Annotated in this window: 30 protein-coding genes and 19 pseudogenes; 28 read left to right on the top strand and 21 right to left on the bottom strand. The window is 59.8% G+C overall.

Annotation, left to right across the window (positions count from 1 at the left end):
• Positions 1-103 precede the first annotated feature (103 nt).
• The 6 genes from X728_RS01000000167305 to X728_RS138620 all read right to left on the bottom strand — a co-directional run bounded on the left by X728_RS01000000167305 (position 104) and on the right by X728_RS138620 (position 6881).
• Complete coding sequence (locus X728_RS01000000167305) at positions 104-514, bottom strand: hypothetical protein (RefSeq protein WP_155924044.1); 411 nt, start codon at positions 512-514, stop codon at positions 104-106.
• Positions 515-846: 332 nt separating this feature from the next.
• Complete coding sequence (locus X728_RS138600) at positions 847-1671, bottom strand: ABC transporter permease (protein WP_023833056.1); 825 nt, start codon at positions 1669-1671, stop codon at positions 847-849.
• Positions 1664-2578, bottom strand: a complete 915-nt coding sequence (locus tag X728_RS138605; RefSeq protein ID WP_155924043.1) for an ABC transporter permease — start codon at positions 2576-2578, stop codon at positions 1664-1666. Before X728_RS138605 ends, X728_RS138600 begins: the two co-directional genes overlap by 8 nt.
• Entirely contained in the window at positions 2575-3690 is a 1116-nt protein-coding gene (locus tag X728_RS138610) for an ABC transporter ATP-binding protein (protein WP_023833054.1), read from the bottom strand. Before X728_RS138610 ends, X728_RS138605 begins: the two co-directional genes overlap by 4 nt.
• Positions 3691-4168: 478 nt before the next feature.
• Positions 4169-5380: a serine hydrolase gene (locus X728_RS138615; protein WP_245266218.1), complete on the bottom strand. Its 1212-nt coding sequence runs from the start codon at positions 5378-5380 to the stop codon at positions 4169-4171.
• Positions 5381-5762: 382 nt separating this feature from the next.
• Positions 5763-6881, bottom strand: a complete 1119-nt coding sequence (locus X728_RS138620; protein ID WP_196815113.1) for an ABC transporter substrate-binding protein — start codon at positions 6879-6881, stop codon at positions 5763-5765.
• Between the two features lie 600 nt (positions 6882-7481).
• On the opposite strand from X728_RS138620, the gene X728_RS138625 reads away from it, so the two are divergent.
• The 5 genes and pseudogenes from X728_RS138625 (at position 7482) to X728_RS138640 (ending at position 12108) form a co-directional block, all read left to right on the top strand.
• Positions 7482-8180, top strand: a complete 699-nt coding sequence (locus X728_RS138625) for a CoA transferase subunit A (RefSeq protein ID WP_031196073.1) — start codon at positions 7482-7484, stop codon at positions 8178-8180.
• 17 nt (positions 8181-8197) lie between these two features.
• Entirely contained in the window at positions 8198-8827 is a 630-nt protein-coding gene (locus X728_RS138630; protein ID WP_023833050.1) for a 3-oxoacid CoA-transferase subunit B, read from the top strand.
• A 61-nt stretch (positions 8828-8888) separates the two neighbouring features.
• Positions 8889-10046 (top strand): annotated as a pseudogene (locus X728_RS138635) (acetyl-CoA C-acetyltransferase); the annotation flags it as partial.
• The gene (locus X728_RS0136345; protein ID WP_031196070.1) at positions 10022-10504 is read left to right on the top strand and encodes a UPF0262 family protein; all 483 of its coding nucleotides are present in this window, start codon (positions 10022-10024) and stop codon (positions 10502-10504) included. The pseudogene X728_RS138635 and the gene X728_RS0136345, both read left to right, overlap by 25 nt.
• Before the next feature lie 248 nt (positions 10505-10752).
• Positions 10753-12108, top strand: a complete 1356-nt coding sequence (locus X728_RS138640; RefSeq protein ID WP_032898222.1) for a Glu/Leu/Phe/Val dehydrogenase — start codon at positions 10753-10755, stop codon at positions 12106-12108.
• 485 nt (positions 12109-12593) lie between these two features.
• Here the strand turns inward: X728_RS138640 and X728_RS1000000171165 are convergent.
• Positions 12594-12797: pseudogene (locus X728_RS1000000171165) on the bottom strand (hypothetical protein); the annotation flags it as partial.
• Between the two features lie 193 nt (positions 12798-12990).
• On the opposite strand from X728_RS1000000171165, the gene X728_RS138650 reads away from it, so the two are divergent.
• The 14 genes and pseudogenes from X728_RS138650 (at position 12991) to istB (ending at position 28496) form a co-directional block, all read left to right on the top strand.
• Complete coding sequence (locus X728_RS138650) at positions 12991-13467, top strand: Lrp/AsnC family transcriptional regulator (RefSeq protein WP_023833045.1); 477 nt, start codon at positions 12991-12993, stop codon at positions 13465-13467.
• A 248-nt stretch (positions 13468-13715) separates the two neighbouring features.
• On the top strand, positions 13716-14033 hold the full coding sequence (locus X728_RS1000000172335; RefSeq protein WP_081732509.1) for a group II intron maturase-specific domain-containing protein: 318 nt from the start codon (positions 13716-13718) through the stop codon (positions 14031-14033).
• Between the two features lie 300 nt (positions 14034-14333).
• Positions 14334-14785, top strand: a pseudogene (locus tag X728_RS01795) (transposase); the annotation flags it as partial.
• A gap of 684 nt (positions 14786-15469) precedes the next feature.
• Complete coding sequence (locus tag X728_RS138655) at positions 15470-17638, top strand: DPP IV N-terminal domain-containing protein (RefSeq protein ID WP_081732508.1); 2169 nt, start codon at positions 15470-15472, stop codon at positions 17636-17638.
• A 466-nt stretch (positions 17639-18104) separates the two neighbouring features.
• The gene (locus X728_RS1000000172330; protein ID WP_348625652.1) at positions 18105-18215 is read left to right on the top strand and encodes a tyrosine-type recombinase/integrase; all 111 of its coding nucleotides are present in this window, start codon (positions 18105-18107) and stop codon (positions 18213-18215) included.
• Positions 18216-18372: 157 nt separating this feature from the next.
• Positions 18373-19056, top strand: a complete 684-nt coding sequence (locus X728_RS1000000170655; protein WP_155924042.1) for a hypothetical protein — start codon at positions 18373-18375, stop codon at positions 19054-19056.
• A 429-nt stretch (positions 19057-19485) separates the two neighbouring features.
• On the top strand, positions 19486-21165 hold the full coding sequence (locus X728_RS138670; RefSeq protein WP_031196066.1) for a peptide ABC transporter substrate-binding protein: 1680 nt from the start codon (positions 19486-19488) through the stop codon (positions 21163-21165).
• Complete coding sequence (locus tag X728_RS138675) at positions 21165-22163, top strand: ABC transporter permease (protein ID WP_023833038.1); 999 nt, start codon at positions 21165-21167, stop codon at positions 22161-22163. Before X728_RS138670 ends, X728_RS138675 begins: the two co-directional genes overlap by 1 nt.
• The gene (locus tag X728_RS138680; RefSeq protein WP_023833037.1) at positions 22163-23095 is read left to right on the top strand and encodes an ABC transporter permease; all 933 of its coding nucleotides are present in this window, start codon (positions 22163-22165) and stop codon (positions 23093-23095) included. The genes X728_RS138675 and X728_RS138680 overlap by 1 nt, the downstream gene beginning before the upstream one ends.
• Complete coding sequence (locus X728_RS138685; protein WP_023833036.1) at positions 23092-24099, top strand: ABC transporter ATP-binding protein; 1008 nt, start codon at positions 23092-23094, stop codon at positions 24097-24099. Before X728_RS138680 ends, X728_RS138685 begins: the two co-directional genes overlap by 4 nt.
• Complete coding sequence (locus X728_RS138690) at positions 24092-25093, top strand: ABC transporter ATP-binding protein (protein WP_023833035.1); 1002 nt, start codon at positions 24092-24094, stop codon at positions 25091-25093. The genes X728_RS138685 and X728_RS138690 overlap by 8 nt, the downstream gene beginning before the upstream one ends.
• A 724-nt stretch (positions 25094-25817) precedes the next feature.
• Positions 25818-26040, top strand: a pseudogene (locus tag X728_RS138695) (phage integrase N-terminal SAM-like domain-containing protein); the annotation flags it as partial.
• Between the two features lie 177 nt (positions 26041-26217).
• A complete protein-coding gene (gene istA / locus X728_RS138700) occupies positions 26218-27729 on the top strand; it encodes an IS21 family transposase (protein ID WP_196815114.1) in 1512 nt (503 codons plus the stop codon).
• Positions 27730-27741: 12 nt separating this feature from the next.
• Positions 27742-28496: pseudogene (istB, locus tag X728_RS01000000167295) on the top strand (IS21-like element helper ATPase IstB).
• Between the two features lie 110 nt (positions 28497-28606).
• Here the strand turns inward: istB and X728_RS1000000171160 are convergent.
• Positions 28607-28780 carry a hypothetical protein gene (locus tag X728_RS1000000171160; RefSeq protein WP_023833030.1) on the bottom strand — a complete coding sequence of 58 codons (174 nt, stop codon included), beginning with the start codon at positions 28778-28780 and terminating at the stop codon, positions 28607-28609.
• Between the two features lie 3 nt (positions 28781-28783).
• Here X728_RS1000000171160 and X728_RS1000000171155 point away from each other — a divergent pair, with 3 nt between their 5' ends.
• Complete coding sequence (locus X728_RS1000000171155; RefSeq protein WP_023833029.1) at positions 28784-29347, top strand: hypothetical protein; 564 nt, start codon at positions 28784-28786, stop codon at positions 29345-29347.
• A 355-nt stretch (positions 29348-29702) separates the two neighbouring features.
• Here the strand turns inward: X728_RS1000000171155 and X728_RS138705 are convergent.
• The 4 genes and pseudogenes from X728_RS138705 to X728_RS138715 all read right to left on the bottom strand — a co-directional run.
• A pseudogene (locus X728_RS138705) lies at positions 29703-30047 on the bottom strand (ATP-binding protein); the annotation flags it as partial.
• A pseudogene (locus X728_RS138710) lies at positions 30044-30904 on the bottom strand (IS21 family transposase); the annotation flags it as partial. The pseudogenes X728_RS138710 and X728_RS138705, both read right to left, overlap by 4 nt.
• Positions 30903-31490: pseudogene (locus X728_RS1000000169665) on the bottom strand (recombinase family protein); the annotation flags it as partial. The pseudogenes X728_RS138710 and X728_RS1000000169665, both read right to left, overlap by 2 nt.
• A complete protein-coding gene (locus X728_RS138715; protein WP_155924041.1) occupies positions 31474-31641 on the bottom strand; it encodes a hypothetical protein in 168 nt (55 codons plus the stop codon). The gene X728_RS138715 and the pseudogene X728_RS1000000169665, both read right to left, overlap by 17 nt.
• Positions 31642-31955: 314 nt before the next feature.
• Here X728_RS138715 and X728_RS138720 point away from each other — a divergent pair.
• Positions 31956-32468, top strand: a pseudogene (locus tag X728_RS138720) (ATP-binding protein); the annotation flags it as partial.
• Between the two features lie 45 nt (positions 32469-32513).
• Here the strand turns inward: X728_RS138720 and X728_RS1000000172325 are convergent.
• The 4 genes and pseudogenes from X728_RS1000000172325 to X728_RS01000000167280 form a co-directional block, all read right to left on the bottom strand.
• Positions 32514-32763 (bottom strand): annotated as a pseudogene (locus X728_RS1000000172325) (IS30 family transposase); the annotation flags it as partial.
• A gap of 63 nt (positions 32764-32826) precedes the next feature.
• Positions 32827-33197: pseudogene (locus X728_RS1000000172320) on the bottom strand (IS30 family transposase); the annotation flags it as partial.
• 268 nt (positions 33198-33465) lie between these two features.
• Positions 33466-33606: pseudogene (locus tag X728_RS1000000172315) on the bottom strand (hypothetical protein); the annotation flags it as partial.
• Between the two features lie 81 nt (positions 33607-33687).
• Entirely contained in the window at positions 33688-34227 is a 540-nt protein-coding gene (locus X728_RS01000000167280) for a DDE-type integrase/transposase/recombinase (protein WP_023833019.1), read from the bottom strand.
• Positions 34228-35068: 841 nt separating this feature from the next.
• Between X728_RS01000000167280 and X728_RS138730 the strand changes: the two genes are divergently transcribed.
• From X728_RS138730 to X728_RS1000000169645, 5 genes and pseudogenes are all read left to right on the top strand, one after another.
• Positions 35069-36283 (top strand): acetyl-CoA carboxylase biotin carboxylase subunit family protein, encoded by a 1215-nt coding sequence (locus X728_RS138730; RefSeq protein WP_023833018.1) that lies wholly within the window; start codon positions 35069-35071, stop codon positions 36281-36283.
• 464 nt (positions 36284-36747) lie between these two features.
• Positions 36748-37187: pseudogene (locus X728_RS1000000169650) on the top strand (transposase); the annotation flags it as partial.
• Between the two features lie 160 nt (positions 37188-37347).
• Positions 37348-37737, top strand: a pseudogene (locus X728_RS01000000167275) (transposase).
• A complete protein-coding gene (gene tnpB, locus X728_RS138735) occupies positions 37734-38075 on the top strand; it encodes an IS66 family insertion sequence element accessory protein TnpB (RefSeq protein WP_023833015.1) in 342 nt (113 codons plus the stop codon). The pseudogene X728_RS01000000167275 and the gene tnpB overlap by 4 nt, the downstream one beginning before the upstream one ends.
• A gap of 97 nt (positions 38076-38172) precedes the next feature.
• A pseudogene (locus tag X728_RS1000000169645) lies at positions 38173-38427 on the top strand (transposase); the annotation flags it as partial.
• Positions 38428-38781: 354 nt separating this feature from the next.
• On the opposite strand, the gene X728_RS1000000171860 reads toward X728_RS1000000169645, so the two are convergent.
• Both X728_RS1000000171860 and X728_RS1000000171855 read right to left on the bottom strand, forming a co-directional pair.
• A complete protein-coding gene (locus X728_RS1000000171860) occupies positions 38782-39075 on the bottom strand; it encodes a hypothetical protein (RefSeq protein WP_245266217.1) in 294 nt (97 codons plus the stop codon).
• Between the two features lie 259 nt (positions 39076-39334).
• Positions 39335-39520, bottom strand: a pseudogene (locus X728_RS1000000171855) (helix-turn-helix domain-containing protein); the annotation flags it as partial.
• 427 nt (positions 39521-39947) lie between these two features.
• On the opposite strand from X728_RS1000000171855, the gene X728_RS01890 reads away from it, so the two are divergent.
• Positions 39948-41234 (top strand): IS1380 family transposase, encoded by a 1287-nt coding sequence (locus X728_RS01890; protein ID WP_280792245.1) that lies wholly within the window; start codon positions 39948-39950, stop codon positions 41232-41234.
• Between the two features lie 493 nt (positions 41235-41727).
• Here X728_RS01890 and X728_RS138740 read toward each other — a convergent pair whose 3' ends face one another.
• From X728_RS138740 to X728_RS1000000170645, 3 genes and pseudogenes are all read right to left on the bottom strand, one after another.
• Entirely contained in the window at positions 41728-42789 is a 1062-nt protein-coding gene (locus X728_RS138740) for an ATP-grasp domain-containing protein (RefSeq protein WP_023833010.1), read from the bottom strand.
• Positions 42790-43106: 317 nt separating this feature from the next.
• Positions 43107-43319 (bottom strand): annotated as a pseudogene (locus tag X728_RS0136280) (transposase); the annotation flags it as partial.
• A 343-nt stretch (positions 43320-43662) separates the two neighbouring features.
• Positions 43663-44053: pseudogene (locus tag X728_RS1000000170645) on the bottom strand (transposase); the annotation flags it as partial.
• Between the two features lie 349 nt (positions 44054-44402).
• Between X728_RS1000000170645 and X728_RS01000000167260 the strand changes: the two are divergent.
• A pseudogene (locus tag X728_RS01000000167260) lies at positions 44403-45579 on the top strand (IS256 family transposase).
• The last annotated feature ends 23 nt before the right edge of the window (positions 45580-45602 follow it).

The raw sequence follows: 45602 nt of genomic DNA, 5'->3' as shown, positions 1-45602 counted from the left end.
CCACTCGGCGTCCGGAACCACCATTTCGGAACCGATCTGCTCGGCGGTCGGCATGTTGGCACGCGCTTCCGCGCTCTGGGGAAATGCTCCTTGCTGTAGGTCATCAGCGTCGCACCTCGGCCCCAGAGGACGCCTGATGCCTTGCAGGAGCCGGGCAGCAGATCTGCTCGATCCTTGAACTGCGCGCAGAAGTCGTCAATGTTCGCCGCACGCTCGGCGTGGGACGGCGCCTCGGCGTCCATTTCACCGTCAACGAAGATATCCCATGTGACGTTACTGGTTTGGCCTGCACCTTGGCACGCAGTTCGGCGGAATTGGCGGTCGGGACGACCACAACCTTGATGCCGGTGGCCTCTTCGAAGGGGCTCAGCCAGTATTCGCGGACGATCTTGTCGTAGGCGCCCCCAAAGCCTGTCAAGACGACCTGGCGGTCCTGCGCCATCGCGTGGGCCGCAGGCACTGGCAGCGAGAATGCCGCGAGCGCGTATCGGCTAATCACGAGTTGGGTCTTCATTTGTTACCCCAAGGTTTTATGATCATCGATACAAAGTGGGATCGAGATCACGTTACACATTCACGCTTCGTTGAATCTGATCACTCCGGCGCAAGGAGTCCCGTTGGTCGTTCGCGGCTCCACAACTGCAGTCTATGAACTTTTGGGCTTCTTGGAATTTCCCATCAGTTATGAGCGCGGCGTTTTTCGTTATTCCGATTAAGCGACGTCTGGCCCCGGAAACCGCGCAGGTAACAACGATCGCGCAAGCGTCGGGCTTGCCGCGCAGCGCCGGCGAGGGCCTCGCCAGCCGCTGTTCATGTCACTTGAAGCTAGGCTGGGCGGGAAGATGATCAGGAATTCGCTCTGTTCTGGAATAGGCGTATCATGCCCATCAGCAGGATTGAGATGGCAAGGATGATTGTGGAGACGACTGCGATGACTGGGGTGAGATTGAAGTCAATGTCCTCGAACAGCTTTCTGGTTATCGTCTTGCCCTCAATGCCGGAGATGAAAAAGGCGACGGTTGCCTCATCGAACGAGGAGATGAAGGCGAAAACCGCGCCGGTGATCACGCCAGGGGTGATTTGTGGCAGGACGACCTCGAAGAAGGCGCGGCCGCGCCCGGCCCCGCAACTAAGGGCAGCCATTTCGAGAATGGGATCGAAGCGCTGCAGCGATGCCGAGACGGCAATGACTACATAGGGAACGGTCAGCATGGTGTGCGCCAAGAGAAAGCCGAAGAAATTTCCCGTCAGCTGAAGCGGCGCGAAGAATAGATAAAGTGCGATTGCCATGATGATATGCGGAACGATCAGGGGGCTGAGCGCCAAACCGAGAACAAGCGATTTGCCCGGCAGATCGCCTCGGACCAAGCCCACCGCGGCAAGGGTTCCGACGAGCGTCGCTGAAATGGTGGTGAAGAAAGCGATGCGCAGGCTGAAAAACGTCGCCGCGATCCAGTCGGGATCGCTGAAGAACTGGCCGTACCAATGCAGCGTCAGTCCGGAGGGCGGGAACTCGATGTAGGGGGCACTGCCGAACGAGATCGGTATGACGATCAGCGTGGGCAGAATCAGGAAGAACAGGATGAGCCCAATAACAGCGCCTGCGGCGAGTTTGCCGAGCACGAGGAGACGAAACGGGCGCGTCTGGCTCAAGGCGATCGTCTCAGACATTGGCGAATCCTCTAGAGGTGGCCAGGACCCTGCGGAACATGAACGTGAGCACCAAGGTAACCATAAGAAGAACCGTCGCCAGTGCGCCCGCAAACGGCCAGTTGAGCAAGACCGTCGTCTGCTGTCCGATCAATGTCGCCATCATCAGGGTTTGAGGGCCGCCCACCAGAGCGGGCGTAACGTAGAACCCGAGGGCAAGGATGAAGGTCATCAGCGTGCCGGCGAAGACGCCGGGCAGACTGAGCGGCAAAGTCACCTTGAAAAAGGTGGTGAAGACGCCGGCGCCGAGGTTCGCGGCGGCCTGGGTCAGTTCCTTTGGAATGGTCCGCAGGGCGCCGTAGATCGGCAGGACCATGAACGGCAGCATCACATGGATCATGGCGACGATCACCGCGCCTTCGGTATAGATCATCCTGAGCGGTTCTTCGATGATGCCGGTTCCGTTGAGGATGTCATTGAGGACGCCCCTGCGCTGCAACAGAATGATCCAGGCATAGGAGCGCACAAGAACCGAAGTCCATAGCGGGATCAGGACGCAGGCTGCAATCCAGAGGCTGAGCTTGCCGCCCGCCCGCGCCATGGCGAAGGCAACCGGATATCCAAGGACGAAGGCGCCAACCGTCGTCGCAAATGCGATCCAGAGCGTACGCAGCAGAACCTTCAGATAAAGCGGTTCGATGAACATGCGGACATAATTGTCAAGGGTGAAGCCTGGGTCGAACAGGCTGCCGACCAGCATGCGGCCAACCGGGTATAGAAAGCTAAAGAATAAAAGCAGAAGGAGGGGCAGCAGCAGCGCAGCCGTCAAGAGCGGGGGATATCTACCGCCGGTTCCGGTGACCACGAAGAGCCGCCTAAAACGTGGCGCGGGGGTGGGACTGAAGGGAGACACGTCCAGACCGCTCATTGGCCGTCGCCCTTGCCTGAAAACAGGTGAATGGAATCGGCCTGGAACAGGATGTCGACCGCATCGCCGCGCGCGAATGCCGACAGGTCTCGGCTTGCCGATGTCTGGATATGGAGTGGGGGGCCGTTGCGTCCATCGATGTTAACCAGAAGAATCTGGTGCGTGCCGAGATAGATCGAGGTGTCGACGGTTCCGGCGATGGCGTGCGGGCCGCCGGATCCGCGTGCGGCAAGGGAGATGTTCTCCGGCCGGATCGCGGCCTGCAGTGACAGTCCGGGAGAAAGCTCAAAGGCGTGTCCGTTGAGCGAGCGCGTCACGCTGAGCGTCGAGTCGTCGGCGACCCTGATCTGGTGGCCGGCCTTCTCGGATCCCAGATATTCGACCGGCAGGAAGTTCATTTTGCCGATGAAATCTGCGACGAATGGAGAGGCGGGCTCGCTGTAGAGGCTGGCCGGGGTGCCGATCTGGGCAATGTGACCATCGTTCATGACCGCGATGCGGTCCGACATGGTCAAGGCTTCCTCCTGATCGTGGGTCACATAGATGACGGTAACGCCAAGACGCTGCTGAAGAGTCTTGATCTCGATCTGCAGCTGCTCGCGCAGTTTCTTGTCGAGCGCGCCGAGGGGCTCGTCCATCAGGAGCACGGGGGGCTCGAAGACCAGCGCCCGCGCGAGGGCAACACGCTGTTGCTGCCCGCCCGACAATTGGGTGGGCATCCGGTTGCCATAGGCATCGAGCTGGACCATGGCGAGAGCTTCGCCGACCCGCCGCGCGATCTGCGCACGATCGACCTTCCGCATGCGCAGGGGGAATGCAACGTTCTCGTGCACCGACATGTGGGGGAAGAGGGCATATTTCTGGAAGACCATGCCCACATTGCGCCTGTTGGGAGCAACATGCGTCACATCGGTCGCGCCGATCTCGATGAGACCTGAGGTCGGCAGCTCAAAACCCGCAATCATCATCAAGAGGGTCGTTTTGCCGGAACCCGAGGGCCCGAGGAGCGAGAGGAACTCTCCAACTTTCACATCGACCGACACATTCTCGACCGCGGTGACCGATCCGTAGCGTTTCGCGATTTTGCGGACCGTGACGCTTTCACCTTTCATTGCGTTCCCACTCTGGTTTGTTGCTTGAACTCACATCGGGCTAAAGTCCACCAAGTTGGACGCCGATCCCGACCCGAACGGTCTCTGCGCCTTATGCGGTTATGCTAGACACAGGGAAGTCGAGCACAAGCCCATGCTGTTATGATCTGACCCTATTGGTTATGGCCGGAGAGACCGTTGCTTCCGACGCACAGCTCTGTCTGCGACTTTCAATGGAGCAAGCCTGCAAAAAACAGGCCAGCAGTTCCACCGGCTAGCGTCGAGGCTGTCGAGTTTATCCGCGACAGGCACTTCAGGACGCCAAGATCTGGGCCTCGTTTTCGCGCAGCCATTGTGATCGACCAGAAGGAGGGCGCCTCAGTACCCGCGGGGTAAAGCGCGCGAGCTAGGCGAGTTCGGCCGCCGTGCTGCGTCAGCCTGGGAGAACGAGGCCGGTGCGATTGCGGGCGCCACCGGCATCGTGCTCCCGACCAGCCATTCAGCGGCTCGCCAGCGCATCCCTGATGCCGTGGATCGCTGCCAGATCCTCGACCCAACGATCCGATGATTTCCCATCATCCGGCCAGCACGACAGCTTCACCGCCGCAAAATCGGTCTGCGGGTCGATATAGATTGTCTGGCCGCCGTGCCCGAGGGACATATAGGCGCGCCGCTCCGGGTTCTCGATCCAGAATGTATTGTGATAAGCGCCTTTCGGGAGGTATGCTCTTTCTTCGCCCCCGAACATCCGGAATAGATCGTTATCGGCCCTTCGCGTCTTCTCGATCCATTCCGATGGAACAATCTGCTTCCCGTTCAAATTTCCGCTGCGGAGATGCAACAGCGCAAACCGGGCATAATCACGAAGGGTCGCATTGAAGCCGCCATCCGTGCAGGCAAAACCGCCTCCATCGACGGTAATGTAGGCGTCTTCCTCCGCCCCCATGGGCGCCCACAGTTCAGTGCTGACGAGATCCGCGAACCGCTTCCCGCTTGCACGCTGTATGATGAAGCCCAGCAAGTTGTTCTCGAGCGACCGGTACTCGAATCGTTCGCCATGCGGAGCCTCCTGCTCGGTCAGTTTCAGGAAGAGCTGCCAAGTGGTCTGAGGGTAGTCGGGAAATGCCTTCGGCCGCCATCCCGCAGCCACCATAAGCATCTCCGCGTGCGTACCAGACTTCGTGTAGGGCCCGGTGACCAACGCACCGGCCGTCATGTCCAGCACATGCTGCACCGTGGCACCGCGATAAGCTGTCGATTCAAGCTCCGGCAGATACCGCGTCACCAAGCTGTCCGTGTCGATGAGGCCCTTGTCGACTAGTATGCCAAAGACCGTCCCCGTAATCGACTTCGACACCGACATGGCGACGTGTTGGCAATGCGGCGTGAAGCCGTTCATATAACGTTCGATTGCGACCTGGCCGCGGGAAAGAACAAGGAATCCGTCGGTAAAGCTGCTGTCCAGGAACTCGCGGATGATGGAACGCCGTCCGGCCACCTCGAACTCGATTCCATCGATGTCAGTGATGTGCCTTGGAAGCGGCAGGGCAGGTCCCTGGCCGCGCCAGATTTGCGCGGTCGGAACAAATTCACGAATCCGCTGAAACGTCCAGCGGTTGTACGGCGAAAGATCCCACCCCTTCTGCGGAATCATTGGCGCGCCGGGCTCCATCGGATCGGGCTGCCAGTCGGGGCTCGTGTCATTCATCATTTCGTTCTCCATTGCCGTTACGGATCGCTCAAGCGTTGGAACTACCCGCCGCCCGTTCACATAACGTGGTCGCCCGTGACCCGGTCTCGAGCTGCACCGCGCCAGCCGCCATGTCACAGCAACGTTCTTGCGTCAGCTGACAGGAGAATACCTGGAAGATCGTCGCCGCGATCCGAAGACCCAATTGCGAGCGCCAGTCAGCACGTCAGCGACGTGATGCCAACGGCTACGGACGTGATCCACCGATTGTACATTCATGTGTTCAGGGGCTTTGCTCCTACGGATTCCCGACTGGTAGGCTGCAAGCTTGGCTTGATCGCCTAGGCCTCGTCCGACTTTCTGACGTCTCTGCGCTCCCTACTCCACGTCCAGCCGAATTCTTCTAGCCGCTGATCCATGCCGTCCAGCGTTCGATCAGCTCCTGCCTGTTTTTCGACAGCCAAGTCACGTCCGTTTCCACGATCCTCGACCAGTTCTGTGGTGCGGTCGGGAGCGCCGATTTGATATCGGCGTCGAAGAAATCGCCTGCATGTTTGTTGGGCAGCGCGTAGTTCAACCGCTTGGCGAATGCGGCATGTGCCTCCGGCCGCGTGTAAAGGTAGTTCAGCAATGCCTTGGCAGCGATCGCATGTGGCGCGCCCTTGATGAACGCGAGCACGTCTGCGTCGAGCATGGCGCCGCTCCACACGAAGGAAATCGGGAAGCCTTCCATGCGGAGAGCTGCGACACGTCCATTCCAGACCATTGTTGCGACCACTTCCTTGGTCCACAGCAATTGCTGAGCTTGGTCACCGCTGGTCCACCAGACAGTAATGTTCGGCTTGAGCTCGTCGAGCTTCTTGAACGCGCGGTCGAGATCCAGCGGGTAAACGTCTTTTGGGTCGACGCCGTCCGCAAGCATTGCGGCGGTCAGCACATACCAAGGGGTGCCGACATTTGGGAGCGCGCGCGGCCCTGGGAACGCCTTAACGTCCCAGAAATCGGCCCAGTTCCTCATGCTGCTATTCGGAAACGCGCTTTCGTCGTAGGCGATGCCGTTGCCCGTCGCGGCCCAGAGAACCGCGTTCCCTAAGCAGGACCCGTCAACCCCTTCGGACACCACATTGGACAACTCCGAGCAATCGCGCAGATTCTCGACATAGTTCGCAATCTCGGGAGACCGCACGGTGTCGTGGGTCGTTGCGACGATGTCCCACTCCATGTTGTTCGTTTCGCTCATGGCGCGCAGACGTGCTATTCGCTCCTCATAGCCGCCGCCGCTGACGAAAGCCGTCTGGATTCCGGTTTCCTTCGTGAAAGGGTCGAAGAACAGCTCCTTGAGGACGTCGAGATAGACCCCTCCGCCGATCGCAATCACCACCTTCGTCTGTCCCGCCGCTTTGGCTGCGGCAACGAGGTCGGCGGTGGAGGCGGCCGTGGCCGGCGAGGGCAAGAGGCAAGGAGTCGATGAAATGAGCGCCAAGCCTGCGACGCTTTTGATAACTTGACGTCTATTGGGCATGAGAAAGCTCTCCATCGAGTTCATCTGGGGTCTAGCTTCAACCGAGCGGCGCCTCTTCGAATAGGCCGATTTGTTATGCCCCAACTTCGATTGTTATGATCTGGAGTAGCTTCAAACCTCATCAGCTTGATAGACGATGCTGGTTGAGGGGAACATTCTACCCTGGCTCCGGACAGGCGGTCGGCGAGGATCTGTCCGTCGCGGTGCCTAGCGCCATCCTGGCCGTTGTGCGTGCACGAACAGGTCGCGCGCCCGAATGAGCAGCCGCAGAGCGGGCGTTTTCCGCCATTGCTGGCGATGACAAAGGGCCGCAGCGGGTTCCGGCATGCTTGCGTAACGCGGCGCGCCTAGAAAAACACGGTAGACTACGGGTTTCTGCCACGCCGTTCGGCGGCGCGAGGAGAATGGCGCCCGCCCGATCATAAATCTTCGGTCGTTGGAATAACTGTCAATGCTCGCGCACAGGCAGGCATTCCGACTAGATGTGTTACGGGAGCATAGTTTGCGAGGCAAATCGCGCCGCTAAGAACAAGCGGCAACTGTTGAGCTGGCGCGCTCGGATGGCGACTCGCGATAACGATGAAGTATTGGGTGAGCTATATGAACAAAGTCTATAGTGACGCGGGTTCTGCGCTAAACGGTCTGTTGTTTGACGGAATGTTTATTGCTGCTGGCGGATTTGGTCTTTGTGGCATCCCCGAGCTTCTGATCGATGCGATCCGGGAGGCGGGCACGAAAGAGCTGACGGTCGCCTCGAACAACTGCGGCGTCGACGACTTCGGGCTCGGCGTGCTTTTGAAGACGAAGCAGATCAAGAAGACGATTTCTTCCTATGTTGGCGAGAACACCGAGTTCATGCGCCAGTACCTGAGCGGCGGGCTTGAGCTAGAGTTCAACCCACAAGGGACGCTGGCCGAGCGCATGCGGGCAGGGGGTGCCGGCATTGCCGGCTTCTACACTCGAACCGGTGTCGGCACCGTCGTGGCCGAGGGCAAGGAGGTGAAGAGTTTCAATGGCGAGAGCTTCGTGCTCGAGACCGGCATCGTCGCCGACCTGTCGATCGTCAAGGCCTGGAAGGCGGATGCTTCCGGCAATCTCGTCTTTCGCAAGACGGCGCGCAACTTCAATCCGCCGGCGGCCACGTGCGGCAGGGTCTGCGTGGCGGAAGTCGAGGAGATCGTTCCCGTCGGCAGCCTCGATCCCGATCAGGTTCACCTGCCGGGGATCTATGTTCATCGCCTGATCCAGGGCGAGCACGAGAAACGCATCGAACAGCGCACCACGCGCGCGGCGGCTTGAGGGGAGGGAGAAGAGACATGGCCTGGGATCGCAACCAAATGGCGGCGCGCGCCGCCCGAGAGCTTGAAGACGGCACTTACGTCAATCTTGGCATCGGCATTCCCACGCTGGTCGCCAACCATATTCCCGATGACGTGCATGTGACGCTGCAGTCGGAGAACGGCTTGCTCGGCATTGGCCCATTCCCAGCCGAGAACGAGATCGACGCCGATCTCATCAATGCCGGCAAGCAGACGGTCACGGCACTGCCGCATTCAGCCTTCTTCGACTCGGCCCAGAGCTTTGCCATGATCCGCGGCGGCAAGATTGCCATGGCGATCCTGGGCGCCATGGAAGTCGCCGAGAACGGCGATCTCGCCAACTGGATGATCCCCGGCAAGCTCGTCAAGGGCATGGGCGGTGCCATGGATCTCGTCGCGGGCGTGAAGCGGGTGGTCGTCGTCATGGACCACACCAACAAGGCCGGGGAATCGAAGGTGCTGAAGGCCTGCACCCTGCCGCTCACCGGCCAGGGCGTCGTCGATCGCATCATCACCAATCTCGGCGTGCTCGATGTCGTTGAGGGCGGGCTGAAGCTGGTGGAGCTCGCCGATGGCGTCACCGACGACGAATTACGCAGCGCGACCGAAGCAGCGATCGTCTACTGATCAGGGACGCTTCGGCGAGTTGCCCAACCTCTGCCAATTTGAACCAGCGAAGGGAACGATCATGAGCACTCAATCCATCGTCGTCGCCAGCGCCGCCCGCACCGCGATCGGTTCCTTCAACGGCAGTTTCGCTGCCACCCCGGCGCATGAACTCGGCGCCGTGGTCATCAAGGCGGTGCTCCAACGGGCGGGCGTCGATGCGGGGGAGTTGGACGAGCTGATTCTCGGCCAGGTGCTGCCCGCCGGCGAAGGCCAGAACCCGGCACGGCAAGCGGCGATGAAGGCCGGCATCCCGCAGGACAAGACCGCCTGGGGCATGAACCAGCTCTGCGGTTCGGGATTGCGTGCGGTGGCTCTTGGCATGCAGCAGATTGCGACCGGCGACGCGAATATCATCGTTGCAGGCGGCATGGAGTCGATGTCGATAGCGCCGCACTGCGCGCATCTGCGCGCCGGCGTGAAGATGGGCGATTTCAAGATGATCGACACGATGATCAAGGATGGCCTGATGGACGCCTTCTATGGCTACCACATGGGCATTACCGCAGAGAACATTGCCCGCAAGTGGCAGCTTTCCCGCGAGGAGCAGGATGAGTTCGCACTCCGCTCCCAGAACAAGGCAGAAGCTGCGCAGAAGGCCGGCAAGTTCGCCGATGAGATCGTCCCCTTCATTGTCAAGACCCGTAAGGGCGACCTGACCGTCGACCAGGACGAATATATCCGCCATGGCGCCACGCTCGATTCCATAGCGAAGCTCCGGCCCGCTTTCGACAAGGACGGCACGGTCACCGCCGGTAACGCATCGGGCATCAACGACGGTGCTGCCGCCACGCTTCTGATGACCGAGGCGGAGGCCGGAAGGCGCGGCATCCAGCCGCTTGCACGTGTCGTCTCCTGGGCGACGGCCGGCGTCGACCCGCAGATCATGGGCACGGGACCGATCCCCGCATCACGCAAGGCGCTGGAAAAGGCCGGTTGGTCCGTCGGCGACGTCGAACTCGTCGAGTCGAACGAGGCCTTCGCGGCGCAGGCCTGCGCCGTCAACAAGGATCTCGGCTGGGATCCATCGATCGTCAACGTCAACGGCGGCGCGATCGCCGTCGGGCATCCGATCGGCGCCTCCGGCGCGCGCATCCTCAACACGCTGCTCTTTGAGATGAAGCGGCGCGGCGTCTCCAAGGGGCTTGCGACCTTGTGCATCGGCGGCGGCATGGGCATCACGGCTCGTTCAGCAGCCGCAACGCGCACGTCGAGCGGGAACGCGCCATCGCCGTCGATGACCTGCTCGCGAACAACATCTTCATTCCGGTCGGCCATGACGGCGGGCCCTATCGACTCAGCCTCGCATTCGCGGATGCACGCTTGGCGCTGCATATTGCCACCGGGAAGGGAGTGCATGTCGTGAGCCACCTTCTGTCGCTCGGTCCGTTCCGCCGACTCCTCAAGGACTACATCCTGATCTGCGAGAGCTACTACGACGCCATGATGCGCGCGAGCCCTGCCAGGCTTGAAGCGATCGACATGGGCCGCCGCGCCATTCACAACCACGCCTCCGAGCTGCTGAGGGAGCGGCTCGCCGCCAAGGTTACCCTCGACAGCGACACCGCCCGACGGCTGTTCACCCTCATCTGTGTGCTGCTCATGCGAAGCGCTAGCCAGCGCACTCTGCTGAGATGAGTCGAATGGGTAGCAGCGTGGTGCGCAAAGAAAGAACTCGAAATGGTCGAAGGCATAGGAGGCATTGGGGCAGGTCAATTCTGGATCCTGCCGCGACCGACGATGCCGCCATCATCGAAACACGATTGGGCGACGGTCACTGCGCATCGAGCACATCTAACACCATCGGAGAATAGACCATGGATGCCTCTGTCTCGAACTTCCCTTCAAGCTTTCTGCAAAGCGTCGACCTCAACCTCAAACACGCCATGTCGTTTCTCGACCTTCCCGAGGGACTGCCGGAGCGGATCATCCAGTGCAACTCAACCTATACGGTGCGCTTTGGCGTAAGACTCCGCAGCCGGATGTATAGCTTTGTCGGCTGGCGGTCGGTGCACAGTGAACATTGCGAGCCGGTCAAGGGCGGTATCCGCTTTGCGCCTGATGCCGATGCTGAAGAGGTGGAAGCGCTTGCGGCGCTGATGACGCTCAAATGCTCGCTGGTCGATGTGCCGTTTGGCGGCTCCAAGGGCGCGCTGAGGATTGACCCGCGTGACTGGACGCCGCAGGAACTCGAGCGCATCACCCGGCGCTTTACCCAGGAACTCACAAAGCGCGGCCTGATCGGTCCCGGCCTCAATGTGCCGGCTCCGGACGTGGGCACGAGCGAGCGGGAAATGGCCTGGATGGCAGACGAGTTCCGCCGGGCCAATCCTATGGATGTGATCAACGCACGCGCCTGCGTGACGGGAAAGCCGCTCTCCAAGGGTGGGATTGCCGGACGGACCGAAGCGACGGGGAGGGGCGTGCAATTCGCCATCCAGAGCTTCCTTCGCGATCCCCGCACCCCGGGGTTGAATGGCCGGCGCGATCTCAAAGGAGCCTCGGTGATAGTCCAAGGGTTTGGTAATGTTGGCTACCACGCTGCCAAATTCCTCGCCGAGGAAGATGGCGCGCTGGTCACGGTCGTTACCGAACGCGACGGATATGTCACCAACCCCGAAGGTCTTCCCGTCGAGGCGTTGAAGCAGCATCAGGTGCGCACCGGCAGCATTCTGGGCTTTGCCGGCGCCAAGTCTTTCGCGGGCGACATGACGGGCCTGGAAGAGACCTGCGATGTCCTCATCCCGGCAGCCATGGAGAACGCCATTCACATCGACAATGCCGAGCGCATCAAAGCGCATCTCATCGTCGAAGCCGCTAATGGCCCGATCACCTTCGAGGCCGATCAGATGCTGTGCTCGCGAGGCGTGACGATCCTCCCCGATCTCTATGTCAACGCGGGCGGTGTGGTCGTGAGCTATTTCGAATGGGTGAAGAACCTGACCCACATTCCATTCGGCTTGATGGAAAGGCGGCGGCGGGAGCGGCGCAACCAGACGATCGCGACAGCGCTCGAGCGGATGACGGGCAAGACGTTTCCCGCCGACATGCGCGACGAATTCCTTGAAGGCGGCGCTGAGATCGATCTCGTTCGGTCCGGCCTGGAGGACGTCATGCGCAGCACCTGGGCTCGCATCGCCGATCTCCTTGAGGAGCAGCCGGAACTCGGCGACTACCGGACGGCTGCCCATGTCGCGTCCATTCGACAGATCGCAGCCGCATACGAGGCGATCGGGATTTGAGCCCTGAATCTTAAACGTCACGAACGCGCGGACGAGGCGATGGCGGAATTTGTCGAGCCCCTGAGAACGGTATTACCCGGCTGCAGAGTTGGAGCGCCGACGTCATACATGGCAGTGCGGCGCCTCAAATGATCGCGCCGACGGCCATCGACTGTATGACTCTATTGCGTTTACCAACTGCCCTGCCGGTTGGCGCGCACCGCCGAGATCTGCCTTGCCAATCTCGAAAGCAACGAACCCAATGCAGTCTACGGTGCCGAGGTGGGCGCGGCCCCCTCAGCCAGCGGCTGCGGGCTCAAAAAATGGAAGGACCATCCTAGTGAAGCTAAGTGAACAAGCAGAGTTCGATCCCATCGTTTTGGCCTCTCTGGTGGGCGCGGCGAAGTAACTGCTGTGGAACTGACGCGCTTGGCCCCCAAAGTATACGAGAATCGAGTTAGTCTCGAACTCCTTCTGTCGCGCGGACGCCTTTGCCTGTTCCTGCATCATTCAGTTGCAGAAGGCTTTTGAATTTGCGAAACGCCGTCGTCCGTAAGCATCAGCCTCTCCTCAGATCGATTTAATGTATTGGTGCCGAGACCACTGTGCTGCTCCATGGTTATCCCGAGCCTTTGGCTAACCATCCCGACGGTAGATCGCGCTGTCGCTGTGATCCAACCGATGATATCGGGACTGCCTGGCTTCGTCTGTACAAGTAGTCGTTAAGGCTCGCCGCGTGGCGGAAATGTCTGAGTCCTGAACCGTGGGACGGTTCAAGGTTGGCAGGGACGTTATGTGGTTCGCCGTTGAGAAAGCTGATTTTCCTAGCTATTTTGCAGACGATTGTCGCGCCGACCTTTCCTAAACGGACGGAAACTGTGCCGTAGCCTAGATGGAGCCGAAATGAAATATGATAGGATAGACGCGCGCATCCTGGAAATCGTGCAGAAGAACAATCGCCTCACGTCTGAAGCTCTCGGAGATATGGTCGGTCTTTCAGCCACCGCCTGTCAGAGACGATTGAAACGGCTCCGCTTCGAAGGCATTATAGAGTGCGATGTTGCGATTGTTTCTCCCAAGGCTGCGGGCAGGCCTGTGCAAATGCTCGTTCTCGTTAGCCTAGAGCGGGAACGGGCGGATATCATTGACAGATTCAAGAAAGCTATTAAGTCCACTGCCGAGGTGGTGAATGGATTTTACGTCACGGGTGACGTGGACTTTGTTCTGTATATTACCGCAGAAAGCATGGAGGCCTATGAGGCTTTCACACGGCGTTTCTTCTACGAGAATTCTGACATCAAAGCCGTCAAGACGATGGTTGTCATGGATCGGGTAAAAACCGGCCTCGCTGTGCCGATCAAAATGCCGACCGATGTTTGACCAGATCGATTCTAAGCTCATGCCAGCTCGGGTCTCTTAAAGAAAGCATCAACGGCGCAAGCGCCGACGCCAGACCATGGCTAGGCAATCGCCTGGAGTCCGTTTGCCGGAAAATTCTTGGTTGTGGCGTCCCTCGCTCTTGCCTTTCAGACCTCATCCGCCCTGCAATCTCTGTCCGGATATGAAGCGCATCACACCTGCCAATATACCTGTAGAAACTAGCGGGTTCGAGTTCCTCGGATTCCGCTTTGTCATGCACTGGGATAAACGCTACGGCTACGGCCCATGCGTCGAGATTCCCAAGACAAAGGCCGCCGATCTGCGTTGGAAGGTCGAGGCACGTACGGGTACGAGTTCCGCCCGGTGCAGTCTGGCTTCCAAGCTTCGGGAGCTCAATCCCATCCTGNGTCGAGGCACGTACGGGTACGAGTTCCGCCCGGTGCAGTCTGGCTTCCAAGCTTCGGGAGCTCAATCCCATCCTGCGCGGGTGGGCGAATTACTACCGTCACTTGCCTACGCCGGCCGGGTGTTCACCAGTCTCGACTGGTACACTGGCATGCGTATAGTGCGATGGTTGCGGAAGAACGCTCCAAAGCGCGGTCGCGTGACATTTGGGCGGCCTATCAGCCCAGCAGTCGCCGGCCGACGAGACGCCTCTGGCGCGAGGGATTGGTCGAGCAACACATGCTCGCCAGGACCCCCGTCTGGCGCTTCCGTCTCGCATGGATGGATATGCCTGACTTTACCATGTCTTCACCATGTCTTCTGGAGAGCCGGGTGCGTAACGAAAGACGCATGCCCGGTTCGGGGAGAGGCGGTGAGAAACCGGTCGCTGAACGGCGGCGCGGCGCTTACCGCCTACTGAACTGTCGCTGGAACTGAGCAGCGTTTGCGTGGTCGATTTATCAGGCAAGATCGTGCGTGAGACGAAGGTGGCGAGTGAGCCTGATGCGCTGTTGCAGTATTTTGCCGATCTTGGGCTGCCGATAGTCAGGATCGGCCTTGAGGCGGGACCTCTGTCGCAGTGGTTGCGCGAAGGTCTGATCAAGGCTGGCGTTGAGGTGGTGTTGCTGGAGACACGGCACGTGAAGGCGGCGCTGTCGGCGATGACCGTGAAGACGGATCGCAAAGACGCTCGCGGGATCGCGCAGTTGCTGCGCATGGGCTGGTACCGTCCTGTGCACGCCAAGTCTGCAGATGCCCAGGAGGTGCGGGCCCTTTTTGTCGGCCGCAAGCTGTTGCAGGCCAAGCTGCCGACGTCGAGCTCAGCATTCGTGAGATCCTTCGCGGTTACAGACTCAAGGTTGGCGAGGTGAGCCTGGTGACAGCACTTCAACGTGCGCCGGAACGCGACGTGCTCCGTTCGAATGGCTACTCCGCGGCACATTGCTATCGCCATGAAGGTCGCCTCTTCCACCTTGACGGAACCGAAAACGAGTTGTTCACGCACTTGCTCGGCGGTAGTTGCCCGAAATGCCCCCATCATTCCGAACCGCAGGCCATCTCCCTAGCATACTGGCATCGACGAGATAAAGCTTCACAATCGGCCAATGACCGCACAATTTCTGCGACGCGAGGCCCTATTTTGGTGCGAGTCAGTCTTAGGAGGGCAGTAATGTTCGTTCAGCTCTAGTTGCGCTGAGACAAGGAGGTCAATCCTGCCTAAGTCGGCTCCAAACTGCACATCTCGCTGGAAGCTCTTCCGCCGCCCAATTAAGCGGAAGCGTAGTGGTTGGACGGCCTGTTTCGTCAGCTGTGGCCAACGCTATTTACCGGGTTTGAGCACCCCCCCCCCCCCACAAACGTCAGCAGGGAACTCAATCGCGCGCACGATTGAGACGTTAGGAGGTTCGCAAACGGCCGGCGAGAGAAAGAGATCGTAGTTATCCCACCAACCCATGTGCCGCAACGAATCCCAACGGCGGCACGCATGTCTAAATTGGGCCCACGCAGGAAAAAACCGAGCAGCGGTGTTGTGGCTCTGGAATGGAGATAGACGACAATGCCTCGAGGCTCAAAGCGGCAGTGCGAATTCCCTACGTCCGCCGAACTGTCGGCGCGTTACATGCAAGCCGTCGGGCTCTCTTCAGTGCGATCTGCGGTCCCCGACGCGTTCCCGACTTTTCGTTGGCTGGGAACAGAACAACTTATAGCCGCCTCGGGATCGAAGATCGTGGGCGCATTCCGCGTCAGCGACGGCAAGGGGGTAGAGTCCGGAGAATCCATAGAACCAAAAGCTAGTTCGATCGAGGATCGAGCCATATCGCCAGATGGTGCCATGCGGATTGTCCAAAATGGCTACGACTTGACGATGCTCGAAACGGAGACAGGCTTCCGTCATCGCCTTACGCATGATGGCACATGCGACATCGCCTATGGCGTTGTTGCTGACAATGGATCCGAGTCCGAACCGCTAACGCGATTGCGAAAGCACTGGGTTCCGCCTGTTGTTGGGACGTGGTCGCCTGACTCGCGCTATTTCGTAACGGTCCGCGTAGACCAGCGGGGGCTTCGCTCACTTCCATATGTAGTCGCGTCGGCTCCGGACGCAGAGGGACATCGGATACCGGAAGTACATGCATTTCGTTACGCTCTTCCGGGCGACACCACTGTGCCGACCGCCACCCTCGTGCTGATAGATCGCCTCACGCGCACGGTGCGTGAGCTGCAAGTCCCGCCGTTATTCCTGCTTTACGGTGCCCTCGAAGACAACAAGGTAGTCTGGACGGACGACGGTCGCTATCTGTTCGTCGGTGTGGAGTCGCGAGACCTAAACACCCTTACGGTGTGCCGGGTGGACCCTCAGACGGGCGTTTCTCACAAGGTTCTAGTCGACCGCAACGACAAACCTCTGCGGCCTTTCCCCTGGACTTCAAAGATATTCCTGCCCGTGGGCTGCGGCGGGCAGATCGTCCTGGTTTCGGAACGGGACGGCAGAGCTCATCTCTACCTGTACGACGTAGCGTCCGGAAAGCTTGTTCAGCAGTTGACCTCGGGTGCCTGGTCGATTGTCGACCTAACAGCGGTCGATGCACGTGAGCGTGCCGTGTTCTTCTCCGCTGCGGGTCGCGAGCCAGGACGTGATCCGTACCTGCGGCATTTTTATCGTATTTCGCTCGACGGTGGTCAGCCCATCCTATTGACGCCTGAAGATGCCGATCACGAGGTCCATCTCTCGCCTAGGGTTGACGCCTTTGTTGACGTTTACTCGACGCTGTCGCAGGCCCCCACGGTTGTCCTCAGGGAGAGCACGGGTGCCCTAAGATCGGAGCTTTGGCGAACCCGGCCCAACCCCTTAGTGGAGCGCGGCTGGGTTGCGCCCGAGCGCTTCTGCGTTACAGCTGCCGATGGCAGGACCGTCCTACACGGTACGCTTTACCTGCCATCGGGCAAGGAGGGATTCGGCCAGCTCCCGATCATCGATTCGATTTACGGCGGGCCCCACAGGTGTTATGCGCCTGTTCGGTTCCCGGGCGAAGGCGCCGGCGGAGCCATGGCTTTGGCACAGCTCGGTTTTGCGGTTTTCGTACTCGACGCCCGCGGTACACCGCTGCTCGACCGTGGCGCCCGGGATGCAACCTGGGGGCCGAACTTCGGCTCAGCAGATGTCGTTGCGGCGGATCATGCGGCCGCCGTCAAGCAACTTGCGGCGAAATACAATTTTCTCGATCCGGAACGGGTCGGGATATACGGCCACAGTTGGGGAGGTTACTACACGGTACGGCTAATGGCCCAACGTCCCGACGTCTTCAAAGTCGGCGTCGCCTCAGCTCAATCCAGTGACAATTACATGTATTTTTTTTCGAATGACCGCTGGTACGGACTTCCTTCAAAATTCCCCGAGAGTTACCAAGCGCAGTCAAACTTGCCGCTTGCAGGTCAGATTAAGGGTCACCTTCTGATGGTTGCTGGCGACGCGGATGACGCCGTTCATCCACTAAACACGATATTGATGGCGGGCGCCCTCGCGAAGGCAGATCGAAACTTTGATATGCTGATCCTTCCCGACTTGAACCATTCCACGACCGCAAGCGATGGGTATGTGACCAAGCGCACGTGGGATTATTTTGTGGAGCACCTACTGGGCGCCGAGCCGCCAAGGGATGTAAGAGTTCCGGATATTGGTAACGAAGCGGCTGACGCGGCAGATGGTAATGGGGTTTGCCGGTGAAGGCTTCCGTTTTGAAGGATTGCGTCTGTTGATGCTCAATCTTGAGAATAGGAGCAATGATATGGCCGAACTGAGCCCGCTTCGCTGACGCATAATTGAGAAGATGATCGGTCTGCAATCTGTCGCCGGCCACGTAACGATCCTATGTCCACGCGTTGGCGAAGTTGTCCCGCCATCTCGGCCGCTCTCCGGACCGGCTTGGTCTTGAGGACGTCCGCGCTCTCGATGCCGAGCCTAAAAACGGTCACGGCTTTGACCATGGCCTATGACGTGACCCTTCATCGCTTCGGAGACTGTGGGGCTGAGGTCGGCCACGTCGACAGCGAACGTGGGGTCATCCGGGCCGAGCACGACAAGGGCGGCAAGGACCGCACCGTGATGCTGGGCTGGCTGTTTCCCGACTGCGACGCAAATCGCCCCGTGGAGGTGTTGTATTCGGCCTGTCACTCGGCGCGGGCGCCAGCGCGTGATGGTCCACACGCTCAGGCACGGCTTCGCCACGCATTTGCTGGAGGACGGCGCCATCCAGGTGCTGCTTGGCCACAGCAATCTGTCCTTGACGGTGCGCCATACCTGAGCCCGCCATATCGGCGAGGCTGGAGATGGCGTATTGAGAGATGCCGGTCCTGCGGGGGTGGTCCGCATCGCCTATAATTCCTGTCGCAACCGGCATTTGCCCGGAGTGCCATGGGCAAGCTTGTTGGGACTGGTTTGCCGCGTGACAGAACGAGATCTTGCGGGTTGCCTATTTCCACCCCGTCTTCACGCAGTCGGAGCAAATCGCGCCGATTGCCATCCAGAAAGGCAGCGGTCTCACCATCCTGTTCAAGACGACGGCTGAGACCCTGCGCATGATCGCTGCAGACCCCAGACATCTCGGCGCCAAGGCCGGCCTAGTCGCGGCCCTCCACTGGGGCCAAAACTTCACCTACTATCTCCAGCTCCATTGCATCGTACCGGCAGCGGCATCTCTCTCAATGACGCGGGTTGGGTCGTCTGCCGGCAAAGGCTCTTCCTGTCCGTTGCGCATGCTGCCGCGCCTGTTCCGCCGCTCTTTCTTGATGAACTCCCCTCTGAACGAGGGTCTGTTGAGCTTCTTCGGCGATCTCCGTGGCTCGTCGCCGTTAATGGATCGTGTACGCCAAGCCGCCCTTCAGCGGACCGAAGTAGGTGCTGCCTACCTCGGCCGCGCACCCATCGCGTCGCTAAGCTCGACCTGTGTCGCAGGCTGCGGGACGGATCGCAGCGGAACGATCTCGAACCGGATGCCGAAAGCGCGGCTGTCGCCGCCGAGCGCCTTGCGGTGGACGTTGCTGCATCTGCCGAAATCCGGGCGGCAGCCAAGAATGCGCTTGAACGGCTTGAACCGCACAGACTGGTCTTCATCGATGATGACTGGCACGACCACACGAAGATGACGCGCCTATATGGCCGATGCCCAAAGGGCTAGCGGATACACTCCAAGTCACTGTTCGGTCACTGGAAGACCCAGACCTTCACCACAGGCCTCAGATGCTTAGGGTCCACCACTCCATTTGAGACCTCTGTTTCCACGCAGTTCGCCCAAGCCTGCCAAAGGGCGATGCCGTCATTCTCGAGCGCGTCCGCCGAACAGGCCATCGGGGCCAGAGGCCCCTGCCTGCCTTCGCCAAGACCAGCAGCCCAGCCTAATCGCATAGTTGCCCCAAATGCATGAACACAGATGCTAATTGGGCCATCACGCAGACATTATGCGTCAATTGCTGATAATCGCAAAAAAGCGGCAGGGGATGTCAACTAGGATTTTGGAGCGGGTCGTCTAGGCTGGATGGCACAGATGCCCTACATAACAAAACTGGGGAGCTAGGATGATGTCAAAGAAGTCCATAACAAATCATTGGTCTTATAACCGCCGTGCGGTCGTAAAGGCAATGCTTGCCGGATCCGTAGCGCCTTGGATGATAACTTCTACGGCGCTGGCCTCGTCGTGTGGGAATAAAATCGTGCGCTTTGCAAGTATTTCGTCGCCAGATACCATGAATCCATTTGCTACATGGTCTTCTTTTTGGCCAACCGTGTTTACCTATGATTTCCTCGTCGGGGTGGATGCGCAGCGTTACGATGATCGGAAAGGTTTCGCCAAAGAGTGGTCGGTTGCGGACGACAGTGTAACTTGGACTTTCAAGATCTGGCCCGGCTTGAAATGGTCGGACGGCCAACCTGCAACTGCCAGAGATGCCGCGTTCACATACAATTATCTGCGCAAATCGATGGGCACGCCCGAAGAGCTCAACGTCGGCTGGAACAACACCACCGGCCTCGATCTGGTCCAATCGATCACAGCTCTCGACGATGAGACTTTGCAAATCGTGACCAAGTCTCCTACCCAGTGGCCAATCAACAACACGACGATGATGGTCCCCGAGCACATCTGGAAGGACATCAGCTACGCGGATGCTCGTGGCACTTTCCGGAATGATCCTCCGCTGGTGGGCACCGGCCCGATGGTCGTTGCAGAGTTTCAACAGGGTCAGTTCGTTCGCTTCACGCCGAACCAGTACTTCCGTAACGGGCAACCGGCAATAGCCGGAGCGATCTTGAATTATTTTAATACGGCGGATCCCATCGTCCAGGGTCTAAAGAGCGGTAGTCTTGACTATGGCTCCAGTATCACGGCAGCGCAGTGGCAGAACCTCTCAAACGAACCCGATATTGCGGTCGGTCAATCGCGCATCGAGCAGCGGAATTTCCTGGCGTTCAACACTCTAACGGGGGAAGGGGCCGGCAGCACCAAGGCTTTGGCGGACCCGGCGTTTCGCGATGCAATTGGATATGCCATCGATCAGAACACCATCGTTGATCGAGCTTTTCAAGGACACGCCGACGTTGGCGTCGGGTTAGTCATGCCGGTGGCCGCCAATTACTATTCTGATTTAAGTGACATCAGACGTCGCTTTGATCTCGCCGAGGCAGGTCGCCGGCTCGATGCTGCCGGCTATCGCGACACCAATGGCGACGGCGTCCGGGAGGACAAGGAGGGTAAGAGCTTCCAACTCGACCTGATTACCGCCACCGCTTCGGGTATGCTCGAGATACCGACCGCGGGTGTGCAGCTTATCGCGGGCTGGTTGGGGCAAATCGGAATCCCCGTATCGGTGACCCAGCTCGACTCCGGAGCGCTCACCGCCCGCACGGCAGTGCCGGAAAAAGGCGGTGGGGGGTGGGATCTGCTCGTTGCCGGAAATTGGCCGTCTCCCTATCCTGCCGATCTGCTTTCTTTGGGCAAAAGCGCCGACCCACGCAATCGTTCGTACTGGAAAAACGAGAAATTCGACGAGCTAGCGTCGGAGAGCGATGTCACCGTCGACCTCAAGAAAAGCCAGGATTTGGTCAATCAGGCGGCGCGACTCATCTACACAGAAGCACCTTACATAATGCTGTGTTACCCTTTCGTGCTCGACGCTCATCGGAAGGACTGTTTCCAAGGCTGGGGTGACGCGGCTTCGTCGTGGAGCTATTTCCCGTTCGATCGCCTCACGGTGGGCTGATGGCCGGTAATGGACACGGAGGCCCGACGAGCCGGCGTATTGGAAGCATCCTGATCAGGGCGATCACGACGCTTCTGATGGTGGCAACGCTAAATTTCATCCTCTTCAGGGTCATTCCTGGCGATCCTGCATCGCTTCTACTTGGCGGGGCACGCGTCAGCATTACCGCTGGACAGATGGAGGATCTGCGCCAGGAATGGGGCCTCGATCAGCCGCTGTTCCCGAACCAGGTTCTCGATTACTTGTCGGCAACTCTCCGTGGCGATTTCGGTTACAGCTTCAAGTTCAGGGGCAGGCATGTCGCTGACCTGATTTTGGAGCGTTTGCCGGCCACTATCGCCTTGGTCGGTCTAGCCCAATTGATCGCCATCCTATGCGGAGTTATGCTTGGTCTATATGCGGGTTGGCGCAGGGGAGGAGCCGTCGACCATATCGCCACTAGCGCCTCTCTTGCGCTCTATTCTACGCCGTCTTTCTGGCTTGGGATGCTCCTGGTGGTGATTTTCAGTACGTCACTAGGCTGGTTTCCGGGCTACGGTGCATACTCTCCCGGCGCTATTATAGGTTCCATTGACTGGTTGCTCGATTATCTACGGCACCTCGTGCTCCCGGTCACCGCGGTGGCCCTTGGACTCATCGGCCAATACGTCGTGGTCGCTCGTGCTGCGATGAGCGACGTTGTCACCGAGGATTACATGGTAACCGCACGGGCCAAGGGACTCACCAATGGTCAGATGCTGATGCGTCATGCATTCCGTAATGCAATGCTGCCGGTCGTAACCTTGATTACTCTCAACCTCGGTTACGTGGTTGCCGGTGCTATCACCGTTGAAGCTGTCTTCGCCTGGCCTGGTATCGGCGGCCTCACGGTGGAGGCGCTCAATGCACGGGACTATCCAGTCCTTCAAGGAGTATTCCTGTTGCTCGGTGTCTCGATTGTTCTCGCAAACCTCGTAGCCGATCTTGCTTACGGCCTCCTCGATCCAAGAGTCCGGTAATGAGCGACGGTATTGTTCAATCTCCCTCACGTATTCGGGCGCGTGCTATCAAGGCCTTTCTGCGCCAATTTCTTGGCTATGGCGGCGCTCAAGTGGGCCTCGTATGTCTGGTATTCTTTGTAGTTGTGGCAGCGGTCCCCAATATTCTGGTGGGACCGCTCCAGACCGCGATCAATGCATCCGGAGATTTCCTCGTGCCCCCATCAGGCGAGCATCTGCTCGGCACGGACGAAGTCGGGCGGGACGTGCTCAATCTGGTCGTCCATGGTGCCCGGATTTCGCTCACCATCGCGCTGCTGGCGACTGTGATCAGCCTCGTCGTTGGGACTACGATCGGTGTGACGGCTGGCTACTATGGTGGCAGGGTTGACGTCTGGCTGATGCGCTTGACTGACTTCTTTTTTGTCATGCCGTCCTTCGTGCTGGCGCTGGTCATCACACCCGTGGTTCTCGAGGTTACGGGGCGCGGCGGAGAAATCCTCGGCTTCCGTCCTTCTCTTTTCGTGATCCTTGTCGTTATCGGCATGACAAGCTGGGCTTTCGTTGCACGTATCGTACGCAGTCAGACACTGTCGCTTAAGGAGCGAACATTCATTGATCGTGCGCGCGTTGTGGGTAGCAGTAATTTCAGCATCATGATGCGGCACATCCTGCCCAATCTCGTGCCGCAAATCGCAGCCAATGGTGCCCTGGTCGTCGCCGGCGCGATTTATGTCGAGACGTCGCTTTCGTTCCTCGGGCTTGGCGATCCGTTGCAGCCTTCATGGGGCACTTTGCTTTCGCTCGCCCAGCGCGCCGGCGCTGCCAGTGCTGGAGCCTGGTGGTACCTTGGTGCCCCCGGACTGTGCGTAGTCACGGTTTCGCTTAGCTTCGTCCTGATTGGCAATGCCCTCGACGACACGTTCAATCCACGTCGAAGGGTTATTCCATGACAAACTTCTCCCAGGAGAAGGCTCCGCTTCTGGAAGTCGACGGGCTCTCTGTCGACTATGGGCTCAAGGGCGTTTTGTCGCGCGCAATCGACGGCGTAAGCTTCGCGCTTCGGCCCGGAGAGGCCGTTGGCCTAGTCGGCGAATCCGGTAGCGGAAAGACCACGACCGCCATGGCGATCGCGGGTCTGCTGTCACCAAATGCACAGGTCAGCAGCGGCGAGGTGCGTTATCGCGGCAACCGACTGCCGATCGACGATGATGCGGCGATGCGGCCACATCGCTGGTGCGAAACGTCCGTAGTCTTTCAGGGGGCGATGAATGCGCTTAATCCTGTTCACCGCATCATCAAGCAGATCGCCGAGCCGTGCATGCTGAAGCTGGGCATGTCGCGTGGCGAGGCGGCGGCGCGGGCAAGAGAACTGCTCGAGCTCGTTGGCATTCCGACTGACCGCGGTTCCGCCTATCCGCACGAGTTGTCGGGCGGCATGCGTCAAAGGGTGATGATTGCGATGGCGCTCGCATGTCGCCCCTCGATCGTCATCGGCGATGAGCCCACCACGGCGCTGGACGTCATAACACAGGCTCAGATCCTGAAGCTGCTGGGGGAGTTGCGATCGAGGCTTAGCCTTGCCCTCATTTTGATCACCCACGACCTTTCTGTGGTGGCTGAGTGTTGTGATCGCGTGATGATCATGTACGCGGGGCGGATCGTCGAGGATGGCACCGTCGCCGAGATCTTCGCCCAGCCTAAACATCCCTACACTCGCCTGCTGATCGAATCGATCCCGAACCCAGCGAGCGGCAAACGGATCATTCGGCCAATACCCGGTGATCCCCCCAACTTGGTGGATCGACCCTCAGGCTGCGCTTTCCATCCACGTTGCCCGTCGGCCATGGGGATTTGCGCGACCGAAGTCCCCAGCCTCGATCAGTTCGGGCGGGGACGCGTGGCCTGTCACCTTTACCGGTCCTCGCAAGAAGCCAAGGTCGCAGCTCATGCCTGACACCGCCGATATCCTGCGTCTCGAGAGCCTACAGGTCCATTTTCCTATTCAGGGGGGGCTGTTCGACCGTGTCCTGGGCCGCCCTGCCGGCGCCGTACGCGCGGTGGACGGGATCGACCTCAACGTCGGGCGCGGCGAGATCGTCGCCTTGGTCGGGGAATCGGGAAGCGGCAAGACGACGGTGGGCCGCGCCATCACAAAGCTCGCCCAGCCAACTGGCGGCAAGTTGCTGTTCGAAGGCCGCGACATGACGTCGGTTCAAGGCTCCTCGGCCTTGCGTCCTTACCGCCATCGCGTTCAAATGATTTTCCAGGACGCCTATCAGGCGCTCAATCCGCGACACACAGTGTTCGATATTGTGGGAGAGCCGCTGCGGTCACTACGGCTGGTCGAGAACCATGCCCAACTCACGGAACGCGTCAGCGAAGCGCTTGCAGCCGCAGGGCTCAACCCGCCCGGGAATTTTTTCTCCCGCTTCCCACATGAGCTGTCTGGCGGGCAGCGCCAGCGGGTTGTGATTGCCGGAGCGCTGGCCGTGAAGCCGGAGCTCATCGTTGCCGACGAACCCGTCTCGATGCTCGATGTCTCGATACGCGCACAGATTCTTCAGGTTCTGTTCGACTTGCGCGACAAGCACAATATGGCGCTACTGTTCATCACCCACGATTTGCCGCTGGCTTGGTTGATCGCCGACCGGATTGCCGTCTTATATCTTGGAAAATTGGTCGAAATCGGTAGCGCCGACGAGATCACATTCAACCCTCGCCATCCCTATACCGTCGCCTTGCGTAACGCCACACCACAGATTGGCGGCAGTGCAGGTCGCGCCGAGATGCCGGCCTTGCAAGGCGAGGTTCCAAGCGCCGCACACGTACCGACGGGCTGTCGGTTTCATCCTCGCTGCCCGATTGCCATCTCTCGATGCCGCGAAGAAGAACCACCCGCTGTCGTGGTGGGACCGCAGCACATCGCAACTTGCTGGTTGGCAACATGAAGGCCAACCTCTTGCTCAGTCCGCGAAGCGTGAACTATCGGTGGAACCGAGATTATCCGGCAACGAGACGGTTGACCGCGGCATCAGAGCCTTGCTGCAGCCCTCGCTCATCGCGGAGATAGTCGAAGAATCCTCGCCCCGGAATCGCCAATGGATCGGCTAAGTGGTGGCCCGAAGCGGTCGCTGCCGCCCGCCTTCGATAAGACCAGACTAAAGTAAAGAAATGCTGCGTAATGCTCCCGACGGAGTTGGGCTCGCGTCGGCACCCATTACCGGGTCGGTCGGCGCGGCGAATGAACAGCTAATCTCATCGCGCAGGCGAAGCAACAAGCGCATCCTACAGCTCCCCTAATCCAGGACGGAGGTTGCCATGTTGGAACACATTTTCGTCAAGCCGCAGACGGTCGATCGGATTATGGATTGCTGGGCTTGGACCGCAGATTGACCGGAACAATTGACGAGTATGTGACGGCCTTATGCGACCGCGCCTATTCGTCGCTAGGGACAACCCAGCCGTTTAAAACTCTCAGGGCACATAACCGGGGGGACACAAAAGCCCGATTGGACTAACCCGCTCCGCGATTGCGGAGCGGCAAGGAGGGTGCCGACGGCGTGGTCTTGATCGCGTCATCTGTCGCGCTGGTCATGTGTCCACAACAAGCTCCGACTGCGTCAGCATGGAGTGGCTGCTTGCAGCCCATTCCACCGGACAAAGGAGCTTGTCATGACCCACCTTCGCCAGCGCATGAGCGCGAGGACATGGAGATGCGCAACCTCGCGCTCAACACCCAGCTCTCCTACCTTCAGCAGGTCTCGCTGTTTGCGCGTCACTTCGGCAAGTCGCCGGACTTGCTCGGGCGAGAGGATATTCGGACCTATCAAGTCTATTTGACCAACGAGAAAAGCTGTCGCCCGGCTCGATCCACACTGCGGATTCCGACGTGAAGCCGGCCGCCATTTCCGATCAAACACCGGCCACCATTCCGGTATGAAGCCGGCCACCATTCCAACCAAAGACCGGCCGGTTTTCGGCACTGAAGATTACCTCCTGGGTCAGCAACTTTGGCATCAATTGCCTCGCGATGAACGAGGACATTTTGATGCCGGCAAAGAGAAGGCTGACCATGAGACAGTTGAGACAAATGCTTCGGCTTGCCGGAAGCGGGACCAGCTCCCGCGAGATTGCGGTCGTGCTGGGAATAGCACGCAGTACGGTGCAGGATAATCTGCAGCGCGCAGCGGCAATCGGGTTGAGCTGGCCCCTGCCAGGCGAGCTGACCGATGACGCGCTTGAGAACAAACTCTTCGCTCGCAATGGCGTCAAACAGGGCACGCGGCGGCGCCCAGAGCCGAACTGGGCCGATCTTGCCGTCGAGCTCAAGAAGCCGGGCGTCACGCTCCTCATCTTGTGGGAGGAGTATCGAGGAAGTCATCCCGACGGATATGGCTATAGCCGGTTCTGCGAGCTCTTTCGCAGCTTCGAACAGCGGCTTTCGCCGACGATGCGCCAGGAACACGCCGCCGGCGACAAGGTCTTCGTCGACTATTCCGGCAAGAAGATCCCGATCGCTGATCGAGACACCGGCGAGATCCGTGAGGCGGAGATCTTTGTGGCGGTCTTGGGAGCGTCCAGCTTCACCTATGCCGAAGCAACCTGGACCCAGACACTGCCTGATTGGATTGGTTCACACGTCAGGATGTTTCGTTTCTTTGATGGCGTTCCCCGCCTGGTCGTCCCCGACAATCTGAAGTCGGGCGTCAGCCGCGCCAGCTTCTACGATCCCGAGATCAACCGCAGCTACGGCATGATGGCATCCCACTATGGCGTCGGCGTTCTTCCGGCACGGCCAAGAAAGCCTCGGGATAAATCGAAAGTGGAAAATGGAGTGCGTTTTGCCCAATCCTGCATTCTGGGGCGTCTGCGCAACCAGACCTTCTTCTCGCTGGCCGAGGCCAATGCCGCCATTCGCCAGGCACTCGATCGCATCAATGATCATGTCATGCGTCGGCTGGGCGTCAGTCGCCGGCAACTGTTTGAGAGCGTCGAGCGTGCTGCGCTCGCAAGCCTTCCGAGCGAAGACTACGAATTCGCCGAGTGGCGTTTGGCCCGCGTCTCGACGGACTACCATGTCGAGTTCAAGACCTTCTTTTATTCCGTACCGCACAACCTCATTCGCCAGCAAGTCGATCTGAGAGCAACGGCACGCACCATCGAGATCTTTCACCGCGGCAAGCGCATTGCCGTCCATCAGCGCCGTTATGGCGGTCCTCGTCATGGGACTGATCCGGATCATATGCCCAGCTCCCACCGGCGATATGCCGAGTGGACGCCGGATCGGTTCCGTCGCTGGGCCGCATCCGTCGGGCCCGAGACGGAAGGCTTGGTTGTCGCAATCCTCGCCAGCCGCCCACATCCTGAACAAGGCTTTCGAACATGCCTGGGTGTTCTGCGCCTGTTTCGCGATGTCACACGCGATCGCGCCGAAGCCGTGTCAGCCCGCGCTGTCGAGATCGGTGGGCTGAACTGCAAGAGCATCGCCTCGCTCATCGCCAATCACAAGGCCGCAAGGCAGTCCACCGAACCAACCGCCATCGTCGATCACGCCAATCTGCGTGGCCCTGATTACTTTCATTGAGGAGATACACCCATGCTGATCAATCCCACCATCGACATGCTGCGCGAACTCGGCCTTTACGGCATGGCAACCGCTTTCCTAGAACTCGACGCACAGTCCGAAGCGCGCGGCCTCGAGCACGGCGAATGGCTTGCCATGCTGCTCGAGCGCGAGGCGACCATGCGCCGCCAGAAGCGTTTCGAAGCCCGCGCCAGGGCTGCAAAGCTTCGCCATGACGCACAGATCGAGAATGCCGACTTTCGTGCCGCACGCGGTCTTGACCGCAATCTGTTCATGGCGCTCGCCGGCTGCGACTGGATTCGCAAGCATCACAGTCTTCTCATCACCGGGCCGGCGGGCGTCGGCAAGAGCTGGCTGGCCTGTGCGCTTGGTCACAAAGCTTGCCGAGAGGATTTCTCCGTCGCCTATCACCGCGTTCCTCGGCTGTTTGCAGCACTTGCCCTCGCCAGAGGCGACGGACGTTAGGGCCGCATCCTCAAACAACTCGCCAAAACCGACCTTCTCATTCTCGATGACTGGGGGCCGGAAAAACTCAATGATGACCAGCGGCGTGATGTGCTTGAGATCATTGAAGACCGCTACGAACGCCGATCGACAATCGTCACCAGTCAGCTGCCCTGGATCGCTGGTACGAGATCATTGCAAACCCAACTCTGGCCGATGCCATCCTGGACCGCCTCGTTCACAACGCCTATCGCATCGATCTCACCGGAGAAAGCATGCGAAAACAGCGCTCGCCAAAAGCCTCTGAAACAGCGCAAGCTTGACCGGAAACGAAACCCAATCCAAACATCAACCAGACCCAGGATCAGTCCGAAAAATGGCCGGCTTCAAATCGGAACACCGGCCGGAATGAAATCGGAATGACTGGCCGGCTTCAAATCGGATCGATGGCCGGCTTCGTCGGAATACGCATTCTGGCCGAAACGGCAAGATCGGGCGCTATCACTGTCGTGGCGCGTTCCTCAACCATGGCACCGATCCATGCATCAGCTTCGGATCGCTGCGCGTCGATGAAGCCGTCGGCACCGAAGTCTTGGAACGGCTTCAACCCTTGGGCATCGAAGCAGCTGTTCAGGCGATCGAGACATCCAAGGCGCAGAGCGCTGAGAAGCGGCGTCAGATCGAGCTCGCGCTTGAACAGGCACGCTATGAAGCGGCCCATGCGCAGCGCCAATATGACGCCGTCGATCCCGACAATCGGCTCGTGGCAGGCGAACTTGAGCGGCGCTGGAATGCTGCGCTTGCGGTTGTGCGAGAGCGCGAAGCCGAACTCAACGCCCTCGAAACCAAAAAGCCGGAAGCACTCAGCGAGGCCGAGCGCCAGGAGCTGCTGCACATGGGCGCCGATCTTGAACGAGCGTGGCATCAAGCAAATGCCACCAGCGTCACTCGCAAGCGCAATATTCGCACGGTCGTTCGCGAGATCGTCGTTCGTGTCGAGAATGACCGGATCGAGATGGTGGTGCATTGGCAGGGCGGCGATCATACCACGCTCTCCGTCATGAAGAACAAGCTCGGTCATCACAGGTGGGGTGCCGCGCCCGAGATCGAACCGCTGATCCGGGCGCTAGCGCGCCAGCTGCCGGACAAGGCGATTGCGGCCCTTCTCAATTGACTCGGCAAGACCACCGGCCGGCAAAACGGATGGACGCAGTCGCGCGTCTGCACCTTCCGTAGCCAACACAACATTGCCGTCTACAGGCACGGCGAGCGCGCGGCGCGCGGCGAGTACACTTTGCAGGAAGCGGCCGAGAAGCTGGGGGTGCGGGCAATGACGGCTGCGCATGATCCGCGCCGGTCATCTGCCGGCCGAGCAATACTTCAAGGGCACGCCTTGGGTCATTCGCGGTGAGGAGCCGACATCCAGCACTATGCCAACAGCGGCATGCGACGCCCATTATCGCAAGGGCAAGATCAACAGCCGATGCTTTTTCAATGACATAGCGAGGTGTGCATCATGACGCGGGATCGGGCGGGCCAAACAACAGGATGTTGGCGCCCTTTGCGAGCCAGCTGTCGCCGGCGGCGATCGCCATCACCCGGGCCTTGGAGACCATCGGCACGGCGTCGAAGGCAAAGCTGTCGAGGGTCTTCCCGGGCGGCAGGTGCGCCTCGGCGAGGTGGCGTTCGATCCGGCGGTGCGCCCGCTCGGCCAGCTCATGCTCGGCGATGGCCGAGAGGAACCGGGCGGCGGGCCATCCCTCTCTGTCGGCCTGTTCGGCGAACTGCGGCCACAGCGTCTTGATTGTCGGCAGCCGGAGCTCGTTGAGCATGATGCCGAGGCGTGCTTCATCGATGCTATGGGCTTGTCTCATGCGACCTCTCCCGCGCAGGCCGTCCCGATCAGGGCTTCATAGCCATTGAGCGATGCGAGTTGCACATGAACAGTCAGCAACCGGGCCGGATCCGGGCCGTAGAGCGCTCTCAGGGCTGCCAGATCAGGCAGTTCGCCGGCGTCGAGCGTTCTGGCAAGCTCTTCAGCCAGTTCACGCTCGCAGCCACGATCATGAGCCAGCGCCAACAGTTCGACGGCAATCTTGCAAGCCTGTTTGTCGGACAGTTGCTCGATGAGAACGTCGAAGGCTCTATGATATTCCAGCCGGGGAAAGAGCTTGTCGCGATAGACGAGATCCCGAAGCGCCATCGGCTTCTTGCGCAGGGAATGAATGACGTGCCGGTAGTTGACGACTTGGTCGTGCCGGCCGTCGGCATGGCCGCGTCCTCGGGGCAACGTCATCAGATGCGTCCCGCCGATGAAGACCTCGAGGCGATCGTCGAACAGCCGGACGCGAAGCCGATGTCCGATCAGGCGGGAAGGCACAGTGTAGAAGACCTTGCGCAAGGTGAAGCCGCCGGTGCGCGACACCGTGACGACCACCTCCTCGAAGTCGGTGGTGCGGCGGTCGGGAAGTTCCTGCAAATGCGGGCGCTCAGCGTCAATGCGCTTGCCATGTGCGGCATTACGGCGGCTGACGATCTCATCGACGAAGGCGCGGTAGGAGCCGAGATCGTCGAAGTCCCTGGTGCCGCGCATCAGTAGCGCATCGCGGACCGCGTTCGTGAGATGGCCGTGGGAGCTTTCGATCGAGCCGTTCTCGTGCGCGACGCCCTTGTTGTTGCGCGTCGCCGTCATGCGATAATGGCCGCACAGTGCCTCGTAGCGATGCGGCAAAGCGCGTAAAGACGAGCGTGATCGCTTCGCGCACACGCAGATCGGGGTCCATCTCGATGCGGTCATTGCCCGCCTTCACGTAGCAGACCGCCACCGCCAAAAACAGCTCACCGCGCCGCGCCTTGTTCTTTAGCGCTTCGAGCGAGCGGGCGCGCAGGATCGAAAGCTCAAGTTCGCTCATCGTGCCCTTCATCCCGAGCAACAGCCGGTCATTGGGATGACGTGGCTCATAGATGCCGTCCTCATCGATGATGAGCGTACCGACCAAGCCGCAAAACTCGATTAATGTGTGCCAGTCCCGCCCATTGCGCGCCAGGCGTGACGCTTCGATCGCCAGCACCGCGCCCACCCGCCCTTCGCAGATCGCTGCGAGCAGCTTCTCAAAGCCGGGGCGCGTGACGCCGGATTCGGAGCGACCGAGATCATCGTCGATGACGATCACGGTCTCCCAGCCAAGTGCCCGCGCCCGGTCGGCAAGACCGTATTGGCGATGCCGACTCTCCGGGTTGTTGATAAGCTGATCGGCTGTGGACTGGCGAATATAGACATAGGCATCGCGCGCCAGATGCTCAGGCGTGATCTTCATGATCCGCCTCCCTGGCCTTCTTCGCCGCTTCCCTGAGCAGGGCCTCGATCAATGGCAGGAGGCGCTGACGGATGTCGCTCGGAAGTTCCGGTGGCGCGGTCTGCGCCGCAGACAGATCCGATTGGGCGGAAATAGGCTGCCTTTGCTGCATGGCTCTCTCCTCCACGGCGTGAGTCGCCGTCGAGCAAGCTTAAACAGGTGTCGATCTCGCGACGCAGATCGCGCAGGCAGGAAAGGGCAAGCGTGGCGCCTCGACGAGCATCATCGCGGCCGCGGATTCTTCGGTCATCCAGATCGGCACCAGCGCCAAGCTGCCATCCGGCTGCCGGCCCACATAGGCCGGCTCGCCGCAATAGCGCTGCCGTCCGACAACGACCGCCTCCTCGCCAGAGCGCGGATGAAAGGCGTAGCGAATAATCCGTGTTCCGTTGTCTTGCTGAAAACTGGCATTATGAGCCCTGTCTGCCCGGCGGCGGAAAGAGCCATCTCGCCGCGGCCATCGGCCTCGCCCTGATCGAGAACGGCTGGCGCGTGCTGTTCACCCGCACGACCGATCTCGTCCAGAAGCTTCAGGTCGCGCGGCGGGAGCTCCAGCTCGAATCCGCCATCGCAAAGCTCGACAAGTTCGATCTGCTCATCCTCGACGACCTGGCTTACGTGACCAAGGACCAGGCCGAAACGAGCGTGCTCTTCGAACTCATCTGCGCAAGATATGAGCGGCGCTCCATCATGATCACCGCCAATCAGCCCTTTGGAGAATGGAACAGGGTCTTTCCGGATCCCGCCATGACCCTCGCCGCGGTCGATCGGCTTGTTCATCACGCAACGATCTTCGAGATGAATGTCGAAAGCTACCGGCGCAGATCTGCCGTAGAGGCCAAACGCCAGCGCGGCAGACTCGCCTCCTACGCGACAATTAAAAATACGCACAAACTTGTCGCGGAGCGGCAATCAGAATTGCCCGTGACCGCGCTCTGAGAGTCTCATCCAGATTGTCGCGCGCGTCTCATCCTGATCGTCGCGCTATACCTCGGCGCTGTGCATGCTCAGATCGGTGCCTTTCGGAAAGTACTGACGCAGCAGTCCATTGGTGTTCTCGTTGGTGCCGCGCTGCCATCGGCTTTGCGGATCGCAGAAGTAGCCCTGGATACCGCATCAATCTGGAGACAATCATGCTGAGCCATCTCAGGACCCTGATCTCAAGTCAGCGAACGGCGCAGTTCTTCGGGCAGGTGATGATGGTGCACGTGATCGCGCCGCGAACCGCCTCAGCTCCGTGTCCCGCGAGCGCAGGCCCGTTCTTCGTGCGCGGAGCTTCGCCGTGGCCCGCAAGGCGGGGAAGATGCAGCAGCATCGTGAAGCGCGTCGTGCGCTCGACCAGCGTGCCGATGGCTGAGCTGCCAAGGCCCATGATAAGGTCTGCCTCCCAGTGCCCTGGCGCCGCGCGATCGGCCGCTTCGGCGGGACGTTGACTGATCATGATCTCCGGGCGAGACAAAGCCCTTGCCTCGCCTGCGTACGCGCGGCCCCCGGCACCCGCAACACGCGCCCCGTTCGCAAGCATGCCGTCAGCTCGCGGCGTAGCGCTCCGCGGCCCTGAACGAAGAGGGCATGATAGATGGCTTCGTGACTTACGCGCATCATATTGTCGTCCGGGAAGTCGATCGGCAAGCGCCGGGCGATCTGCTCCGGCCTCCAAGCCCGCTGCCCCATCGCCGGTCCTTTCGCGGGCCATGCCGGCGGCCCTTCCACGGCACGGCAGGACCATGAACGGGAATGCAACTCGGGGCGAGGACGACGTCAGCAAGTCTCTCCTCTACATAAGTGTGCAAGCTCATCTTTAGTGTAAGCTTGGTCAGTTTGGGTCGACGGGCCGATTGGTTGGCGTCGCGCGATACACCAACCCGCCGCTGCGCGTGGCTGCGTTGCGCCGCAGTTCACGGGAGATCGTCGAGGCGGACCGACCGAGCCGGCGCCCAATCTCCTGCATGGAATGGCCCTGCACCCTGAGAAGTGCGATCGCCTCGCGCTCTACGATGACAGGTACCGCCCGGAGAGCGGCTTTGCCGAGGATCTGAACATCGTTTGTGGCATTCCGCCTGCCCTTCGGAGCCATCTGGTTCCTACAGGCTGCGACACGAGCGCAGCATCTTCGCTGCTCAGCCCAGCAGCAATCGCCCGCCAGAGTCTATTCTGTTCATCGCTCCCCGCCACAGGCGGCCGTCCTGGTGAAGGTAAAGGCGCTCGTCCCGACTGTGCCGATCTCCGCTTTCGAATGCTCATCGCAACCTCCAACTTCAGAGTGTTGCGACGAACGTTTGAATCTGCCTTGAATGCCGCGATCTGAGTGATGGATCAAACCGGGAGTCGACCTACGAGCTGCTATCGCCATTTTCAGGGCATCGACAGCAAGGCTGGCGCGCAAGTGTAGTTCCAGAGCCCAGCCGATGACCTTGCGACTGAATGCATCGAGAACAACCTGCAGATAGGCGAACTGCTCGGCAAGATGCAAATAGGTGATGTCGGCGACCCAGAGCTGTTTTAACCCCGTCAGTTCCATGCCGCGGGCAAGGTTTGGGACCACGCGCCAGCTATGCTTGGAATCCGTGGTCCGCGGTATAAACGGCCGACTGCGTAAACACAGAAGGTTGTCTTCTCCCGTGACCCGCAACACGCGTTTGTGGCTTATCTGCCAACCCTCGCGACCAAAGAAGGGCACCAATGCGACGATAGCCATAGTGCCGATTGGCTAAGGACAGCCGTTGAATGGCATCCCCTAAGCCTGTTTCTTCCTGGCGCGGCGCCGACTGCCGCCAGTGCCCGTAGTATCCAGCCGGCTGACGCCGGCCAAACGGCACATCTGTTCAATTCCCAGCGAGCCTTGCGGCGCGGTGGCATCATTTTTCTGGATAACCTCGAAGATACCGCACTGCCAAGCGCGTCTTTCTGCTGTTGACCGCCCCTGACACGCCGCAAGGCTTGTTGAAAAAAATCAAGTTCGACCTGTTGCTGGCCGATCTTTCGTTCAGTTCGCCAATGCGCCGGCGCGCCTTCTGCTAACGCATCGGCGCGCGCCGCTGTTCTGCCGACAGGCAGAACCTGCCGCCAAGGAGGTTGGCTGATCCGGCGGCGCATGGGTCGGTTGTTTCTTTGGACGGCCCAGCCGGGCCGGGGCAAGATTGCCGCAGGTTCGAAGCCGCTCACGCCAAGCGTATAAGAGCTGGCGACGCACTCCCAGTTCATCAGCCAGTCGGCTGACGTTTTCCCCGCTTTGCATTCTGCAAAAGGATGGCGAGCTTCTCTTCTTCGGCAAATGTGATCTCTCTTCCGGCCATTCCCAGTTCCTTTGATTCAGAAACTGTCCCCTATTTATTTGTCTCAATCTAGGGTGCACTTCAACCGCCAGCAACCAAAATGTTGCAACAACAGGTCCTTAACTAAATTTTTACAGGATCTTTGCAACCGCAGATCGCTGACAATGGTACCTTCACAGCAAGGTCTGAGGTCAGGCACGAATAGAAAGCTGCCACCTGTTTACACCCAGTCCGCCGCACAGCACGCAATGGAGGTTAACGCAAATGGCAAGAAGAGCGCTCATTCTGGTTGAAGGCCATAGGCGTGTTGGTCTGCTCTACGTCCAAGCGGCTCGCCGTCTTGGTCTTCATCCGATCTCCCTGTCGGCTGATCCAACTTGTTACGACTATCACGGGGCGGAAAGCATTGAAGCAATCCGCATCGATACAGACGATCTTGATGCGCTGATCCACGAATGTTCCCGGCTGCGCGCGATCTATGACATTGCTGGCATTACTGGCTTTGTGGTCGACGACGAGTCAGTGTATGCGACAGTTGGCAAGCTCTGCCGGTATTTCGATCTACCGGGACCGAACCCAGCATCGATTGAACGGTGCTACGACAAGTTCATTCAACGTCAGTTCCTTGCGAAGGCCGGTGTTCCAATACCTGCTTACCGCGTGGCAGCGAATTCGGCCGAGGTTGAAAGCTCTGCCGCGGAGATCGGCCTGCCGGTGATTGTTAAGCCAGCAGTAGGCAGCGGTAGCATCGGTGTCCGACTGTGCCGCAATGTCGACGAGTTAGCCGAACATACGACCTATCTGTTGGGCGGGAAGCACCTGTGGCGGTCTTCGCCGAAAATACTGGTCGAAGGTTATGCACAAGGCCCGTACTATAGCACTGACATAATGGGAAATGAGGTTATTGGGATTTGTACCGCTGACTTCGTCCGCCCACCCCATTTCGTCTTTCGTGGGTGCGCCCATCCGGCCCCGCTCACTGATGATGAGTATAAACGTATCGCAGATGTTTCGCTGAGTTGTTTGCAAGCTCTCGGCCTTTACTGGGGGCCAACCACTGTTGAACTCCGGTGGACGGAGCTTGGGCCAGTCGTCATTGAAGTCAATCCGCGCCTTGCGGGTGGGACCAATCCTCGGCTGGTTCAGTTGGCTTACGGTGTCGATCTCATCACCGATCACGTCAAGCTTGTCATCGGCGATAAATGCGACTTGCGCAGAAGGCATTCGCACACTGCGGCATCGCGGAACCTAGTTCCTGATCGCGATGGCACCCTCGATTGGATCGAGGGCGACAGTCGAGCAGCTGCTGTACCAGGTGTCGCCGAGGTCAAATTGTATGTTGAACCCAAGACGCCGATCGTTATGAAAGGCGATTACCTAGACACGATTGGACATGTCATCGCCACTTCACCCAGCCTTGCTGAGACCGAGGCGATCCTTCAGCGTGCCGTCGACTTGATCGGTTGGTCGATCACATGATTCCGTCCTTTGGCGAACAGGAGCAGTCAGCAGCTCCTCACGAACATTGATGCAATCGAGAGCAGGAGAGAGACGCAGGTCGATGATGATCTTATACCCCGATCAATTTCATAAAGTACGGACGTGAATAACGGGGGGCGACCTGTTCAAATCGTCCGCCATGCCGTTGCTTTAGGTTGGTGTTTAGCTGATCCGTCTCCGGATGGAAGTGTGGCTACAAGCGGTTCGGGCCCTACGACGGATCGGAGTGTGACGTATAAGCCGAAAAGGATTTCGGGCAATGGCAGTCAAGCAGCAGGTCGACCACTTGATCGTTAGTGGGGAGATTTTCACCGGCGGACGCGGATCGCCCTGCATCAAGGATGGGCGATTGCCATAGACGGTAATCGCATCCTCGGTGGCCTGCCCCCTGAAAAGTGGTCCTCCCTGAGGTATGGCTTTCGAGCCGATGGAGGACTGAAGAAATGGCCAGAAAGAGACACAGTGCGGAAGAGATCGTTACGAAGCTGCGGCAGGTTGACGTTCTGAGTTCGCAAGGCAAATCGGTGGCGGAGGCGATCCGATCGATAGGTGTGACGGAAGTTACATACTATCGTTGGCGGTCGGAATACAGTGGTCTGAAGGGCGACCAGGTCAAGCGGCTGAAAGAACTTGAGATGGAGAACGCGCGGCTTCGGCGCGCCGTCTCTGACCTGACGCTGGACAAGATGATCTTGGCCGAAGCTGCGCGAGGAAACTTCTATGCCCCGCACGTCGCCGTGCCTGCGTGGCTCATGTTGTTGCTGAACTTGGCGTTCCCGAACGACGGGCGTGCCGGGTTCTCTGTCAGTATAGATCCACGCAGCGCAAGGTTCCGACGGCACCCGACGATAAAGCGGCTTTGACCGCGGACATCATCGCGCTCACCCCGGTCAGGGAATCTTCGATGGAACTGAGTGACCGACTACGTCGATGCCCGTGCTAAGATAGAACAGCCCCAGGCGTATACACGGAAATGCGGTATTCCGTACGCATCCGAGGAAGGCCGCCTTGCGAAATTAGCCGCGGCGTAGCTGACTATCGGTATGGATATCCTTACTAGCAGTCATCATGTCACTCGCCTCGATGTTGTTGACACGGGCCGTCGCCGCCGATAGTCGGAAGAAGCGAAGCTTCGGATCGTGGAGGAGAGCTTTTCGGCTCCGCGGCTGGGATCGGCGACGGCGCGGCGGCATGGGATTTCCAACCAGCAAATATTTGCCTGGCGCAAGGCGTATCGGGAGGGCCGGCTCGGAGCAGATGGGCTCGGCGACTTTGTTCCCGCGAGGATTGTGCCGGAGGAAGCTGGGCATCGCGGTTCGGGCGGTGGGCGCATTGAGATCGTGAGCGCGAACGGGCGGCGGGTGATTGTCGAGGGTGATGTTGATGTGGCGGCATTGCTGCGGATCGTGCAAGGGCTTGAGACGCTGCGATGATGCCAAGCGGCGTTCGGGTGTGGTTGGCGACCGACCACACGGACATGCGAAAAGGATTCCCATCCCTGGCACTGCAGGTCCAGGAGGTGCTCAAGGGTGACCCGCTGGGTGGCCATTTATTCTGCTTCCGCGGGCGCAGAGGTGATCTTTTGAAAGTCATCTGGCATGACGGCCAGGGGGCATGTTTGTCCACGAAACGGCTGGAGCGGGGCCGCTTTTTGTGTCCATCACCGGCCGACGGCGCGGTGACGATCTCGACTGCCCAACTCGCTTATCTGCTCTCCGGGATCGACTGGCGAAACCCGCAGGAAACCTGGCGCCCGACGTCGATGGGATAACGGTTTTGTCTTTGCGATCGGGGGAGGATGTGATTCGCTCGCGCCTGTGAAATCCGCCCCTGATTCGCTTCCGTCCGACCTTGCCAGCGCCCATGCGATGATCCTCGCCGAGCGGGCCGCGCCCATGCAGGCGGAGGCCGTTGCGGCGCGTGCTCAAGCGGTGAGCTCCTCGACAGAAGCGTTGATCGCATACCTCAAGCTGGAGATCGAAAAGCTGCGGCGCGAACTCTACGGCAGCCGCTCGGAGCGCAAGGAGCGGCTCTTGGCGCAGATGGAGCTGCAGCTGGAGGATCTGGAGGCCTCAGCCACCGAGGATGAGCTGGCCGCCGAGAAAGCGGCGGCGCAGGAAACCGCGAGCGGGCCTGCTTGATCGCCATGATCACATTGCCGCTGTCGCGCGTGCGGACCGGAATGCATTCGGTCCAGCCGGTGGCAATGTCGGTCAGCACCATCGTCTGCACGAAGCTCCCCGACGAAGACGTGCCCGAATGCGCCACAAAATCGAGCTCAACAAAGCCGGGCGGGGAATCATTCCAATCGCCGAAGGTGCGAACTGGCACCGAGCGGCGAACTGCCGAACTCATTCCTGCCCGGCGGCGCTGGCCGCCGCGAGCGACGATGCGGACCTCGGTCAAAAGCCGATCGTCGCCGGGCTTACTGTTAGCAGTTTGCCGCGGAGCGCCTCATCGAGTGCTAACCGGCCATGTCACTCAAGCGCAGGCAATAAGACAGGGATCAACGGCTTAAGACGTTTGGAACACAGCCGCTCCGAAGCCTCCCACAATACGATGAGCGCCTCGCGGACATCGCTGCCGTAACAGCGGCTGTGGCTCTTGCCCGCAGACGGCCTCTGCTCACGACGGTTCATAACACGGATCGCGTGCTTGCGATGATAGCCGGTCACCGCCACGAACTCATCCAGAATGCGCCGCTTGTCATCTCGACACGCCGCTCGATAACGCTCTACGATCGCCGCTGTCAGTTCCGACCGTGTCGCCATGCTGAGCCCCGCCATCCGTCCCCCGAACCGGAATGGCACGACCTGTCCATCCCTTTCGGAACAGGGACACTATCGGTAACATCCTGTAGACTGGCTGAGTTGGCGGCCGAAGCCGTCCCGCACCTCCGAAAAGGTGCTCACGATCCGCTGAAATCGCTGCTCACGATCGTCTGAAATCGCTGCTCATGATCCCGTGAAATCCGTGCTCACGATGCGGTGAAATCCGTGCTCACGATCGCCTGAAATACGCAGGTGGCGTGCGGTTGGCCAACAGCGGCTTCCTGCGCGTCAGTTCCTGCAGCGCCAGTTCGCCGCCGGTCTCGTAAAGCTCCTTGAAGCGGTAGAAGCTGTCGCGCGAATAGCCCATCATCTTGCAGGCCTGGCTGACATTGCCGNGCGCTGCGAACCCTGACCACTCCGCGCCCGGCCTCGGCTCAAGCTTCAGCCTAGGACACCGTCTGTCAGATAAAGTTTAAACTTTTACAGATGAAGGCCGCCTGACTGGCGGCTGCTGAACGTTAGGCCTATTCCCATCCTCAGGGCCTAACCAGTCCTGACGATCCAGGTGGACGAACCGAGGTGTGGCTTGGCTTGAAATGCCGCCTCGCGAGAATGGTCCCGTCCTTCTGAGCCTTGTCCGCCACAGGCGGGATGTTGGTGCAGCTGTTCCGAACAGCGACCGTATATAAGTTGGATCTGGCTCGGCAACGGGCCGCATCATGCATTGGGCTCACCCTGGACGCTGCAACAGCGGAGCAAAAAAATGCCGCTTTTGACGACCGTCCGCATTGACCCTCCTCATATAAGCCACATCCGCCATGACCAACAATACGTTGCTGCCGCTCTCATTTCCAGCCGTTGGACGCTAGAAGATCACAGCTGCGTTTGACGGCGGACGCATCACCTCGGATGGTGGCGTCATGCTGCTGGCCGCAGCCGAGCGACGCCTGCAACTGGCCGACAGACTTGCCGCCGCGATCCACGACCCGCGCGATCCAGAGCGGGTGACGCACGCCATGGCCGACATTCTGCGCGCCCGCATCTTTGCGATCGCGTGCGGCTACGAGGATGCCAACGATCTCGATCGGCTGCGCACCGACCCGGCCTTCAAGCTCGCCTGCGGGCGGCTGCCCGACAGCGGGCTGGATCTGTGCTCGCAGCCGACATGCTCGCGGGTGGAGAACCTGCCGGACCTGCGCCCCGTCGTCCGGCTCGGCTGGGTGCTGGTCGATCTCTGGCTGTTGAGCTATGCCGCGCCGCCCAAAAGCGTGACGCTCGACATCGACGACACGGTTGATGTCGTTCACGGCCATCAGCAGCTCTCGCTCTTCAATGCCCATTACGACGAACGCTGCTTCCTGCCGATCCACATCTACGACGCCGCGACAGGACGCCCGGTCTCCATGATCCTGCGTCCTGGCAAGACCCCGACGGGCAAGGAGATCCGCAGCCATCTGCGCCGCCTTGTCCGGCGCATCCGCGCCCGCTGGCCTGCCACCCGCATTCTGATCCGCGGCGACGGCCACTATGGCCGGGCGGAAGTCATGGCCTGGTGCGAGAACAACGCGATCGACTACGTCTTCGGCCTGCCCGGCACAAGGTTCTCCAGCGTCTCGTTGATGAAGCCGCCGACGACATCCGCACCCCCGCACGCTGGAGCAGAAGCCGGTGCTGCGCGGCTATGCCGAGACCCGATACAAGGCAAAATCCCGGAAGACGGAACGTCGCCTCTGCGCCCGCATCGAGGCAACCACCCGCGGCCTCGACACCGCTTCGTCGTCACCAATCTCGACAAAGGCTCCGCCGCGCATGTCTGCAACGTGATCTACTGCGCCCGCGGCCAGGCCGAAAACCTGATCAAGATGCACAAGAGCCAGCTTGCCTCCGACCGCACCAGCTGCCGCTCACCTATTGCCAACCAGGTGCGCCTCGTCCTGCACACCGCCGCATACTGGCTGATGCTCACCCTGCGCGAGGCGGTGCCCAAAACCCATCATCTCAGCAACGCCGAGTTCGCCACGCTGCGGCTCAGGCTCCTCAAGCTCGGCGCCCGCGTCATCGAAACCGTCTCGCGCATCCGCCTGGCCTTCGCCGCTGCCTGTCCCGAGGCCAGCCTGTTCCGACAAATCGCTCTCACGCTGCAGCCCGCAGGACCATGAGCGCCGGGACATCAAAGCCCCGCCGAATCCGATACCTTGACCCTCCAGCGCGTTCCAAAATCCCGTCTCAGCTGCGGTGAAAAGACGCCCCACACCTGCATGACCGAACGCTCAGCGGCGCTCGAACCACAAGGCTCATGAAGGACGTGCTAGCCATTGCATTTTCTCGCGTATCATCTCATTATTATAAATTGCCAACTCTTTGCCCAAGTGCAAGAACTGAAATCTGGAATGCGAAATCAATAAGGATCGCCCATATCTCTTGCATTGGGTGTTTTCCAAGAGAAACCCCGATTTGATACTCAGTCAACGAGATCTTCGCCATGAAGACGCGCCAACGCTTCTCGCACTGGCGTCGCACTACTGCGGTCGATCGGCGATGCTCGTTAGTGCATAGCTGCTCTCCGGGGCGGAACCGATTTGACGACGAGCTCCTTCAATCGGCGGTTAGTCGACCCGGCCTTATCTCGAGCAATCACAGCCATGGGCTATCTCATCTCCTTCGCGGTTCGGACGTGCCAGGTGCTGTGGGCGGAAGCCGTATCTCCTCGCCAGCCGTTCTAGAGATGCCGATTCCGAAATACCGCGTGTGGGCGACATCGAGAATGCGATTGGCCAGGCTCGAGAAGCTGTGTCCGGCAGTCATCGCGGCTAGGACATAAGGGGAGTCCATACTGAGCCCCGGCATGGAGTTGATCTCGAGCACGAAAGGCTGGCCGGAGCGGTCGATCCGGAGGTCGACGCGGGCATAGTCCCGGCACTGGCAGGCACGGAAGGTCGCAACCGCAATATCCCGCAGCACAGTCGCAAGGCTGCTCCCGATTTGCGCCGGGCAAATCTTCGGCGGCGGCGCGGCCGCCACGAACTTCGTCTCCCAAGTCATGAGACGCGTTTCGCGGTCGCCGAAGTCGTACTCCACCATAGGCAACACCTCGAGTTCTCCGTTTCCCAGCAACGCGACGGCGATTTCTCGCCCGTCGATGTATTCTTCCACGAGCGCATCCTGCGCATACTGCGTGACGATCACTTCCACTGCCTGCCTCAGCTGAGCGGGCTCATGTACAAGCTGCAATCCGAAGCTGTTGTCTTCGTGACGTGGCTTCACTACCACTGGAAATCGCAGGTCGCCGGTACTCTCGGTGCCGCGACGCATGACGCGAAAGTTCGGCGTCGGCACGCCGCGATCGCGGATGAGCCTCTTGGTGATGACCTTATCGTCCGCCAGCCCATGCCCGAGCGGGCTCGGTCCGGTATATGGAACGCCGGCCATCTCAAGCATGGCGGGAACGTGGGTGTAACGGTACTCGCCCTGAATTCCGTACGCCCTGTTGAAGACGATTCCCGAAGGGCGGGCTTGCGGATCGGGTGGCATGAACCGCTCGAGCTTAGTGAGCAGTCCTTTATCGCCTTCACACAGCAGCGTTTCGTGACCGCCCTCTTGCAGTGCCGCGGCCAAGGTTTCAAATGTCCCGGGGCCGTATTCGTCGGGGCAAGGCTGACCGAACCGGTTGATCACGCCCGTATGATCATGGTTCCAAACGATGGCTACCCGCATGAGCTACTCCTTGGATTTTACCCGCTGTCAGTTCATTGGCTCAGATTTAGTTGTCTGATTGATGGAACGGATGGTCTAGATCCCGCGGCCCTCAACCGTGACCCATGCAATCCATATGCCAACGAAGAGCTTGTGCGAGCAAAAGGAGAAAACCATGTATTTTCGTGCGGCGCCGTCGGGATACGTGCGCGTCAGTGTGTCGGGTTTCGAACAAACACATCTTCAATCCGACACGGTTGTATGCGAGAATAAGGTGCCCACTGAGGTGGTGTAACTGACGGCATTGGTCGCCGTGCTGTCCGGCAGGGCCGGAATGATCAGCGTGCCACTGCCGGCAGGCTGATAAGCGGATCATCACTCGTCTGGCTGATGGTCTCAAGGGTCATATAGCGGGCCCGCTGCACGGCCCATTCATCGTTCTGTTCAAGGAGCAAGGCGCCGACAAGGCGGACGATGGCGCCGTCATTGGGGGAAGATACCAACGACCTCGTGCGCCGCTTGATCTCGCCGTTGAGCCGCTCGATCGGATTGATAACCGGTATGATTATAACGGTGCCATCTCGAACAACGATGAATGGGCAGTGCAGCGGGCCAGATATATGAGGCTTGTGTGGATGCCAGCCGTTTTGCAAGGAAGATTTTGAACCTTTGAACGTGATCGAGTGCGGTCTTGTGTCAGGCCTTGAGTTGCGGCCATGACGTGCCGCGGGCCGGTATGGTGATACGCGGATCAGGTCCAAATCTAGAAAGCGAGCGCGAGGCTCGGTGCGTCATTCTGGTTTTCCTGATCCCGATCTGATCGATCATTTGCCCATGCGGTTAAGGCCTTCCTCACATCCCCGACGGACCCGGTTCAGGTGTGCTGCTGAATGCTCATGCAGGCACCGTTGCCGGATTCCGGTAATCCCTTCCTTTGTCAGCATGGCCCAGATGCCACGCGCCATCTTGTTGGCCAGCGCAATGGCCACGAGCATGCGCGGCTTCTTCGGAATCATGCGCGCGAGCCAGGAGCCCTCGGGCGCGCCCTTCCGCGATGCCCATCGGACCACACCATGGCTCCAATGATGAGCATGCGTCGAATATCGCATTGGCCCATCTTCGAGGTTTTTCCTAGTCCTTGCTCGCCGCCGGTCGACTTCTGCAGCGGCACCAGCCCGAGCCAGGCGGCGAAATCCCGACCGCACTTGAAGGTTTCCATGGGTGGCGCAAAGGTTTCGATGGCAAGAGCGGCGATGGGGCCGACGCCCGGCATGGTCTGCAAGCGCCGAGCTTCAGCTTCCCTCGACAGAGCATCGATCGTCTTCTTCAGTGCGTCGATCCGGCCGGTCAGGCGGTAGATGTGGTCCAGCAGATCGCGGCAGCTTGCGTGGCGACAAACTTGGCACATTGCGATGCCTTCGGAGAAGGCTGGCATCCACATGGGTTCTCTGATCGCGGAGCTGATTGCAAGCTCCTTTTCGGCGTATCCATGTTCCTGCCGGCTCTGTGGTTCTCTTCGCGGTTAACACTCGGTCGCCGCATGTTAGCGTTCGGGACGTGGGTGCCTCAATGTAATGGGACTGTCAGGAATTCTGCGCCTGAGGCCATGATGATGGAAAGGAGAGAATCATCACATGGCTATAGACAAGGAACTTCTGGACCAACTGCTTGCCGGCCGCGATCCCAACGAGGTGTTCGCCAAGGACGGGCTGCTCGACGACCTGAAGAAGGCGCTTTCGGAGCGCATTCTGGACGCCGAACTCGACGAGCATCTCGAGGACGAACGCGCCGGTGGCGCTGCCAATCGCCGCAACGGCCATTCGAAGAAATCGGTTCTGACGGGCACGTCGAAGATGACGCTTTCGATCCCGCGCGACCGGGCCGGGAGCTTCGATCCGAAGCTGATCGCCAAATACCAGCGGCGCTTTCCCGATTTCGACGACAAGATCATCTCCATGTATGCGCGCGGGATGAGCGTGCGCGAGATCCGCGGGCATCTGGAGGAGCTCTACGGCATCGACGTGTCGCCGGATCTCGGCCGTCACCGACGCGGTCCTGGAGGAGGTGGCGGAATGGCAGAACAGGCCGCTCGACGCGGTCTATCCCCTCGTCTTCTTCGACGCGATCCGGGTCAAGATCCGGGACGAGGGCTTTGTGCGCAACAAAGCCGTCTACATCGCGCTCGGCATTCTACCCGACGGCAAGAAGGAGATTCCGGGCATCTGGATCGAGCAGACCGAAGGCGCCAAGTTCTAGCTGCGCGTGATGAACGAATTGAAGAACCGCGGCGTCGGCGACATCCTCATTGCCGTCGTCGACGGCCTGAAGGGCTTTCCCGAGGCGATCAGCGCCGTCTTTCCCCAGACCGTGGTGCAAACCTGCATCGTGCACCTGATCCGCCATTCCCTGGAGTTCGTCTCGTGGAAGGACCGCAAACCCGTCGTGCCGGCGCTGCGTGCGATCTATCGTGCCAAGGACGCTGAAGCCGGCATGAAGGCTCTGGAGGAATTCGAAGCCGGCTACTGGGGCCAGAAATATCCGGCGATCACGCAGAGCTGGCGGCGCAATTGGGATCACGTCGTGCCCTTCTTCGCTTTCCCCGAAAGCGTGCGCCGGATCATCTACACCACGAACCAAATTGAAGCGCTGAACTCAAAACTGCGCCGCGCAGTTCGAACGCGCGGGCACTTTCCCAATGACGATGCCGCCATGAAACTGCTATATTTGGTCCTGAACCACGCGGCCGAGGAGTGGAAGCGACCGCCTAGCAGGCTGTTGAAAAAGGGGCTCGCGGTTGGGGTAGCTCCGTGATTCACTCATTTCGCGAGAATGCG

The sequence above is a fragment of the Mesorhizobium sp. L103C119B0 genome (genome assembly GCF_000502235.1).
Taxonomy (GTDB): domain Bacteria; phylum Pseudomonadota; class Alphaproteobacteria; order Rhizobiales; family Rhizobiaceae; genus Mesorhizobium.
This window is presented reverse-complemented; position numbering and strand designations above follow the sequence as displayed.

What these genes read in the sequence shown, in the direction of transcription:
- X728_RS01000000167305 (WP_155924044.1), bottom strand. Translation starts at nt 514, where the DNA reads ATGAAGACCCAACTCGTGATTAGCCGATACGCGCTCGCGGCATTCTCG.
- X728_RS138600 (WP_023833056.1), bottom strand. Translation starts at nt 1,671, where the DNA reads ATGTCTGAGACGATCGCCTTGAGCCAGACGCGCCCGTTTCGTCTCCTC.
- X728_RS138605 (WP_155924043.1), bottom strand. Translation starts at nt 2,578, where the DNA reads ATGAGCGGTCTGGACGTGTCTCCCTTCAGTCCCACCCCCGCGCCACGT.
- X728_RS138610 (WP_023833054.1), bottom strand. Translation starts at nt 3,690, where the DNA reads ATGAAAGGTGAAAGCGTCACGGTCCGCAAAATCGCGAAACGCTACGGA.
- X728_RS138615 (WP_245266218.1), bottom strand. Translation starts at nt 5,380, where the DNA reads ATGATGAATGACACGAGCCCCGACTGGCAGCCCGATCCGATGGAGCCC.
- X728_RS138620 (WP_196815113.1), bottom strand. Translation starts at nt 6,881, where the DNA reads ATGCCCAATAGACGTCAAGTTATCAAAAGCGTCGCAGGCTTGGCGCTC.
- X728_RS138625 (WP_031196073.1), top strand. Translation starts at nt 7,482, where the DNA reads ATGAACAAAGTCTATAGTGACGCGGGTTCTGCGCTAAACGGTCTGTTG.
- X728_RS138630 (WP_023833050.1), top strand. Translation starts at nt 8,198, where the DNA reads ATGGCCTGGGATCGCAACCAAATGGCGGCGCGCGCCGCCCGAGAGCTT.
- X728_RS138640 (WP_032898222.1), top strand. Translation starts at nt 10,753, where the DNA reads ATGTCGTTTCTCGACCTTCCCGAGGGACTGCCGGAGCGGATCATCCAG.
- X728_RS138650 (WP_023833045.1), top strand. Translation starts at nt 12,991, where the DNA reads ATGAAATATGATAGGATAGACGCGCGCATCCTGGAAATCGTGCAGAAG.
- X728_RS138655 (WP_081732508.1), top strand. Translation starts at nt 15,470, where the DNA reads ATGCCTCGAGGCTCAAAGCGGCAGTGCGAATTCCCTACGTCCGCCGAA.
- X728_RS138670 (WP_031196066.1), top strand. Translation starts at nt 19,486, where the DNA reads ATGATGTCAAAGAAGTCCATAACAAATCATTGGTCTTATAACCGCCGT.
- X728_RS138675 (WP_023833038.1), top strand. Translation starts at nt 21,165, where the DNA reads ATGGCCGGTAATGGACACGGAGGCCCGACGAGCCGGCGTATTGGAAGC.
- X728_RS138680 (WP_023833037.1), top strand. Translation starts at nt 22,163, where the DNA reads ATGAGCGACGGTATTGTTCAATCTCCCTCACGTATTCGGGCGCGTGCT.
- X728_RS138685 (WP_023833036.1), top strand. Translation starts at nt 23,092, where the DNA reads ATGACAAACTTCTCCCAGGAGAAGGCTCCGCTTCTGGAAGTCGACGGG.
- X728_RS138690 (WP_023833035.1), top strand. Translation starts at nt 24,092, where the DNA reads ATGCCTGACACCGCCGATATCCTGCGTCTCGAGAGCCTACAGGTCCAT.
- istA (WP_196815114.1), top strand. Translation starts at nt 26,218, where the DNA reads ATGAGACAGTTGAGACAAATGCTTCGGCTTGCCGGAAGCGGGACCAGC.
- X728_RS138715 (WP_155924041.1), bottom strand. Translation starts at nt 31,641, where the DNA reads ATGCAGCAAAGGCAGCCTATTTCCGCCCAATCGGATCTGTCTGCGGCG.
- X728_RS01000000167280 (WP_023833019.1), bottom strand. Translation starts at nt 34,227, where the DNA reads ATGGCTATCGTCGCATTGGTGCCCTTCTTTGGTCGCGAGGGTTGGCAG.
- X728_RS138730 (WP_023833018.1), top strand. Translation starts at nt 35,069, where the DNA reads ATGGCAAGAAGAGCGCTCATTCTGGTTGAAGGCCATAGGCGTGTTGGT.
- tnpB (WP_023833015.1), top strand. Translation starts at nt 37,734, where the DNA reads ATGATGCCAAGCGGCGTTCGGGTGTGGTTGGCGACCGACCACACGGAC.
- X728_RS1000000171860 (WP_245266217.1), bottom strand. Translation starts at nt 39,075, where the DNA reads ATGGCGACACGGTCGGAACTGACAGCGGCGATCGTAGAGCGTTATCGA.
- X728_RS138740 (WP_023833010.1), bottom strand. Translation starts at nt 42,789, where the DNA reads ATGCGGGTAGCCATCGTTTGGAACCATGATCATACGGGCGTGATCAAC.